Annotated in this window: 48 protein-coding genes and 1 tRNA gene (1 of these 49 cut by a window edge); 29 read left to right on the top strand and 20 right to left on the bottom strand. The window is 70.7% G+C overall.

Going from position 1 to position 56,671, the window contains the following annotated elements:
* From KME79_RS04795 to KME79_RS04845, 11 genes are all read left to right on the top strand, one after another.
* Nucleotides 1–361, top strand: the 3' portion of a protein-coding gene (locus tag KME79_RS04795; RefSeq protein WP_148032630.1) for a CD225/dispanin family protein. It extends 209 nt beyond the left edge of the window; the window shows 361 of its 570 coding nt (coding positions 210–570); its start codon lies off the left edge, out of view; it ends in the stop codon at nt 359–361.
* A 6-nt stretch (nt 362–367) separates the two neighbouring features.
* Nucleotides 368–799, top strand: coding sequence for a DUF2752 domain-containing protein (locus KME79_RS04800; RefSeq protein ID WP_148032629.1), 432 nt, complete (start codon nt 368–370; stop codon nt 797–799).
* Nucleotides 800–924: 125 nt separating this feature from the next.
* Nucleotides 925–1,764, top strand: a complete 840-nt coding sequence (trpC, locus tag KME79_RS04805) for an indole-3-glycerol phosphate synthase TrpC (protein WP_219543445.1) — start codon at nt 925–927, stop codon at nt 1,762–1,764.
* Between the two features lie 20 nt (nt 1,765–1,784).
* Nucleotides 1,785–3,008 (top strand): tryptophan synthase subunit beta, encoded by a 1,224-nt coding sequence (gene trpB / locus KME79_RS04810; protein WP_148034733.1) that lies wholly within the window; start codon nt 1,785–1,787, stop codon nt 3,006–3,008.
* A 15-nt stretch (nt 3,009–3,023) separates the two neighbouring features.
* Nucleotides 3,024–3,824, top strand: coding sequence for a tryptophan synthase subunit alpha (gene trpA, locus KME79_RS04815; RefSeq protein WP_148032627.1), 801 nt, complete (start codon nt 3,024–3,026; stop codon nt 3,822–3,824).
* Nucleotides 3,825–4,041: 217 nt separating this feature from the next.
* Entirely contained in the window at nt 4,042–4,602 is a 561-nt protein-coding gene (locus tag KME79_RS04820; RefSeq protein ID WP_261808664.1) for a DoxX family protein, read from the top strand.
* Entirely contained in the window at nt 4,568–5,320 is a 753-nt protein-coding gene (locus tag KME79_RS04825) for a thioredoxin domain-containing protein (protein ID WP_148032626.1), read from the top strand. The genes KME79_RS04820 and KME79_RS04825 overlap by 35 nt, the downstream gene beginning before the upstream one ends.
* Nucleotides 5,321–5,346: 26 nt before the next feature.
* A complete protein-coding gene (gene lgt, locus KME79_RS04830) occupies nt 5,347–6,402 on the top strand; it encodes a prolipoprotein diacylglyceryl transferase (RefSeq protein ID WP_219543446.1) in 1,056 nt (351 codons plus the stop codon).
* A complete protein-coding gene (locus KME79_RS04835) occupies nt 6,399–7,103 on the top strand; it encodes a VIT1/CCC1 transporter family protein (RefSeq protein ID WP_219543447.1) in 705 nt (234 codons plus the stop codon). The genes lgt and KME79_RS04835 overlap by 4 nt, the downstream gene beginning before the upstream one ends.
* Nucleotides 7,100–7,921, top strand: a complete 822-nt coding sequence (locus KME79_RS04840) for a hypothetical protein (RefSeq protein WP_219543448.1) — start codon at nt 7,100–7,102, stop codon at nt 7,919–7,921. The genes KME79_RS04835 and KME79_RS04840 overlap by 4 nt, the downstream gene beginning before the upstream one ends.
* Nucleotides 7,922–8,006: 85 nt before the next feature.
* Entirely contained in the window at nt 8,007–8,600 is a 594-nt protein-coding gene (locus KME79_RS04845) for a hypothetical protein (RefSeq protein ID WP_148032622.1), read from the top strand.
* Between the two features lie 99 nt (nt 8,601–8,699).
* Here KME79_RS04845 and KME79_RS46140 read toward each other — a convergent pair whose 3' ends face one another.
* Complete coding sequence (locus tag KME79_RS46140; RefSeq protein WP_281429284.1) at nt 8,700–10,328, bottom strand: bis-aminopropyl spermidine synthase family protein; 1,629 nt, start codon at nt 10,326–10,328, stop codon at nt 8,700–8,702.
* A 195-nt stretch (nt 10,329–10,523) separates the two neighbouring features.
* Between KME79_RS46140 and gltB the strand changes: the two genes are divergently transcribed.
* From gltB to pyk, 4 genes are all read left to right on the top strand, one after another.
* Nucleotides 10,524–15,056, top strand: a complete 4,533-nt coding sequence (gene gltB / locus KME79_RS04855) for a glutamate synthase large subunit (protein WP_219543449.1) — start codon at nt 10,524–10,526, stop codon at nt 15,054–15,056.
* A 12-nt stretch (nt 15,057–15,068) separates the two neighbouring features.
* On the top strand, nt 15,069–16,547 hold the full coding sequence (locus tag KME79_RS04860; protein WP_219543450.1) for a glutamate synthase subunit beta: 1,479 nt from the start codon (nt 15,069–15,071) through the stop codon (nt 16,545–16,547).
* A gap of 144 nt (nt 16,548–16,691) precedes the next feature.
* A complete protein-coding gene (locus KME79_RS04865) occupies nt 16,692–18,314 on the top strand; it encodes a S8 family peptidase (RefSeq protein ID WP_219543451.1) in 1,623 nt (540 codons plus the stop codon).
* A 119-nt stretch (nt 18,315–18,433) separates the two neighbouring features.
* Nucleotides 18,434–19,864: a pyruvate kinase gene (gene pyk, locus KME79_RS04870; RefSeq protein WP_148032618.1), complete on the top strand. Its 1,431-nt coding sequence runs from the start codon at nt 18,434–18,436 to the stop codon at nt 19,862–19,864.
* Between the two features lie 48 nt (nt 19,865–19,912).
* Here pyk and dapD read toward each other — a convergent pair whose 3' ends face one another.
* From dapD to KME79_RS04885, 3 genes are all read right to left on the bottom strand, one after another.
* Nucleotides 19,913–20,854 carry a 2,3,4,5-tetrahydropyridine-2,6-dicarboxylate N-succinyltransferase gene (gene dapD, locus KME79_RS04875; RefSeq protein WP_261808662.1) on the bottom strand — a complete coding sequence of 314 codons (942 nt, stop codon included), beginning with the start codon at nt 20,852–20,854 and terminating at the stop codon, nt 19,913–19,915.
* Nucleotides 20,855–20,903: 49 nt separating this feature from the next.
* Nucleotides 20,904–21,323, bottom strand: coding sequence for a pyridoxamine 5'-phosphate oxidase family protein (locus tag KME79_RS04880; protein WP_219543452.1), 420 nt, complete (start codon nt 21,321–21,323; stop codon nt 20,904–20,906).
* A gap of 187 nt (nt 21,324–21,510) precedes the next feature.
* Nucleotides 21,511–21,593, bottom strand: a tRNA-Leu gene (locus KME79_RS04885).
* Between the two features lie 106 nt (nt 21,594–21,699).
* Between KME79_RS04885 and KME79_RS04890 the strand changes: the two genes are divergently transcribed.
* The gene (locus KME79_RS04890) at nt 21,700–22,284 is read left to right on the top strand and encodes an ANTAR domain-containing response regulator (RefSeq protein ID WP_261808661.1); all 585 of its coding nucleotides are present in this window, start codon (nt 21,700–21,702) and stop codon (nt 22,282–22,284) included.
* Between the two features lie 16 nt (nt 22,285–22,300).
* Here KME79_RS04890 and KME79_RS04895 read toward each other — a convergent pair whose 3' ends face one another.
* Nucleotides 22,301–22,912 carry a hypothetical protein gene (locus KME79_RS04895; RefSeq protein ID WP_219543453.1) on the bottom strand — a complete coding sequence of 204 codons (612 nt, stop codon included), beginning with the start codon at nt 22,910–22,912 and terminating at the stop codon, nt 22,301–22,303.
* Nucleotides 22,913–23,339: 427 nt separating this feature from the next.
* Here KME79_RS04895 and KME79_RS04900 point away from each other — a divergent pair, with 427 nt between their 5' ends.
* Nucleotides 23,340–24,635, top strand: coding sequence for an ABC transporter substrate-binding protein (locus KME79_RS04900; RefSeq protein WP_219543454.1), 1,296 nt, complete (start codon nt 23,340–23,342; stop codon nt 24,633–24,635).
* A 66-nt stretch (nt 24,636–24,701) separates the two neighbouring features.
* On the opposite strand, the gene KME79_RS04905 is transcribed toward KME79_RS04900, so the two are convergent.
* From KME79_RS04905 to KME79_RS04930, 6 genes are all read right to left on the bottom strand, one after another.
* Entirely contained in the window at nt 24,702–25,097 is a 396-nt protein-coding gene (locus KME79_RS04905; protein ID WP_219543455.1) for a hypothetical protein, read from the bottom strand.
* Between the two features lie 68 nt (nt 25,098–25,165).
* Nucleotides 25,166–25,951 carry an ABC transporter ATP-binding protein gene (locus tag KME79_RS04910; protein ID WP_148032612.1) on the bottom strand — a complete coding sequence of 262 codons (786 nt, stop codon included), beginning with the start codon at nt 25,949–25,951 and terminating at the stop codon, nt 25,166–25,168.
* Entirely contained in the window at nt 25,948–26,880 is a 933-nt protein-coding gene (locus KME79_RS04915) for an ABC transporter ATP-binding protein (RefSeq protein ID WP_219543456.1), read from the bottom strand. The genes KME79_RS04910 and KME79_RS04915 overlap by 4 nt, the downstream gene beginning before the upstream one ends.
* Complete coding sequence (locus KME79_RS04920) at nt 26,870–27,856, bottom strand: branched-chain amino acid ABC transporter permease (protein WP_148032610.1); 987 nt, start codon at nt 27,854–27,856, stop codon at nt 26,870–26,872. Before KME79_RS04920 ends, KME79_RS04915 begins: the two co-directional genes overlap by 11 nt.
* Before the next feature lie 10 nt (nt 27,857–27,866).
* Nucleotides 27,867–29,018: a branched-chain amino acid ABC transporter permease gene (locus KME79_RS04925; RefSeq protein WP_308248791.1), complete on the bottom strand. Its 1,152-nt coding sequence runs from the start codon at nt 29,016–29,018 to the stop codon at nt 27,867–27,869.
* A 534-nt stretch (nt 29,019–29,552) separates the two neighbouring features.
* A complete protein-coding gene (locus tag KME79_RS04930; RefSeq protein WP_372452401.1) occupies nt 29,553–29,966 on the bottom strand; it encodes a PaaI family thioesterase in 414 nt (137 codons plus the stop codon).
* 62 nt (nt 29,967–30,028) lie between these two features.
* Here KME79_RS04930 and polA point away from each other — a divergent pair, with 62 nt between their 5' ends.
* From polA to coaE, 5 genes are all read left to right on the top strand, one after another.
* Complete coding sequence (polA, locus tag KME79_RS04935; protein WP_219543458.1) at nt 30,029–32,719, top strand: DNA polymerase I; 2,691 nt, start codon at nt 30,029–30,031, stop codon at nt 32,717–32,719.
* Nucleotides 32,720–32,829: 110 nt separating this feature from the next.
* On the top strand, nt 32,830–33,942 hold the full coding sequence (locus KME79_RS04940) for a polysaccharide deacetylase family protein (RefSeq protein WP_219543459.1): 1,113 nt from the start codon (nt 32,830–32,832) through the stop codon (nt 33,940–33,942).
* 203 nt (nt 33,943–34,145) lie between these two features.
* The gene (gene rpsA, locus KME79_RS04945) at nt 34,146–35,624 is read left to right on the top strand and encodes a 30S ribosomal protein S1 (RefSeq protein WP_148032607.1); all 1,479 of its coding nucleotides are present in this window, start codon (nt 34,146–34,148) and stop codon (nt 35,622–35,624) included.
* A 191-nt stretch (nt 35,625–35,815) separates the two neighbouring features.
* Nucleotides 35,816–36,262: a GNAT family N-acetyltransferase gene (locus KME79_RS04950; RefSeq protein WP_261808659.1), complete on the top strand. Its 447-nt coding sequence runs from the start codon at nt 35,816–35,818 to the stop codon at nt 36,260–36,262.
* Between the two features lie 20 nt (nt 36,263–36,282).
* Nucleotides 36,283–36,885 (top strand): dephospho-CoA kinase, encoded by a 603-nt coding sequence (gene coaE, locus KME79_RS04955; protein ID WP_148032605.1) that lies wholly within the window; start codon nt 36,283–36,285, stop codon nt 36,883–36,885.
* On the opposite strand, the gene KME79_RS04960 is transcribed toward coaE, so the two are convergent.
* Nucleotides 36,882–42,467, bottom strand: coding sequence for a WD40 domain-containing protein (locus KME79_RS04960; RefSeq protein WP_219543460.1), 5,586 nt, complete (start codon nt 42,465–42,467; stop codon nt 36,882–36,884). The two genes, coaE and KME79_RS04960, sit on opposite strands and share 4 nt — an antisense overlap.
* 58 nt (nt 42,468–42,525) lie before the next feature.
* Between KME79_RS04960 and KME79_RS04965 the strand changes: the two genes are divergently transcribed.
* Both KME79_RS04965 and KME79_RS04970 read left to right on the top strand, forming a co-directional pair.
* Nucleotides 42,526–43,698: an ArsB/NhaD family transporter gene (locus tag KME79_RS04965; RefSeq protein ID WP_261808658.1), complete on the top strand. Its 1,173-nt coding sequence runs from the start codon at nt 42,526–42,528 to the stop codon at nt 43,696–43,698.
* Between the two features lie 39 nt (nt 43,699–43,737).
* Nucleotides 43,738–44,187 (top strand): MmpS family transport accessory protein, encoded by a 450-nt coding sequence (locus KME79_RS04970; protein WP_219543461.1) that lies wholly within the window; start codon nt 43,738–43,740, stop codon nt 44,185–44,187.
* Here KME79_RS04970 and KME79_RS04975 read toward each other — a convergent pair.
* From KME79_RS04975 to KME79_RS04995, 5 genes are all read right to left on the bottom strand, one after another.
* Entirely contained in the window at nt 44,180–44,326 is a 147-nt protein-coding gene (locus tag KME79_RS04975; RefSeq protein WP_187281245.1) for a hypothetical protein, read from the bottom strand. The genes KME79_RS04970 and KME79_RS04975 overlap by 8 nt on opposite strands.
* Entirely contained in the window at nt 44,323–44,460 is a 138-nt protein-coding gene (locus KME79_RS04980) for a hypothetical protein (RefSeq protein WP_187281244.1), read from the bottom strand. The genes KME79_RS04975 and KME79_RS04980 overlap by 4 nt, the downstream gene beginning before the upstream one ends.
* A gap of 98 nt (nt 44,461–44,558) precedes the next feature.
* Entirely contained in the window at nt 44,559–45,359 is an 801-nt protein-coding gene (locus tag KME79_RS04985; protein WP_219543462.1) for an inositol monophosphatase family protein, read from the bottom strand.
* Nucleotides 45,360–45,369: 10 nt separating this feature from the next.
* Entirely contained in the window at nt 45,370–45,987 is a 618-nt protein-coding gene (locus KME79_RS04990; RefSeq protein ID WP_219543463.1) for a hypothetical protein, read from the bottom strand.
* Nucleotides 45,984–47,045, bottom strand: a complete 1,062-nt coding sequence (locus KME79_RS04995; protein WP_246639253.1) for a hypothetical protein — start codon at nt 47,043–47,045, stop codon at nt 45,984–45,986. The genes KME79_RS04990 and KME79_RS04995 overlap by 4 nt, the downstream gene beginning before the upstream one ends.
* A gap of 110 nt (nt 47,046–47,155) precedes the next feature.
* Here KME79_RS04995 and KME79_RS05000 point away from each other — a divergent pair, with 110 nt between their 5' ends.
* Nucleotides 47,156–47,944, top strand: a complete 789-nt coding sequence (locus tag KME79_RS05000; protein WP_219543464.1) for a class I SAM-dependent methyltransferase — start codon at nt 47,156–47,158, stop codon at nt 47,942–47,944.
* Here KME79_RS05000 and KME79_RS05005 read toward each other — a convergent pair.
* Genes KME79_RS05005 through KME79_RS05015 form a run of 3 tightly spaced genes read right to left on the bottom strand, consistent with a single transcriptional unit; the run spans nt 47,941 to nt 51,525 of the window.
* Nucleotides 47,941–48,714 (bottom strand): sporulation protein, encoded by a 774-nt coding sequence (locus tag KME79_RS05005; RefSeq protein ID WP_219543465.1) that lies wholly within the window; start codon nt 48,712–48,714, stop codon nt 47,941–47,943. The two genes, KME79_RS05000 and KME79_RS05005, sit on opposite strands and share 4 nt — an antisense overlap.
* A 10-nt stretch (nt 48,715–48,724) precedes the next feature.
* Nucleotides 48,725–49,963 carry an SPFH domain-containing protein gene (locus tag KME79_RS05010; protein WP_219543466.1) on the bottom strand — a complete coding sequence of 413 codons (1,239 nt, stop codon included), beginning with the start codon at nt 49,961–49,963 and terminating at the stop codon, nt 48,725–48,727.
* Nucleotides 49,960–51,525 carry an SPFH domain-containing protein gene (locus KME79_RS05015; protein ID WP_148032598.1) on the bottom strand — a complete coding sequence of 522 codons (1,566 nt, stop codon included), beginning with the start codon at nt 51,523–51,525 and terminating at the stop codon, nt 49,960–49,962. Before KME79_RS05015 ends, KME79_RS05010 begins: the two co-directional genes overlap by 4 nt.
* Nucleotides 51,526–51,668: 143 nt before the next feature.
* Between KME79_RS05015 and KME79_RS05020 the strand changes: the two genes are divergently transcribed.
* Genes KME79_RS05020 through uvrB form a run of 4 tightly spaced genes read left to right on the top strand, consistent with a single transcriptional unit; the run spans nt 51,669 to nt 55,824 of the window.
* Nucleotides 51,669–52,583 carry an ABC transporter ATP-binding protein gene (locus tag KME79_RS05020; RefSeq protein ID WP_219543467.1) on the top strand — a complete coding sequence of 305 codons (915 nt, stop codon included), beginning with the start codon at nt 51,669–51,671 and terminating at the stop codon, nt 52,581–52,583.
* Entirely contained in the window at nt 52,580–53,434 is an 855-nt protein-coding gene (locus tag KME79_RS05025) for an ABC transporter permease (protein ID WP_219543468.1), read from the top strand. Before KME79_RS05020 ends, KME79_RS05025 begins: the two co-directional genes overlap by 4 nt.
* 14 nt (nt 53,435–53,448) lie before the next feature.
* Nucleotides 53,449–53,682: a helix-turn-helix transcriptional regulator gene (locus tag KME79_RS05030; protein ID WP_148032597.1), complete on the top strand. Its 234-nt coding sequence runs from the start codon at nt 53,449–53,451 to the stop codon at nt 53,680–53,682.
* A gap of 36 nt (nt 53,683–53,718) precedes the next feature.
* Nucleotides 53,719–55,824: an excinuclease ABC subunit UvrB gene (gene uvrB, locus KME79_RS05035; protein ID WP_148032596.1), complete on the top strand. Its 2,106-nt coding sequence runs from the start codon at nt 53,719–53,721 to the stop codon at nt 55,822–55,824.
* The last annotated feature ends 847 nt before the right edge of the window (nt 55,825–56,671 follow it).

Below are 56,671 nucleotides of genomic sequence, written 5' to 3' on the forward strand. Positions count from 1 at the left end.
CGGCGGTTACGGCGAGCAGCCGCCGAGCGGCGGCGGCTACGGCGGCCCGCCTCCCGGCTACGGCCAGCAGCCCGGCGGATACGGCACCCCGCCGGACAACCACCTGGTCGCCGCCATCCTGACGACCCTGTTCTGCTGCCTGCCCCTGGGCATCGTCTCGATCGTCAAGTCGACGCAGGTCAACCAGAAGTGGCAGATCGGCGACATGCAGGGTGCCATGGCCGCGTCCGAGGAGGCCAAGACCTGGTGGAAGCGGTCGCTGATCGCGGGCATCGCGATGTACGCCCTCATCATCGTGGGCTACATCGTCTTCTTCATGATTATCGCCGCGAGCGTCACGACCACCTATGGCACGTACTAAATAACCATGACCGACGCGAACCTCGATCGGCGCGGCGCTGACCGGCTCAAGGCAGTGCTCGCGCCGCTCGGTGTGGCCGCGGCCGCCGGCGCCGTCTTCGCGGTCGTCGGCACGATCGACCCCAACCAGCCGGGCAACTACCCGACCTGCCCCTTCCTGTGGGCGACGGGCCTCTACTGCCCCGGGTGCGGCACGCTGCGCACCATCCACGCACTCGCCCATCTCGACCCGGTGACGGCGCTCGGCCTGAACCCGCTGGCCCTGGCGATGGTCCCCTTCCTGCTGTTCTGGTGGGGACGGTGGATGGTGAACGCGTGGCGCGGCAGACCGCGGCGCACCACGCTCGCCCACCCCGCTTACCTGTGGGCGTTCCTGGCAATGGTGATTCTTTATTGGGTCGTCCGCAATCTCCCATTCGGGGTGTTCCTGGCTCCCTAGTCAACCCCCCTGTGGCGAGCCGACCTCGCCGGGGCCGATACCATCGCAGAGTACGGGGCCGGGAGCGGACGCCTTGCGAACTACCGGTCTCCACCCCCACTGCCGACCGGAGGGACCCTAAGCGCGTGAGTGAGCGGACGGAAGGACCTAGTGTCCTCGACGACATCCTCGACGGGGTGCGTGCCGATCTCGCCGCACGCCAGCAGACCGTGTCACTCGGCGAGCTCAAGCAGCGCGCCGAGCGGGCGCCGGCCCCCCGCGACGCGCTCGCCGCGCTGGGCGGCGACCGGGTCTCGGTGATCGCCGAGGTGAAGCGTTCCAGCCCGTCCAAGGGTGCGCTGGCCGCGATCGCCGACCCGGCGGCGCTGGCGGCCGACTACGAGGCGGGCGGCGCCCACGTGATCAGCGTGCTGACCGAGCGGCACAAGTTCGGCGGCAGCCTCGACGACCTGGCCGCCGTGCGCGCCCGGGTCGACATCCCCATCCTGCGCAAGGACTTCATCCTCACCTCCTACCAGCTCTGGGAGGCCCGGGCCCACGGCGCCGACCTGGCGCTGCTCATGGTCGTCTGCCTGGAGCAGGAGGCGCTGGTGTCGCTGATCGAGCGCGCCGAGTCCATCGGGCTCACCCCGCTCGTCGAGGTCCACACCGAGGAGGAGCTCGACCGGGCCGTCTCGGCGGGCGCCCGCGTCATCGGGGTCAACGCCCGCAATCTCAGAACTCTCGAAGTCGACCGCGACGTCTTCAGCAAGTTGGGGCCGAAGATCCCCGATAATGTCATCAAGATCGCAGAGTCGGGTGTGCGGGGCCCGCACGACCTGCTCGCCTACGCCAGATGGGGCGCCGACGCGGTGCTGGTGGGAGAGAGCCTGGTCACCGGCAAGGACCCGCGCAAGGCCGTGGAGGCGCTGGTGACCGCAGGCGCCCACCCGGCGACACGCCCGGATCACGGAGCAGAGGGATAGCAGTGGCAAACGAAGGCACGATCCTTACCGCCGCCGATCTCGCCGGTAACGGCGTCCACGGCGACGATCCCGATGTGCACGGCAAGTTCGGCATCTTCGGCGGCCGGTTCGTGCCCGAGGCGCTCATCCCGGCGCTCGACGAGGTCGCCCGCACCTACGCCGAGGCGCGCGCCGACGCGCGGTTCCTGCGCGAGTTCGACCACCTGCTGCGCACGTACGCGGGCCGGCCCACCACGCTCACCGACGTGCGGCGCTTCAGCGAGCAGGCCGGCGGCGCGCGGGTCATACTCAAGCGCGAGGACCTCACCCACACCGGCGCCCACAAGATCAACAACGTTCTGGGCCAGGCCCTGCTCACCAAGCGCCTCGGCAAGAAGCGCGTCATCGCCGAGACCGGAGCGGGCCAGCACGGCGTGGCCACCGCCACCGCCGCCGCGCTCCTCGGCCTCGAGTGCGTGATCTACATGGGCGCGGTCGACTGCGAGCGCCAGGCGCTCAACGTCGCCAGGATGAAGCTGCTCGGCGCCACCGTGGTCCCGGTCCACAACGGCTCCAAGACGCTCAAGGACGCCATCAACGAGGCGTTCCGCGACTGGGTCACCAACGTCGACACCACCCACTACCTGTTCGGCACCGTCGCGGGCCCGCACCCGTTCCCGGAGATCGTGCGCGACTTCGCCCGCATCATCGGCGTCGAGGCCCGCCGCCAGATGCTGGAGCTGACCGGCGCGCTGCCGACCGCGGTGTGCGCCGCCGTCGGCGGCGGCAGCAACGCCATCGGCATCTTCCACGCCTTCGTCGGCGACGAGGGCGTCCAGCTCCACGGCTACGAGGCCGCGGGCCGGGGTCTCGACAGCGGCGAGCACGCCCTGACCCTCACCGCCGGCACGGTCGGCGTGCTCCACGGCTCGCGCACCTACGTGCTGCAGGACGAGGAGGGGCAGACGATCGAGTCCCACTCGATCTCGGCCGGCCTCGACTATCCGGGCGTGGGCCCCGAGCACGCCTGGCTCAAGGACAGCGGCCGGGCCACCTACCACGGCGTCACCGACGACGCGGCCATGGCGGCGTTCTCGCTGCTGGCCAGGACCGAGGGCATCATCCCGGCCATCGAGTCCTCCCACGCCCTCGCGGGCGCGCTGGAGCTCGGCCGGGAGCTGGGCCCCGAGGCGACCATCCTGGTCAACCTCTCGGGGCGCGGCGACAAGGACATGGGCACGGCCATGAAGTACTTCAACCTCTGACGACCAGGACCACCAATGACGACTCTTCAGACGGTGTTCGCCAAGGCCAAGGCGGACAACAGGGCCGCCCTCGTCGCCTACCTGCCCGCGGGCTTCCCGACCAAGGACGGCGCCGTCGCCGCCGCCGCGGCCCTGGTCGAGGCCGGCTGCGACGTCATCGAGATCGGCCTGCCCTACTCCGACCCGCTGATGGACGGCCCGACCATCCAGGACGCGGTGCACCGCGCCCTGGTCAACGGCACCCGCATCGCCGACGTCCTGCGCACCGTCGAGGGCGTGGCGGCCACCGGCGCGGCCACGCTCGTGATGACGTACTGGAACCCGATCGACCGCTACGGCGCCGACCGGTTCGCCCGCGACCTGGCCAACGCCGGCGGCGTCGGCACCATCACGCCCGACCTGACCCCCGAGGAGTCGGGGCCGTGGCGCGAGGCGTCCGCCGACGCAGGCATCGACACCGTGTTCCTGGTCGCGCCCAGCTCGACCGACGAGCGCATCGCGGCGGTCGCCGCCTGCTGCACCGGGTTCGTCTACGCCGCCTCGCTCATGGGCGTCACGGGCGCCAGGGAGTCGGTCAACGTCGCCGCCGAGGGCCTCGTGGAGCGCACCCGCGCCCACACCGACCTGCCCGTGTGCGTCGGTCTCGGCGTCGGCACCGGCGCGCAGGCGGCCGAGGTCGCCCGCTACGCCGACGGCGTCATCGTCGGCTCCGCCTTCATCCGCCGGCTCCTGGACGCGCCCGACGAGGCCGCGGGCCGCGCCTCGATCCAGAAGCTGGCCCGTGACATGGCCGAGGGAGTCCGCGCCCGCGGCTGACCCGGCCCGCGAGCCCCCCGGGAGGTCCCGGGGGGCTTCGCCTTGTCACGCGCCTTGTCACGCGCCTTGTCACGCGCCTTGTCACGCGCCTTGTCACGCGCCTTGTCCCGTGCGACCTGCGGCAATCGGCGCTTAGCCGAGTCTTATCGGCAGCGTGATCAGATAGATCCAAGGTACTGTGCGCTTTCCCGGTACACAGCGGAAGAGGAGATGGCCCGTGAACGCGTCGGAGGCGTCACGCAACGCCAGATCAGCGATACCCTGGGTGACGACCGCCGCCCGGCTGGTCCTCGGCGGGGTGCTGATCGTGGCCGGTGGGCTCAAGATAGGCAACCCGTCCGAGTCGGTCGTGGCGGTCAGAGCGTACGAGCTGCTGCCCGACGCGGTGGCCACGACGGTCGGCTACGGCCTGCCGATCGTGGAGATCGTGGTCGGCGTGTTGCTGATCATCGGGCTCATGACCAGGGTGGCCGCCGTGGTCGCCGCGCTGCTCATGCTGGCCTTCGTCTTCGGCATAGCCTGGGCGTGGGCCCACGGGCTGCGCATCGACTGCGGCTGCTTCGGCGGCGGCGGTCAGCTCGGGGCCGGGCAGGAGCCGACGTACCTCATCGACATCCTGCGCGACTTCGGCTTCGTGCTGCTGGGCGTCTGGATCGTGCGATTCCCGCCCGGGCGCGTCGCGCTCGACCGGCCGCTGGGCCTGGCGGGGCTGGAGCATCCGATCGGAGAAGAGGAGAACGGCGATGGGCAAGGGCGACCGGGCGAAGTCGGCGCGTGAGAAGATCGAGCAGCAGCGCGCAGCCGACCGCGTGCGGGAGCGGCGCAAGAAGCTCGTCACCTACGTGACGGCCGGCGTGGTCGCGCTGGCCGCCGTCGGCGCCGGGTGGTGGTACGCGGCCAGCAGGTCGCAGTCCGAGCAGGCCGGCGAGGCGCTGGCGCCGATCACCGTGAACGCCGAGGGCGCCGTGGTGATGGCCAAGGAGGGCGTGACCCAGCCGGTGATCGACATCTACGAGGACTTCCAGTGTCCCGCCTGCCGCGAGCTGGAGCGGGTCAGCGGCGCCACGTTCAAGAACCTCGCCGCCGAGGGCCTGGCCAAGGTCGTCTACCACCCGATCACGATCTTCTCCCAGGAGCCGACCAAGTCCAACTCGGTGCGGGCCGGGGCCGCCTCCCGCTGCGTGCCCGACGGCCCGCAGTGGATGGCCTTCCACGACACGCTCTTCGAGCACCAGCCCAGCGAGGTCGGTGAGGGCTTCAAGCTCGACGAGATGGTCGAGTGGGGCAAGGACGCCGGCATCACCGACCCCGCCTTCGAGACCTGCGTCACGTCCCAGACCTACGCCAAGGCCCAGCTCGACTACAGCAAGAAGATCGGCGACGAGCAGAAGATCCAGGGCACCCCGACGGTGAAGCTCAACGGCACCGAGCTCGACAGCAGTGTCGCGTTCTCGCCTCAGGAGCTGCGCGAAACCGTCACCGAGGCCGCCAAGTAGCGCGGCGTCCGCTACCCTCACCTGACATGCTCCTAGCCTCGATTCCCAGCCCCTCCCAGGGGGTCTGGTATCTCGGAATCATCCCGATCAGGGCCTACGCGCTCTGCATCGTGCTCGGCGTGGTCGTCGCCGTCTGGCTGGGCGAGCGCCGCTGGCGCGCTCGCGGCGGCGAGAAGGGCACGATCATCGACATCGCCGTGCCGGCGGTGATCTTCGGCCTGATCGGCGGCCGCCTCTACCACGTCATCACCGACTGGCAGACCTACTTCGGCAGCCGCGCGATCAAGGAGCCCATCCAGGCCCTGTTCATCTGGGAGGGCGGGCTCGGCATCTGGGGCGCGGTCGCGCTGGGCGCCGTCGGCGTCTGGCTGGCGTGCCGCCGGCGCGGCCTGTCCCTGAGCGCCGTCGCCGACACGGTCGCGCCAGGCATCGCCTTCGCCCAGGCGATCGGCCGCTGGGGCAACTGGTTCAACCAGGAGCTGTACGGCTCGCCGACGACGCTGCCGTGGGGCCTGGAGATCGACATGCAGCACGGCGGCGAGCCCGGCGTGCTCTACCACCCGACGTTCCTGTACGAGTCGCTGTGGAACGTCGCGCTCGGCTTCGCCCTGATCTACGCGGGCAAGCGGTTCTCGCTGCGCCACGGGCGGCTGTTCGCCCTCTACGTCGCCGGTTACACGCTGGGCAGGTTCTGGATCGAGGGGCTGCGCATCGACCCCGTCGGCGGCGTCGACCACGCCGTCGAGTTCCTCGGACTGCGCATCAACCAGTACACCGCCATCGCGCTGTTCGTCGGCGCCCTCGTCTACTTCTGGGTCACCAGGAACAAGACCTCCGAGGAGGTCGTCGTCGCGCGGCCGGACGCCGCTGCCGACGCCACTGCCGACGCCGCTGCCGACGCCACTGCCGACTCCGCTGCCGACGCCACTGCCGACTCCACTGCGGACGACGACGCCGATCCGGCGCACCGGCCCGATCAGGCCGACCCCGATGACGACCCCGCCACCGAGGAGGCCTCCGGCGCGGACCGGGCTCCCGGACAGGACTCCGAAGCCGTACCCGAGGAGAAGAACAGCCGATGAGCGAGCGCGCGGAGGCTCACCACCAGCACCGCGACGTCGCCGGCGGCTGGCTGCGGCCGTCCGTGTTCGGCGCCATGGACGGCCTGGTGTCCAACTTCGCGCTCATCGCCGGGGTCGCGGGCGGCACCGGCGATCCCGGGATCATCGCGCTCGCGGGCGTCGCCGGGCTGGCGGCGGGCGCGTTCTCCATGGCGGGCGGCGAGTACGTCTCGGTCGCCAGCCAGCGGGAGCTGGCCCTGCGGGAGATCAAGGTGGAGGCGCGCGAGCTCGCCCACCACCCCGACGAGGAGCTGGAGGAGCTGGCCCGGTCCTTCACCGACCGGGGCGTCGATCCCGCGCTCGCCGCCGAGGTGGCCAGGCAGCTCTCCCGCGACCCCGAGCAGGCGCTGGAGCTCCACACCCGCAACGAGCTCGGCATGACTCCCCGTGACCTGCCCAAGCCCAAGGTGGCGGCCGTCTCGTCGTTCCTGTCGTTCGGGCTGGGAGCAGCCCTGCCGCTGCTGCCCTACCTGTTCGGCGCCGTGGAGCTGTGGGTGTCGGCGGTGGTGTCGTGCCTGGCCCTGTTCGGCGCGGGCGCGATCGTGTCCGCCGTGACGGCCCGCAGCTGGTGGTATTCCGGGCTGCGGCAGCTCGTCGTCGGCAGCGTCGCCGCCGCGCTGACGTTCGCCCTCGGCCACGCGATCGAAGGAGCGACGCTGTGACCGGCCCGCAGCGCAGCCGCAGGCGCCGCCGGACCCGGCCGCCCCGGTCCGACTGGCAGTTCCCGCTCCTCACCGACTGGGGGGTCCGGCCCGAGCGGCAGAAGCTCCTCGTCATCGTCACCTCGTCGATCGCCGTCCTCGCCGCCGCGGTCGCGCTCGTCGTCGTGGTGGCCTCACTCGGCTCCTACACGCCCGAGAGCCGGACGGGCGCCGCCATCGCGCAGACGAGCTCCGCGCTGCCGCAGACCTTCCACGGCTGGGCCTCGCCCAAGCTGTTCGAGCCGATCTCCGACCGCGCCGAGGACGCCAAGCCGCTCACCGCGAAGGAGGTCTTCGCCCAGAAGACGCTCACCGGGGAGAAGAAGCTCAGGCTCCGGCTGGTCGCCAGCAAGATCGAGGCCGACTGCTCGGCCGCCCTGTGGGGGGAGGCGCTGATCGAGCAGGTGTCCGCCGCCGAGTGCAGCCAGGCCGCCCGCGGCCTCTACACCAGCGCCGACGGCCGCTACGTCGGCCAGTACACCCTGCTCAACCTGCGCGACGGGCAGGCCGCGGCCGAGCTGGTCGAGTCGCTCAAGACCCTCTACCGGGGAGGCTGGACGCTCCCCCTGGAGAGCGCCAAGGCCGCCTTCCCCGGCAGCGGCTACACCGAGGCGGGCGGCTACGCCCTCGGCCACTACGTCGGGCTGGTGTGGATCGGCCGGGCCGACGGCGCCGAGCCCACGGCCAAGGACGACTACGTGTCGCTGGCCCTGACCCTGCGCGGCGCCGAGAAGCCCGTCTACCAGCGCGTCGTGGCGATCACCGGGCCGGGGTCCTGATGGTGTACGCTCCCACGCGCTCGTCCGGTTACCGAGGAGGCCGCTCGTCCGCAGCGGCAGGTTGTTGGCGTCACAGGGGGACTAGATGCCGGTCCGACTCGTCATCGCGCTGGTGTCGGCCGCGCTCGCCGTCGTCGCGGCGGGCGCGTGGCTGTGGCTGGGACGGGACGCGCCCCGGCCCGCCGCGCTGCGCACCCAGCCCACGTCCGCCCTGTACGCGCTCGTCGACACCCGCCAGGCCGACACCCGTCCGCTGACGGCGGCCGAGGTCTTCACCGGCGCCACGCAGACCCTCGGAGCGCTGCGGCGCGAGGCCGTCGAGGAGCTCGACGACTGCGCGGACGCGCTGTGGGGGGTCGAGGCTGACGGGTGCACGCAGGCGTTGCGTGCCACGTACCGGGGGGAGGGGATGGCGGGGCAGTTCGTCATCTTCAACCTCCCGGACGGGCGGGCCGCCGACGCGCTGGTGTCCGCCCTGCGCACGGACGGGTTCGTCCGGCAGGCGCTCCCGTTCGACCCGGCCCGCAGCCGTGCCGAGGTCCGCGCGCTGGGGCACTACGTGACGGTCAGCTGGGCGGGTGTCCTGGAGGGCGCCGCGGAGGGCGATCTCGTGCAGCCTCTGATCGCCCTCGACGGGCTGAGCGCCGTCGTCCAGTCGCGCGTCCTCGACGCCACGTGAGCGGGGTTTCTCTCGGGCGGTGCGTGACCAGCCGTAGTGCGTGAAAATCTTCAACCCCTTTTGGGGAACCCCCTCGGGTGAGGCGCCGTCATGCGTGCCTTACGGCCCGCTGTTCCCGCCGTGGGGATTCGAAACGCCGCTGTCCCCGTCGGCGGGGAGGGAGCGGAGGGTGGTGCCGATGGCGGAGGGGAGGGTGGTGAGGCGGTGGAGTGGGGCGTCCAGGGGGGTGAGGTCGCCGGCCCAGGGGGCCGCCTCGCGGATCAGGGCGCGGGCCTCGTTCTTGGTGAGGGTGACGTCGTGGGTGGCGGCTACCGCGATGAGGGCCTCGCGCCAGGTGTTGGCCAGTTTGGCGTGGCCGCTGTCGAGGATGCGGCGCAGGATCTGGGCCTGCGGGGCCTCGGGGCGGGGGCGGCGGGTCGCGGTGAGCATGGCGCCGGACTCGGTGAAGCTGTAGACGGGGTCGAGCGCTGAGGGGATGTCGTAGGGGCCCGCCAGGTGGACCTCGACGTGCGGGGCGCGGGTGGCCAGCAGGAGGCGGGGGAGGGCGGCCTCCAGGCCCGGGGGGACGGCTATCGCGACCCTCTCCACCGAGGCCGCGTACGGTTTGCCCAGCCAGGTCGCCAGCTTGACCCGGGGCTGGGGGAGGGTGGCGGGCCATTCGCCTACCAGCAGATCGGCCTCGCCCGCGGACGAGAGGCGGGTGGCGGACTCGGCCATGCTCGCGGGGGTCGGGCGGGGCTCCGCATGGCCGGGAGCGGGCGCCGGGCCGGACTCGACCGATTGGGGGCCGTGGGTGTAGATGGCGGTGGTGAGCTGGGAGAGGCGGGAGCGCACGGCGGGGGCGGTCTTGGTGGTGGGGCGCAGGATGTAGAGGTCGGCGGCGGAGCCGATCGCCTCTGCCCCGAAATATCTGTTGAAATCTGGGTAAATCGCTTCAAACGCCACGTTCAACGCCGACAGGGCGTTCTGCACCTTCAGCGCCAGCGCCGGGGTCCGCTCGCTCGCCCCGTACGCCAGCAGGACGCGCCCGTTCTCCGTCAGGCCCTCCAGCGCGCGGGCCACGAACAGGCCGACGCCCTCCGGGGTGTACGGGGGGTCGGTGACGGCCAGGTCGTGGTCGCGGGCCGACGCGGGCAGGCCCAGCCGCAGGTCGGCCCAGCGGGTGTGGATCCCCAGCCGCTGCTCGTCGATGTAGGCCAGGATGCGGTCGTCGACGTCCACCACGGTCACGTCGGTCTCCGGGTGCACCAGCTTGACCGCGACCGAGGTCAGGTCATGGTCGCCGACACACAGCAGTCGCGCGCCCGGGAGCCAGAAACGGGCCCCGAGCAGCAGCGCCCGGCGCAGGACCGTCTCGGGCGTGGCCGGCACGTGGTCGAGCGCGTGGCGGGGCCGCGGCGCCTTGGCCACCAGCTCGCGCAGCCGCTCCAGCGCGGGCTCGTAGTGCGCGACCAGGTGCTGGACCGGGTCCTCCGGAGGCGGCGCGAGCGCCAGCAGGTCCTGGAAGTCCGGCCAGTGCGCCGGCGGCAGCCGGAACCGGTCTCCCTCCCGCTCCGTCCGCAGCTCGCGCAGCAGCTCCTCGACGGTGCGCCGGGACGTCGCGGTCTCCCTGACCAGATCGGCCAGGGACCACCAGCGGCCGTCGCAGAGCAGGGTCAGCGCGTGCCTCAGCCGCCTGCTGTCCACCCCTGCCGCGCCGAGCAGGCGCTCCACCCCGTCACGCTCCATACGGCCACCCTATCGATCCGCCGGGCCAAGATCCGAGCCGCTGACCTCGGATAAGTGCGACATGTTTCGTAAAACGGACGCGATGGGCACCATTCCGGCAGCGTGCGGTAACCTCTACACACGATATGCAGCAGGGCCAACGTCGTCCCCGCCTGTAAGCAGTTCCAGACAGACGATGACGACGGGAGGGATGCAATGCCTGCTGCCCACCTCGGGTTCCCCGAGCCCCAGGGCCTCTACCACCCCGCCAACGAGCATGACGCCTGTGGTGTCGCCATGGTCGCCGACGTCGCAGGACGCCGGGGGCACGGGATCGTGGTCAAGGCGCTGACGGCGCTGTGCAATCTGGATCATCGGGGGGCCAAGGGTAGCGAGCCGGACACCGGCGACGGAGCCGGGATCCTCACCCAGATCCCCGACGCTTTCTACCGCGCGACCACCGGCTTCCCGCTGCCCCCCGCCGGGCAGTACGCCACCGGCATCGCGTTCCTGCCCATCGACGAGCAGGCGCGGGCCATCGCCACCGGCATGATCGAGGAGATCGCCGCCGAGGAGGGCCTCACCGTCCTCGGGTGGCGCGACGTGCCGGTCGACCGCGCGCTGCCCGGGCCGAGCGCCCGCGCGGTCATGCCGTACTTCAAGCAGCTCTTCGTGTCCTCGCCGGGCGGCGAGGCCGGGCTCGGCCTCGACAGGCTCGCGTTCTGCCTGCGCAAGCGGGCCGAGCACGAGGTGGACGTCTACTTCCCGTCCCTGTCGGCGCGTACGGTCGTCTACAAGGGCATGCTCACCCCCGAGCAGGTCGAGCCGTTCTTCCCCGACCTGTCCGACGAGCGTTACGAGAGCGCGATCGCGCTGGTCCACTCGCGGTTCTCCACCAACACGTTCCCGAGCTGGCCGCTCGCGCATCCGTACCGCTACATCGCGCACAACGGTGAGATCAACACCGTCAAGGGCAACCGCAACTGGATGCGCGCCCGCGAGGCCATGCTCCAGTCGGACCTGATCCCGGGCGACCTGGCGCGGCTCTTCCCGATCTGCGACCCCGACGCGAGCGACACCGCCTCCTTCGACGAGGTGCTGGAGCTGCTCCACATCGGCGGCCGGAGCCTGCCGCACGCGGTGCTCATGATGATCCCTGAGGCGTGGGAGAACCACACCGAGATGGATCCCGCGCGCCGCGCCTTCTACGAGTTCCACTCCTCCCTGATGGAGGCGTGGGACGGCCCGGCGTCGATCACGTTCACCGACGGCACGCTCGCCGGCGCCGTGCTCGACCGCAACGGCCTGCGCCCCGGCCGCTTCTGGGTGACGGCCGACGGGCTCGTCGTGCTCGCCTCCGAGGCGGGGGTCCTCGATTTCGAGCCCGGGGACGTGGTCCGCAAGGGCCGCCTGCAGCCCGGCCGGATGTTCCTCATCGACACCGCCCGCGGCAAGATCATCGAGGACGACGAGATCAAGGCCGAGCTCGCCGCCGCGCTCCCGTACGAGGACTGGCTGCACGCCGGGCTGGTCAGGTTCGAGGAGCTGCCCGCGCGCGAGCGCTGGGTCGTGTCGGAGACGCGCGAGGTCGACAGCCCCAGCCACGAGGCGCTCGTCAAGCGGCAGCAGACCTTCGGCTACACCGAGGAGGAGCTGCGCGTCATCCTCACCCCGATGGCCCGCACCGGCATCGAGCCGATCGGCTCCATGGGCACCGACACCCCCGTGGCGGTGCTCAGCGAGAAGCCCAGGCTGCTGTTCGACTACTTCAGCCAGCTGTTCGCGCAGGTGACGAACCCGCCGCTTGACGCCATCCGCGAGGAGCTGGTGACCAGCCTGGCCAGTACGCTCGGCCCCGAGGGCAACCTGCTCGACCCCGGGCCGACGTCGTGCCGCCAGCTCGTGCTGCCGTACCCGGTGATCGACAACGACGAGCTCGCCAAGATCATCCACATCAACGACGAGCACGACCTGCCGGGCTTCCACCCGCACGTCGTCTCCGGCCTCTACGAGGTCGCGGGCGGCGGCGAGGCCCTGCTGCACCGCCTCGACGAGATCCGGGCCGAGGTCTCTCAGGCCATCGCCGACGGCGCCCGGATCATCGTGCTGTCCGACCGCGGCTCCGGCGAGGCGCTCGCGCCCATCCCGTCGCTGCTGCTCACCGGCGCGGTGCACCACCACCTGATCCAGGAGAAGACCCGCACCAAGATCGGCCTGGTGATCGAGACAGGCGAGGCCCGCGAGTGCCACCACATGGCGCTGCTCATCGGCTACGGCGCCGGCGCGGTCAACCCCTATCTCGCCATCGAGACCGTCGAGGACCTGGTCGACAGCGGAACGCTCAAGGTCGACAAGCGCAAGGCCGTACGCAACCTGATCAAGGCGTACGGCAAGGGCGTCATCAAGGTCATGTCCAAGATGGGCGTGTCGACCGTGGCCTCCTACACCGGCGCGCAGATCTTCGAGGCGCTCGGCCTGAGCCAGGAGGTCATCGACTCCTGCTTCACCGGCACCACCTCGCGGCTCGGCGGCGTCGGCTTCGATGTGCTGGCCAGGGAGGCCGCCGAGCGTCACGCGCACGCGTACCCGAGGGCGGCGAACGCGCACCGCCGGCTCCAGGTCGGCGGCGAGTACCAGTGGCGGCGCGAGGGCGAGCCCCACCTGTTCAACCCCGAGACCGTCTTCAAGCTGCAGCACGCCACCCGGACCCGCCGCTACGAGATCTTCAAGGAGTACACCGGCATGGTGGACTCCCAGGCGGAGCGGCTGATGACCCTGCGCGGCCTGTTCAAGCTGCGCGCGGGCACCCCGATCCCGATCGAGGAGGTCGAGCCCGTCTCGGAGATCGTCAAGCGGTTCTCCACGGGCGCGATGTCGTACGGCTCGATCTCGATGGAGGCGCACGAGACGCTCGCCATCGCGATGAACCGGCTGGGCGGCAAGTCCAACACCGGCGAGGGCGGCGAGGATCCCGAGCGGCTCTACGACCCGGCCCGCCGGTCGGCGATCAAGCAGGTGGCCTCCGGCCGGTTCGGCGTCACCTCCGAATACCTGGTGAACGCCGACGACCTGCAGATCAAGATGGCCCAGGGCGCCAAGCCCGGCGAGGGCGGCCAGTTGCCCGGCCACAAGGTCTACCCGTGGATCGCCAAGACGCGCCACTCCACGCCCGGCGTCGGCCTCATCTCGCCGCCGCCGCACCACGACATCTACTCGATCGAGGACCTCGCCCAGCTCATCCACGACCTGAAGAACGCCAACCCGGCGTCCAGGGTCCACGTGAAGCTGGTGGCCGAGGTCGGCGTCGGCACGGTCGCGGCCGGGGTGTCGAAGGCGCACGCCGACGTGGTGCTGATCTCCGGCCACGACGGCGGCACCGGCGCGTCCCCGCTGACCAGCCTCAAGCACGCGGGCGCGCCGTGGGAGCTGGGCCTGGCAGAGACGCAGCAGACGCTGCTGCTCAACAACCTGCGCGACCGCATCGTGGTGCAGGTCGACGGCCAGCTCAAGACCGGCCGCGACGTGGTCATCGCCGCCCTGCTGGGCGCCGAGGAGTACGGTTTCGCCACCGCGCCCCTCGTGGTCAGCGGCTGCGTGATGATGCGGGTCTGCCACCTCGACACCTGCCCGGTGGGCGTGGCCACGCAGAACCCCGAGCTGCGCAGGCGGTTCAGCGGCAAGCCCGAGTTCGTGGTCAACTTCTTCGAGTTCATCGCCGAGGAGATCCGCGAGTACCTCGCCGAGCTGGGCTTCCGCTCGCTCGACGAGGCCATCGGGCACGTGGAGATGCTCGACACCACGGCGGCCGAGGACCACTGGAAGGCGAGCGGGCTCGACCTGTCGCCGATCCTGCACCGGCCCGACCTGCCCGCGAGCACCGCGCTGCGCCGGGTCACCGGCCAGGACCACGGCCTCGACCACGCGCTGGACAACACGCTCATCCAGCTCGCCGAGGGCGCGCTCCGCGACGGCACCCCGGTCACGCTCGACCTGCCGATCCGCAACGTGAACCGCACGGTCGGCACCATGCTGGGCTATGAGGTCACCAAGCGTCACGGCGGCGAGGGCCTGCCCGACAACACGATCGACATCTCCTTCACCGGCTCGGCGGGCAACTCGTTCGGCGCGTTCGTGCCCCGCGGCATCACGCTGCGGCTCACCGGCGACGCCAACGACTACCTCGGCAAGGGCCTGTCCGGCGGTCGCGTCACGCTGCGCCCGCACGAGGAGGCGCCGCTCGACGGTCACATCATTTCTGGAAATGTCGCCCTGTACGGTGCCACGTCCGGAGAAGTGTTCATCCGGGGCGTCGTCGGCGAACGGTTCTGCGTGCGCAACTCCGGCGCGACCGCCGTCGTCGAAGGCGTCGGCGACCACGGCTGCGAGTACATGACCGGCGGCAGGGTGGTCGTGCTCGGCCCCACCGGGCGCAACTTCGCGGCCGGCATGTCCGGCGGCGTCGCCTACCTGCTCGACCTCAAGGCCGAGCGGGTCAACCGCGAGATGGTCGCCATCGAGGCGCTCACCGGCGAGGACGCCGAGTTCCTCAAGGAGACCGTCGAGAAGCACTTCGCCGAGACCGGCTCCCCGGCGGCCAAGCAGCTGCTGGCCGACTGGGACTCCGCGCTCACCCGGTTCGGCAAGATCATGCCGACCGACTACCGGCGGGTCCTGGAGGCCGCGGAGGCCGCCCGCATCGAAGGCAGGGACATCGACGAGGCCGTCATGGCGGCTGCGGTTCAGGGATAGGGAGGCGTACCGATGGCTGACCCCAAGGGGTTCCTCACGCACGAGCGGGAGCTGCCGGCGCGCCGCCCCGTCGACGTCCGCATCGGCGACTGGCAGGAGGTCTATCAGGACTTCCCGTCCGGCAAGCTGACCAAGCAGGCGGCCCGCTGCATGGACTGCGGCATCCCGTTCTGCCACAACGGCTGCCCGCTGGGCAACCTCATCCCGGAGTGGAACGACCTCGTCCACCGCACCGACTGGCGCGAGGCGATCGAGCGGCTGCACGCCACCAACAACTTTCCGGAGTTCACCGGCAGGCTCTGCCCGGCTCCGTGCGAGGCGGCGTGCGTGCTCGGCATCAACGCCGACCCGGTGGCGATCAAGCGGGTCGAGGTCGAGATCATCGACCGGGCGTTCGCCGAGGGCTGGGTCACCCCGCAGCCGCCGCAGCGCAAGACCGGCAAGCGGGTGGCCGTGGTCGGCTCCGGCCCGGCCGGGCTGGCCGCCGCCCAGCAGCTCACCCGCGCCGGTCACGACGTGGTGGTGTACGAGCGGGCCGACCGCGTCGGCGGGCTGCTGCGCTACGGCATCCCCGAGTTCAAGATGGAGAAGCGCCACATCGACCGCCGCCTGGCGCAGATGCGGGCCGAGGGCACCGAGTTCCGCACCGGCGTCAACGTCGGCCTCGACGTCACCGCCGCCGAGCTGCGCGAGCAGTACGACGCGGTGGTGCTGTCCGGCGGCGCGACCGCGTGGCGCGACCTGCCGGTGGCGGGCCGCGAGCTCAAGGGCGTCCATCAGGCGATGGAGTATCTGCCGCTGTCCAACAAGGTGCAGGAGGGCGACTTCGCGGTCTCCCCGATCTCCGCCGAGGGCAAGCACGTCGTGGTCATCGGCGGCGGCGACACCGGCGCCGACTGCATCGGCACCGCCATCCGGCAGGGCGCCGCGTCCGTCACCCAGCTGGAGATCATGCCGCGGCCGCCCGAGACCCGGGCCGCCGGGCAGCCGTGGCCGACCTTCCCGATCCTGTTCAAGATGGAGAGCGCCCACGAGGAGCTCGCCGAGCAGGGCGGGCAGCGGGTGTACGCGGTCTCCACCACGGAGTTCGTCGGCGACGCCGACGGCAACGTGAAGGCGCTGCGGCTGGTGGAGGTCGAGGGCCCGCAGTCGGGCTTCAAGCCGATTCCCGGCACCGAGCGGGAGATCCCGGCCGAGCTGGTCACGCTCTCCATGGGCTTCGTCGGCCCGGAGCGGGGCCCGCTGCTGCGGGACCTGGCCGAGCTGGGCGGCGACGGCTTCTACGACGCCCGCGGCAACGTCGCGCGCGACAAGACCTACATGTCCAAGGTCGACGGCGTGTTCGTGGCCGGCGACATGGGCCGCGGCCAGTCGCTCATCGTCTGGGCCATCGCCGAGGGCCGCGCCGCCGCCAGCGGCGTCGACCGGTTCCTGACCGGTGACACGGCGCTGCCCTACCCGATCCTGCCGACGGCCCGCCCGCTGGTCTGACCTGCGCTGGAACGAAACGCCCGCCCGGCCCCTTCCCGGGCGGGCGTTTCGTGTCCCGGCTCGTCCCCGTATCCGGCGGGTTGCATCAGTTGCCGCAGGTCGGGAAGATGCACATTCTGGAGAAGTACGGATGATAGGGGAGAAATGAGGCGTGTTGCCCCGGTCCTCGCGGCGCTGTCGGCGACAGCCGCGCTGACCGCCTGCTCCCCGGTCACCCCCGCGGCCGCGGCCGCCGCCGACTACCTCGTCTTCTACGCCGACGGCCGCCGGGCCGACGCGCTCACCGCCGTGCGGAAGGCCGACGGCACCGTCACCCACACCGAGACCAAGCTCGGCTACCTGATCGCGCAGGGCTCCGGCGAGCGCTTCGCCGAGACCGTCGGCGCCGACCCCGCCGTCGTCGGCGTCTCCGGCGACAGGGCCATCGGCCGCACCTCCGCGACCGCCGCCAGGGCGTTCCCCGACGGGTCGGCCTTCGGCGAGAAGGGCTCCGCCGAGAAGAGCGACCCGCTCAGCGGCCTTCAGTGGGACATGCGGATGATCGGCGCCGACCGCGCCAACGAGAAGGCGCCCGGCACGAAGAAGGTCCTCGTCGGCGTCATCGACACCGGCATCGACGGCAACCACCCCGACATCGCGCCCAACTTCAACCGCGGGCTCAGCCGCAACTTCGTCACCGACCGGCCCAAGGACGAGAACGGCGAGAACCTCGACGGCCCCTGCGAGGCCGCGGACTGCAAGGACCCCGTCGACCAGGACGACGAAGGCCACGGGACGCACGTCGCCAGCACCATCGCCGCGCCGATCAACGGCATCGGCATCGCCGGGGTGGCCCCCGGGGTGCAACTCGTCAACATCCGGGCCGGCCAGGACTCCGGCTTCTTCTTCCTCAAGGCCAGCCTCGACGCCCTCACCTACGCCGGCGACATCGGCGTCGACGTGGTCAACATGAGCTACTACGTCGACCCGTGGCTGTTCAACTGCCGGGCGAACCCGTCCGACAGCAAGAAGGAGCAGCTCGAACAGCGCGCCATCATCACCGGCATGCAGCGCGCCCTCGACTACGCCAGGAAGAAGGGCGTCACCCTCGTCTCCGCGCTCGGCAACGGCGCCACCGACCTCGGCCGGCCGAAGGTCGACAACGACAGCCCCGGCTACCCGCGCGGCGATGAGAAGATCCGCAGGATCGACAACAGCTGCCTCAACGTCCCCGCCGAGTCGGAAGGCGTCATCTCGGTCGCCTCGGTCGGCCCGTCCGGCCGCAAGGCCATCTACAGCGACTACGGGACGGAACAGGCGGACGTCGCCGCGCCCGGCGGCGACGCGCTCGACGGCAAGGGCGCCTCCCCGACCCGCTCCATCCTCGCCGCCGCCCCCGAGAAGGCGCTGCGCGCCAAGGGCCGCATCGGCGCCGACGGCAAGCCCAAGGGCCAGGACGTCGTACGCGACTGCGCCCGCGGCACCTGCGCCTACTACCAGTATCTCGACGGCACCTCCATGGCCGCCCCGCACGCCACCGGCGTGGCCGCCATCATCATCAGCCGCTTCGGCAAGCCGGGGCCGGGCGGCGTCACCCTCGCGCCGGACACCGTCGAGGAGTACCTGTACAAGACCGCGACGCCGACGGCGTGCCCCGTCCCGCGCGCGTACGTCTACGACGTGTACGGGGAGAAGACCACCCATGTGTGCGAGGGCGGCCCGGACAAGAACGGCTTCTACGGCCACGGCATCGTCAACGCCCTGGAGGCGGCCACCTTCGAACCATGACGGCGACACGTGCGCGTGGCGCGCTCGCCGGTCGCCGTTGCCGTGTTGTTCTCCCGCGCGCGGTACGTTCTGCGTCGTCCTTGACTGCCAAGTGGTCTGTACCAATTAAGGTAGGACTCGTGACACGTCGCGCGAAAATCGTCTGCACCCTAGGCCCAGCCACGTCCTCACCCGAACGCCTGCGCGATCTCATCGCCGCGGGCATGGACGTCGCACGGTTCAACCTCAGCCATGGCGACCATGACATGCACAGAGAGGTCTTCGATCGCGTCAGGGAGGTGGCGGCCGACCTCGGCCGCGGTGTAGGCGTTCTCGCCGACCTGCAGGGCCCCAAGATCCGCGTCGGCCGCTTCGAGGAGGGGCCGGTCCGGCTCGGCTTCGGCGACGTCTTCTCCATCACCGCCGAAGACGTCCCCGGCGACCGCGAGCAGGTCTCCACCACCTACAAGGGTCTCGCCAAGGACGTGCGCCCCGGCGACACCATCCTCGTCGACGACGGCCGGCTCGTGCTCGAGGTCACCCGCGTCGACGGCGACCGGGTCGTCACCCGCGTCGTCATCGGCGGCATGATCTCCGACAACAAGGGTCTCAACCTGCCCGGCGTCAACGTCAGCGCCCCCGCGCTCACCGACAAGGACGAGACCGACCTGCGCTGGGCGCTGCGCACCGGGTTCGACATGATCGCCCTGTCGTTCGTCCGCCGTCCCTCTGACGCCGACGTCGTACGCAACATCATGGAGCAGGAGGCCGTCCGCCTCCCCCTCCTCGCCAAGATCGAGAAGCCGCAGGCGGTCGAGCGCCTCCCCGAGATCGTCGAGGCCTTCGACGGCATCATGGTCGCCCGCGGCGACCTCGGCGTCGAGCTGCCGCTGGAGCAGGTGCCGATCGTGCAGCGGCGCATCATCGAGCTGTGCCGCGAGAAGGCCCGCCCGGTCATCGTCGCCACGCAGATGCTCGACTCGATGATGAGCGCCCCCCGCCCCACCCGCGCCGAGGCCTCCGACGTCGCCTACGCCGTCATGGACGGCGCCGACGCGGTCATGCTGTCGGGCGAGACCTCCGTCGGCAACTACCCGATCGAGTCCGTCTCCACGATGGACCGCATCGCCTGCGCCGCCGAGGCCTCCTCGCTGCACGCCACCCACACCCTGGAGCGCATGCCGGAGACCACCGGCGGCGCCATCGCCCGCGCCGCCGCCGAGGTCGGCGCCATCGTGGGGGCCAAGGCCCTGGTGGCCTTCACCATGTCCGGCGAGACGGCCCGCCGGCTGGCCCGTTACCGCTCGCCGATCCCGCTGCTGGCCTTCACCTCCGCGCCCCACGTCCGCGGCCAGCTCTCGCTCACCTGGGGGGTGGAGACGTTCCAGGTGCCGTTCGTGCACCACACCGACGACATGGTGCGGCAGGTGGAGGCGTCGCTGCTGTCGCTCGGCCGGCTGGAGAAGGGCGACAAGGTGGTCATCGTCGCCGGCTCCCCGCCCGGCACCCCCGGCTCCACCAACGCGCTGCGCGTGCACACGATCGGCTCCGCCGTCTCGCACGCCAGCTGAGGGACCGTCCGTCGGCCGGCTGCCCCCGGGAGGGAAGCCGGCCGGACGCTAGTTGGCGTGCAGCGCCTCGTTCAGCTCGATGCCGGTGCCCTGGCGGGTCACCACCTCCACGGCGCCGGTCTCGGAGTTGCGGCGGAACAACAGCCCGTCGCGCCCCGACAGCTCCCTGGCCTTCACCACGCCGCCGTCCGGCAGGCGCACCTTCGTGCCCGCCGTCACGTACAGCCCGGCCTCGACGACGCAGTCGTCACCCAGGGAGATGCCGATGCCCGCGTTCGCGCCGATCAGGCAGCGCTCGCCGACCGAGACGACCTCCTTGCCGCCGCCCGAGAGCGTGCCCATGATGGACGCGCCGCCGCCCAGGTCGGAGCCCTCGCCGAGCACCACGCCCGCCGAGATCCGGCCCTCGACCATGGACGCGCCCAGCGTGCCGGCGTTGAAGTTGACGAACCCCTCGTGCATCACGGTCGTGCCGCTCGCCAGGTGGGCGCCCAGGCGCACCCGGTCGGCGTCGGCGATCCGCACCCCGGACGGCATCACGTAGTCGACCATGCGCGGGAACTTGTCGACCCCGTAGACCGCCACCGGCCCGCTGGCCCGCAGCCGCGCCCGCGTGATCTCGAAGCCGTCCACGGCGCACGGCCCGTGGCTGGTCCACACGACGTTCGCCAGCTTGCCGAACACCCCGTCGAGGCTCAGCCCGTGCGGCCGGACCAGCCGCGCCGACAGCAGGTGGAGCCGCAGGTAGGCGTCGTGGGCGTCGGCCGGCGGCTCGGAGAGCTTGGCGATGCCGGTGCGGACCGCCACCACCTCCACGCCGCGCGCCTGGTCGGGCCCCACCAGCCCGCCCAGCTCGCCGGCCTCCTCGGCGGAGAGCCGCTCGGTGCCCGTCACGGGCGGCTCGCCCAGCTGAGGCTCGGGGAACCAGGTGTCGAGTACGGTGCCGTCAGCGGCTATGGTCGCGAGGCCGATGCCGAAAGCGCCGGTCACGGCAGGATCGATAGCAGTCACATGCCTCAAAATACCGTGACGGTGCTCCTCAGATGGCGCCCAGGTCGGCCGACAGCCAGTGTTCGGGCCGCATCCGGAACGTCACCAGCGCGCCCAGGTCGGACCCCTCCACGTAGCCGGGAACCGCCTCGACCGGCAGGTAGCGCGAGGCGATCCTGGTGAGCTGCTCCAGCGTCGTCGGCCCCGACCACACGACCGGCCCCTCGACGGACACGTACCGATAGGTCGGGCTGGTCCGCTGCACCAGCAGCGTGAACCGGCCCGCCTTCCCGATCAGCGCCGCCTTCCGGGAGTCACGCCCGGTCAGGAACTCGACGTCGCCGCCCGGCTCGTAGTCGTACCAGACCGGCACGCTCAGCGGCCCCCGGTCCGCTCCCGCGTCGACCGCCACACCGGCCACATGCGGCTCCGCCAGGAACTTGGCCCGCTCCGCCACGTTCAACCCCACGGCATCCACCTCCGAAAAGCCACCGTGATCCGTTCATTACCGATCTTCGGCCACCCTATGCCTCCTTGGGAGGCGCACCTTCGAGGCGCGGAGCAGGGGCCGGGCGGCTGGACTCAGCCCGCCGGTCGGACCTGGTGCGGAGAGGGGATCAACGGTCACACGAGGGTGCGTGCGACGGTTTCCGGGGTGCCGGAAGCGGGATTCGAACCCGCACGCCCTTGCGGGCAGACGCTTTTGAGGCGTCAGTGTCTGCCATTCCACCATTCCGGCATATTTCCGGACGTGTCCGGAAACTTGTGGGGGTTCACCTCTTCAGGGAGACTGTCGAGGATGCCGCCGTGGATCTAATGTACCGGACATCGGTACTCTTCTGCTCGTGAGTACGCAGCGGCGAGTGGTGATCGCGGAAGACGAGGCGCTCATCCGCCTCGATCTCAAGGAGATGCTCCAGGAGGACGGCTACGTCGTCGTGGGGGAGGCCGGCGACGGGGAGCAGGCGATCCGGCTGGCCACCGATCTGCGGCCCGATCTCGTCATCCTGGACGTCAAGATGCCGGTGCTCGACGGCATCTCCGCGGCGGAGCGGATCGTGGCCGAGCGGATCGCGCCATGCCTGATCCTCACCGCGTTCTCCCAGCGTGACCTGGTGGAGCGGGCCAGGGAGGCGGGGGCGATGGCCTATCTGGTCAAGCCGTTCACCAAGGCCGACCTGGTGCCGGCGATCGAGATGGCGGTGAGCCGTCACGAGGAGATGGTGGCGCTGGCCGCCGAGGTGTCGAGCCTGACGGAGCGGCTGGAGACGCGCAAGCTGGTCGAGCGGGCCAAGGGCAGCCTGATGACGCAGCACGGCTGGAGCGAGCCGCAGGCGTTCCGCTGGATCCAGAAGGCGTCCATGGACCGCCGGCTGAGCATGCGCGAGGTCGCCCAGATCGTCATCGAGGACGCGGCCGACCGGGGCTGAGCGCCCCGGCGCGGGTTCACGACGTGGGCAGGCCGCACACGTCGAGCGCGTAGTGGATGAGACGGTCCTGGACGTCCTTCGGCGGGCTGACGATCACGACGCGCTGCTCGCCGCGGTCGACGCTGGCGCGTACGGGGAACAGGAACGCCTTCTTGGCCTCGGCGAACGCGTGCGGGTCGCACCGCCCGGGGGTGAGCCGGATCTCGGCCGCGATGCTCGGGGCCGCGGCGTCCAGCTCGGCGATCGGGTCGCCCTCGGTGACCGGGGCGGCGATGTAGTGCGTGGTGCCGTCGATGCGGTGCACGGTGACGGCGCCTTCGCCGCGGCGGGTCAGCACGAGGGTGCCGTGCATGGCGTCGCCGACGCGCTTCCACTCGGGGCCGAAGGCGATGTCGGCCGCCAGCTTGATCAGATGCTCCGAACACTCGTCGTGCAGCAGCCGGGTCAGCAGCGGATCGGGGTGGGGGATCTCGAACGTCACCTTGCGCGGCTCCTGCTCCGCGCCGACGCGGACGTGGGCGACGACGGTGGCCGGCTGGACGTCGGGAAGGCGGCCGGGCGTGCAGTTGGCTTTCCCGAAGGGGATGGGTAAGTCGGTTCTCTCCGTCTTCTTGACCGTGATTTCCACGTTCTGTGGGGCCAATGTGGTGAATGATGGCGTCACCAGTTGAACGTCGGTGAAGTGCACCGGAGTCTCAGAGGTGTTCCGCACGGCCACCTGCATCCTGTGCGCGGGCTCGTCCGAGCGCCACTGGGCGAGCGAGACCGATACGCCCGGCGGCGGTGCGGGGTCGGCCGGTGGCACGCTGTCACCGCCGCAACCTGCGAGGAGGGCCATCAGGGGGAGGAGTGCCGTTATCCGCTTCACCGACGCAGATTAAGCACCCGCCGATCACGCGCGTAAGTTGAGGACTGATTACGACTCCGCATCCAAGTGCCGACAGTTACCCCGCTGCCCTGGCATCACCATGCAGGCATTTTGTACGTTTCCGTCATTCGATCGGGAACGCTCGGCGTGCTGACGGATCCCGGCCTGGAATGAAGGAGATTACTTCATGGTCCGCATTGCTCCCGTGGGACGGGTGCTGGCTGTCGTGGCTGCCACCAGCCTCGCCCTGACAGCTTGCGGTGGTGGCAGCGACACCGCCTCGCAATCCACACCGTCATCGGCTGCGCCATCCTCCGCGGCCCCCGCGGCAGAGGGCGACGGCACGCTTACCCTGGGCACGCTGCTGCCGCAGACGGGGTCGCTCGCGTTCCTCGGCCCGCCCGAGTTCGCGGGCGTCGACCTGGCCGTCAAGGAGATCAACGAGGCCGGCGGCGTGCTCGGCAAGGACGTCGTCAAGATCCACACCGACTCCGGCGACACGACCACCAACATCGCCTCCCAGTCGGTCGACAACCTGCTGGCGCAGAAGGCCGACGCCATCATCGGCGCCGCCTCCTCGTCGGTCTCGGAGACGGTGATCGACAAGATCACCGGCGCGGGCGTCATCCAGTTCTCCCCGGCCAACACCTCCGACACGTTCACCACCATCGCCGACAAGGGCCTCTACTTCCGCACCTCGCCGCCGGACAAGCTGCAGGGCCGCGTCCTCGGTGACCTGATCGTCGCCGACGGCAACGCCACGGTCGCCATCATGGCGATGCAGGACTCCTACGGCACCGGCCTGGCCGACCAGGTCGTCAAGACCGTCGAGGACGGTGGCGCCGAGGTGGTCGAGCGGGTCGACTACGACCCGAAGGCCGCCGACTTCGCCGCCGACATCGCCAAGATCAAGGCGAAGAACCCCGCGGGCATCGTGCTCATCGGCTTCGAGGAGACCGCCAAGGTCATCAACGAGCTGGTCAAGCAGGGTCTGTCGGCCGACAAGCACAAGTGGTACATGGTCGACGGCAACACCTCCAACACCAACTACGCCGACATGCCCAAGGGCACCCTGAAGGGTGTCAAGGGCACGATCCCCGGTGCCGCGTCTCCTGAGGACTTCCAGAAGAAGCTCCTCGAGGTCGACGGTGACCTTGAGGACTTCAGCTACGCGCCGGAGTCGTACGACGCCGCCAACCTGCTCGCGCTGGCCGCTGAGGCCGCCAAGAGCGACTCGGGCACGGCCATCGCGGCCAAGCTGGCCGAGGTCAGCAAGGGCGGCGAGAAGTGCGACAGCTTCCCGACCTGCGTCGAGCTGCTCAAGGCCGGCAAGGACATCGACTACGACGGCGTGAGCGGTCCGGTCGAGTTCAACGACGCCGGTGACCCGGCCGTCGCCACCATCGGCATCTACGAGTACGGCGACGACAACAAGTACGGCACCAAGGCCGTCGAGTACCGCACGGGCAACATCGAGGGCTGATCGCTCCTCCGGTGAGCCACCGGGCCCCGGTCCCTCCCCCCTGAGGACCGGGGCCCTTTCACGTGCTCAGGAGCAGCCCTCCTCGATCCGCCCCGCGGCGGCCCGGTACTCCTTGAGCAGTGCCACCTGCCGCGCGCGCGGCAGGCTCGCCACGGACAGGTCCTGGGTGGTGGCCTCGACCGTACGGACGGCGCCGCCGAGCGAGGCGGGCAGGCGAGGGCCGAACTGGAGGGTGATGCCGCGCACTTCGGCCAGGCGGCCGAGCACGGCGTCCTCGAAGCGCTGCGCGTCCTCCTCGCCCGCGGGCTCCAGCAGGAGGCCGGCGTAGCCGATGGCGGAGACCACGCGCGCGCACGGATCGTCGCCGGGGTCGCCGCCGGTGCTGTAGGCGCCGGCGGCGGGGGCCTGCCCGCAGGCCGCCAGGACGGGGAGCATGAGCACGAACGCCACGAAACGGTTCACATGGCCATTGAAAACGGAGAAGGGGCCCCGGGTGGAGCCCCTTCTCCGTTTCGTGCCGTGATCTACGCCTACGCCCTGGCGAGGGTCCCGAGGTACAGCTCGATGACCTTGGGGTCGTCGGCGAGCTGGCGTCCGGTGCCGGTGTAGGCGTTACGCCCCTGGTCGAGCACGTAGCCGCGGTGACAGATCTGCAGGCAGCGCCGGGCGTTCTGCTCCACCATGATGATGGTGACGCCGGCCTTGTTGATCTGCTGGGCCTGGAGGAACACCAGGTCCTGCAGCTTGGGCGACAGGCCCGCCGACGGCTCGTCCAGCAGCAGCACCGACGGCTCGGTCATGAGCGCCCTGGCCATGGCCACCATCTGCCGCTCACCGCCCGACAGGGAGCCGGCGCGCTGCTTGCGCCGCTCCTTGAGCGCCGGGAACAGCTCGCAGACGAACTCGAAGCGCTCCTTGAACTTGGCGGGCGCCTGGAAGGCCCCCATCTCGAGGTTCTCCTCGATGGTCAGGCTGGGGAAGACGTTGTTGGTCTGCGGGACGTAGCCGACGCCGCGCGAGACCAACTGGTGCGCCTTCATGTTGGTGATGTCCTCACCCTTCAGCGTGACCGTGCCGCTGCGGATGTCGACCAGCCCGAACATGGCCTTGAGGAGCGTCGACTTGCCGGCCCCGTTGGGGCCGATGATGCCGATCAGCTCGCCGTCGCCCACGTACAGGTCGGAGCCGTTGAGGATGTTGACACCCGGCAGGTAGCCGGCGATCAGCTCGTCGCAGCGGAGCACGGCGTTCTCGGCGCCGCTGAGATGGTCGCTGCGGTCGGTGACGGCGGCCTTGGACTCGGGGACGGCGTTCACTTGCTCTCCTCCTGGATCTCGGCCTCAAGCGCGTCCTCGGCCTCGTGAAGCTGCTCCTCCAGCTCGCTCTCCGAGAGCGGCGCGTCATGGTGGGCGCCCAGGTAGGCGTCGATGACCCGCTGGTCGGACATGATGGTGTCCGGCGGGCCCTCGGCGATGACGGCGCCCTGTGCCATGACGATGACCCAGTCGCTGATGTCGCGCACCATGTCCATGTCGTGCTCGACGAACAGCACGCTCATGCCCTGCTCGCGCAGGTCCTTGACGTGGCCGAGGAGCGACTGGGTGAGCGCCGGGTTGACCCCCGCCATGGGCTCGTCGAGCATGACCAGCTCGGGCTCGACCATGAGGGCGCGGGCCATCTCCAGCAGCTTGCGCTGGCCGCCGGAGAGCGAGCCGGCGAAGTCCTCGCGCTTGGCGTCGAGCTTGAACCTCGCCAGCAGTTCGTCGGCGCGGGCGGTGATCCGGTCCTCCTGGCCGCGCCAGGACCCGGGGATCAGCGCGCGCCAGAAGTTCTCGCCCTTCTGACCCTGCGCGCCGAGCCTCATGTTCTCCAGCACGGTGAGCCGCGACAGCGCCTTGGTGAGCTGGAAGGTGCGGACCATGCCGGCGCGCGCGACCTTGTGGGCCGGCACGCCGTTCATCTTGCGCCCGTTGAACGTCCACTCGCCCGAGTCGGCGGTGTCGAAGCCGGTGAGCTGGTTGAAGAACGTGGTCTTGCCCGCGCCGTTGGGGCCGATGAGGGCGGTGATGGAGCCGCGCTGGACCTCCACGTGCCCGACGTCGACGGCGGTCAGGCCGCCGAAGCGGCGCACGACGTTGTCGACCACGAGGATCGGGTCGGGCTTGGCCACGCCCGGCTCGTGGGGGAGGTCCTTGAACGCGGCCAGCGCGGCGGCCTTGCGGTCGGTGGCGGTCTCAGCGTGCATTGATGGCCAGCTCCCTCTTGTCGCCGAAGATGCCTTGCGGGCGGTAGACGAGCAGGAGGATCAGCCCCAGTCCGACCAGCAGGAAGCGGAACGGGCCGACCTGCGTGATGTCCATGAAGGTGATGACTCCGGACTGCACCGCGCCGCTGAGGAGGCCGTTGACGAGCACCAGCAGCACCCAGAAGATCGACGCGCCGACCACCGGGCCGAACACGCGGGCGGCGCCGCCGAGGATGACGATCGTGTAGGCGAAGAACGTGGTCTCGGTGCCGAAGATGTCGGGCTGCACGGACCCGGTGGCGAGTCCGTAGACGAAGCCGCCCAGGCAGCCGAGCACGCCGCCGAGGATCAGCGACTGCATCTTGTAGGAGAACACGTTCTTGCCGAGGCTGCGCACGGCGTCCTCGTCCTCGCGGATGGCCTTGAGCACGCGTCCCCACGGGCTCTTCATCAGCAGGAAGACGATGAGGCAGGCGATGGCGATCAGGACCCAGCCGACGGTGAGCACCCACATCTCGCGCTCGTTGAAGCTCAGCGGCCAGAACCCGTAGGTCCCCTCCGCGTAGGGGTTGATCTCGTAGAAGCCCTGTGAGAAGCCGCGCCGGCCGTCGGAGCCGCCGAAGACGCTCTTGAACTCCACGGAACGGAAGATGAGTCTGACGATCTCCGCCGCGGCGATGGTCACGATGGCCAGATAGTCGGCGCGCAGCCGCAGCGTGGGGATGCCCAGGAGGAAGGCCAGCAGGACCGCGGCGACCAGGCCGACGCCGATGCCGATCCAGAAGGGCAGCCCGATCACGGTGACGGTGACGGCCAGGCCGTAGCCGGCGACGGCCAGGAACGCCGACTGGCCGAAGTTGAGCAGGCCGGTGTAGCCGAAGTGGATGTTGATGCCGATGGCGGCGAGCGCGTACCACACCGTCTCGACGCCGATGGCGGCCTTGAGGGTGGTGGAGAGGATGATGTCCCAGTTCATGATTCCCCCGTCAGCCGATCCGCTCTCGGCGGCCGAGGATGCCCTGCGGCCGGAAGAGGAGCACGAGGATGAGCACGGCCAGCGCGCCGACGTTCTTGAGCTCCGGTGGTATCCACAGCGTCGAGACCTGGATGAACAGGCCGACGATGATCGAGCCGATGAGCGCGCCGAAGGCGGTGCCGAGGCCGCCGAGCGTGACGCCGGCGAAGATGAGGAGCAGCAGCTCCTGGCCCATCGTGAACTTCAGGTTCTGCGACAGGCCGAGCATGACGCCCGCGAGCGCGGCGATGGCGCCGCCGCCGGTCCAGATGATGCGGATGATCCGGTCGACGTTGATGCCCGAGGAGGCGGCCAGCGCCGGGTTGTCGGCGACCGCGCGGGCGGCCTTGCCGGTACGGGTGCGCAGCAGGGCGAACCCGACGGCGATGAGCACGATCAGCTCGATGCCCATCGAGATGAGGTTCTTCGGCGTGGCCGAGATGGGGCCGAGCTGGAGGCCGGCCTGGGCGTTGTACTGGGCGTACGCCTGGGTCTCGCCGCCGAACAGGATGAGGAACAGGTATCTCATGAACAGCGCCACGCCGATCGAGACGATCATCGCGGCGATGATGCCGGTGCCGCGCCTGCGCAGCTGGCCCCAGAAGAACCGGTCCTGCGCGTACCCGATCCCGCCGGCCAGCATGACCGCGATGACCGCGGCCGGGATGATGTGCAGGCCGAAGGGAACGTTCACAAGATAGGCGAGCAAGGCCCCCAGGGTGACCAGCTCGCCGTGGGCGAAGTTGGTCAGGCCGGTGGTGCCGTAGATGAGCGACAGGCCGAGCGCCGCCAGGGCGATGATCAGCCCCAGGTTGAAGCCTTCGAAAGTCAGCTGCGCCGCGCGCTGCCAGAACGCGCTGCCGCCGCCCTCGTCGGGCGTCGCCGCGCCGTCCGCGGCCTTGGCCTGCAGGGCGAACAAGACGGTGGTCGGGTTGCCTTCGTACACGGTCGGGGCGCGTTGGTTGTTGCCCCCCCGGATCGCCATGTTCTGCGGGAGCGTGGCGGCGTCCAGTGTGACCTTGTACTGGCCGGGTTCCTCGATCGGCACTTCCCACGTGCCCTGGGCGTTGCTGGTGACCTCCTGAACGGGTTGCCCGCTTTCGGTGGTAACCACGATCTTCACGCCGTTCACTGGCTGGCCTTGGAATGTGAGTGTTCCCCTGAGGCTCTGTTCCGGTGCGGCCGCATGGGCCGGGACGGTGAGCAGCAGGATGAGTCCACCCAGGAAGGCCGTGAACGCGATCACGGCTCTGCGCAATGGTGCTCCCTCAATTAGGTCAAGGCGGGGTTGTGCCCCTCCATCTCGACACGCGGGCATCGCAGGCACAACTGGGATGCTGTGGCGGGAGCTTATTTCGCGTACGCCCGGTTCAGTATCCTTCGTCACCATTTAGTGACATGTGTGTGTCACTCATGTGAGCAAACGAAGGTGGCAGGTCAGGGGCTAAATCGAGGGTTGCACCTGGCAGGTGACAGTCACAGATTGCTAACGATCGAGGGGGGATGAAAGAGCCCGAGGGGCGGCCTTTGGGACCATGCAAGGCTTTCCCCGGCCTCACCTGTTATCTACTCGGCCTCCCCGCGGGCTCTAGTGCACACAACCGTAGCGACCTGTGGGGGGCATGCGCAAAGGGCGGACAAAAGTCACGCAAAGGACTCAGGCGTCACGCAGCATGCATGTGAGGCGCGAGGTGCACACCCGCCGCCCGGCTTCGTCCGAGATCTCGATCTCGTAGCTGGCGAGCGTACGCCCGGCGTGCAGGGGAGTGGCGACGGCTGTGACGAACCCCGACGTCGCCGAGCGGTGATGGGTGGCGTTGATCTCGACGCCGACCGCGATCCTGCCGGGCCCGGCGTGCAGCGCCGCGCCGGTCGAGCCCACCGTCTCGGCCAGCACCACCGAGGCGCCGCCGTGCAGCAGCCCGTACGGCTGCGTGTTGCCCTCCACCGGCATGCGGGCGACCACCCGCTCCGGCGTGGCCTCCAGGAACTCGATGCCCATGCGCTCGGCGAGCACGCCGGTCTTGTCACGGACGAAGGCGAGGCCGACCGCGGGATCGATCTGCGTCAAGGGGACGCCTCCAGTCTTTCCAGCTCGGGTTTTCTGTCGTAGTCGCAGACTAGGCTGCCTGTGTGCCGAAGAGTGAAGTGACCCCCAGCCGCCCGTGCCTGCTGCTGCTCGACGGGCATTCCCTGGCTTACCGCGCCTTTTACGCGCTCAAGGACGCCAACCTCATGACCACCGACGGTCAGCACACCGAGGCGGTCTACGGGTTCACGTCGATGTTGACCAACATCCTGCGCGACGAGCAGCCGACGCACATCGCGGTGGCCTTCGACCGCTCGGAGCCGACCTTCCGGCACGAGGAGTACGCCGCCTACAAGGCCAACAGGGCGGAGACCCCCGAAGACTTCCGCGGCCAGATGCAGCTCATCTACGAGCTGCTCGACATCCTGCGCATCCCGCGGCTGTCCAAGCCCGGCTTCGAGGCCGACGACCTCATCGCCACCCTGGCCACCCGCGCCTCCGCGGAGGGCATGAGCGTGCTCATCGTCACCGGCGACCGCGACGCGCTGCAGCTCGTCGACGACGACGTCACCGTGCTCATGACCCGGCGCGGCATCAGCGACATGACCCGCTTCACCCCCGAGGCGGTGCAGGAGAAGTACGGCCTCACCCCGCGGCAGTACCCCGACTTCGCCGCGCTGCGCGGCGACCCCAGCGACAACCTGGCCAGCATCCCCGGCGTCGGCGAGAAGACCGCCGCCAAGTGGGTGCGCGAGTACGGCTCGCTCACCGCGCTCGTCGACCGCGTCGACGAGGTCAAGGGCAAGGTCGGCGACAAGCTGCGCGAGCACGTCGCCCAGGTGCTGATGAACCGCCGGCTCACCGAGCTGCTGCGCGACGTCGTGGTCGAGGCCGAGCCCGCCGAGCTCAGGCAGGGCGCGTGGGACCGCGAGGAGCTCAACAAGCTGTTCGACACCCTCCAGATCCGCGGCGAGCTGCGCGAGCGCGTCTTCAAGACGCTCGGCACCGGCGAGCAGGAGCCCGACCAGGGCTTCGAGGTGGAGACCGTGATCCTCGGCCCCGACCGGGTGCCGGGCTGGCTGTCGGCCATGCCCGAGGGCCGCGCCGGCCTGGCCTTCAAGGGCTCCTACGGCAGCGGCACCGGCCGCGTCGACGCCATCGCCGTCGCCTCGCCCGACGGCACCGCCGCCCACCTCGACCCGGCCAAGCTCACCGAGGCCGACGAGGCGGCGCTGCGCGCCTGGCTGGCCGACGAGTCCAGGCCCAAGGCCGTCCACGACGCCAAGGGCCCGATCCTGGCCCTGTGGGCGCAGGGCCTCGACCTGCGCGGCCTCACCTGCGACACCGCGCTGGCGGCCTACCTCGCGATGCCGGGCCAGCGCACGTTCGCCCTCGAAGACCTGGCCAGGCGCTATCTCCACCGCGACCTGCGCGCCGAGGAGGAGCCCAGCGGCCAGGCCGCGCTGTTCGGCGACGACGAGGACGCCCCGGCCAAGGACCTCGCGCTGCGCGCCCACGCGGTGCGCGAGCTGGCCGACGCGCTGGAGGCCTTCCTGACCGGCCGCGGCGGCACCCAGCTGCTCACCGACGTCGAGCTGCCGCTGCTGACCGTGCTGGCCGAGCTGGAGCGGGCGGGCGTGGCCGTCGACCGCGACTACTTCACCGGCCTGGAGGCCGAGTTCGGCGCCGCGGTCAAGCACGCCGTCGAGGAGGCCCACCGGGTCGTCGGCGAGCAGTTCAACCTCGGCTCGCCCAAGCAGCTGCAGGAGATCCTGTTCACCAGGCTCGGCCTGCCCAAGACCAAGAAGATCAAGACCGGTTACAGCACCGACGCCGACCAGCTCGCCTGGCTGGCCACCCAGACCGACCACGAGCTGCCGGTCATCATGCTGCGCCACCGCGACCAGACCAAGCTCCGCACCACGGTCGAGGGCCTGATCAAGGAGATCGCCGACGACGGCCGCATCCACACCACGTTCAACCAGATCATCGCCGCGACCGGCCGCCTGTCGTCCGAGAAGCCCAACCTGCAGAACATCCCGATCCGCACCGCCGAGGGCCGCCGCATCCGGCAGGGCTTCGTCGTCGGCGAGGGCTACGAGACGCTGCTGACCGCCGACTACAGCCAGATCGAGCTGCGGATCATGGCCCACCTGTCGGGCGACGAGTCGCTGATCGCCGCCTTCGAGTCGGGCCACGACTTCCACCGGGCGACCGCCGCGCGGGTGTTCGACCTGTCGCCCGAGCAGATCGACGGCGAGCTGCGGGCGCGCATCAAGGCGATGAACTACGGCCTGGCCTACGGGCTGTCCGACTTCGGGCTGTCGGGGCAGCTCAACATCGCGGTGGCCGAGGCCCGGGCGCTCAAGGAGGAATACTTCCAGGAGTTCGGCGGCGTGCGCGACTTCCTGCAGGAGATCGTCCGCCAGGCCCGCACCAACGGCTACACCGAGACCATGATGGGCCGCCGCCGCTATCTGCCCGACCTGACCAGCGACAACCGCCAGCGCCGCGAGATGGCCGAGCGGATGGCGCTCAACGCCCCCATCCAGGGCTCGGCGGCCGACATCATCAAGGTCGCCATGCTCCACGTGCGCCAGGCGCTGCGCGAGGAGGGGCTGTCCTCGCGGATGCTGCTCCAGGTCCACGACGAGCTGGTGTTCGAGGTGGCGCCCGGCGAGCTGGAGACGCTCAGGCAGCTCGTCACCGACCAGATGAACGCCGCCTACCACCTCCGGGTGCCGCTGGAGGTGTCGATCGGCGTGGGCCGCACCTGGGAGGACGCCGGCCACTGACTCCTGCCGGGTTTGCCCTCTTTTGACCGGGTAACCCGTAGGGCTCAGAGGTCCGCGGTGGTTCTGGACTACTCTGTGGGTTCGATTTCCCCGAGCGGTACGGGAGTTCTGTGCGGTCCACATCGTTCCAGGCGCGCATCATCGGCTTGGCGAACGTCGTGGTCGTGGTGACGGCGATCATCGGGCTCCTGCTGATCTCCGGCGAGCCCTCCGCCCCGCCACCCGCGGCGTTACCCCAGCGCGCCACGCCCGCGCCCACCGCGCCCACCACCGCGCCCACCACAGCGGTCACCGAGGCGACGCCGCCGCCGGGAATCGTCGCCACGCCCGAGCTCGCCCGCGAGGTCAAGGCCAACGAGCTCGGCAAGATTCCGGTGATCATGTACCACCGGATCGTCAAGAAGCGGCAGGCGTCCATCGACCGCACCCCCGCCCAGTTCAGGAAGGAGCTGGACAAGCTCGCCCGGCAAGGGTACGTGCCGATCAGCGCCAGGGAGTTCGCCGCCGGAGACATCCGGGTGCCGGCCGGGAAGTTCCCCGTCGTGCTCACCTTCGACGACGGGCACCCCAGCCACTTCGGGCTCGACGCCCACGGCAACGTCAAACCCGACACGGCCGTGGCGATCATCCTGGAGACGGCGGCCAGATATCCCGACTTCCGGCCCGTGGCCACGTTCTGGATCAACCACACGCCGTTCGGCCTGCGGACCGAGCAGGAGCAGGCCGCGGCCGTGCGCTGGCTGGCCGGCAACGGGTTCGAGGTGGCCAACCACACCTGGGGCCACCCCAACCTCCGGGCCGTGCCCACGCGGACCGTCCGCAAGCAGCTCGCCAAGCTGGAGCGCCTGCTCGTCCGCCTGGGCGCGGGTCCGGCCAAGACCATGGCGCTGCCGTACGGGTCCATGCCGCGCAAGAAGAAGGCCGCGCGCTCCGGCGCGTGGGAGGGCACCCGGTACGCCTTCGATGGGGTCTTCCTGGCCGGGGCGGAGCCGTCGCTTTCGCCGTACGCGAAAAAATTCGATCGTGGCGCGATCCAGCGGATCCAGAGCAACGGCAAGAAGGGAGAATGCCGCAAGTGGTGCTCGCAGCACTGGCTGGAGTGGCTGGACAAGCATCCCCGTGAGCGGTACGTGTCCGACGGCGACCCCGGGCGGATCTCCGTCCCGGCCCGACTTAGGGGTAATATCGGGGCCAAGCGCGGTCTCCTGATCAACAGCTACTAGATGTGGCGAATGTCCTGGCCGGATTGACCCCGCCGCTCTGGTCTCATATGCTGATCGCTGCGCTGTGGGCTCGCGCGCGCCTCAGACGGAGCGGGCTCGCGCTCGGTCTCGTCGATGTCGTAATTCCTCGGCTTGATGCGGAAGAGGGCCTGCCGCGCGTCCGCCACATCGACATCCTGTCCGCGTTCGGAGCAATTCCACACATGACGTCCAGCACTGAGGCCACCTCGAGCACCCCGCAGGTAGCGGTCAACGACATCGGGTCCGAGGAAGCCTTCCTCGCCGCGATCGACGAGACCATCAAGTACTTCAACGACGGCGACATCGTCGAGGGCACCGTCGTCAAGGTCGATCGAGACGAGGTCCTTCTCGATATCGGCTACAAGACCGAGGGAGTCATCCCCTCGCGTGAGCTTTCGATCAAGCACGATGTCGATCCGGCTGACGTCGTGGAGGTCGGCGAACACGTCGAAGCCCTCGTTCTCCAGAAGGAGGACAAGGAGGGCCGCCTGATCCTGTCCAAGAAGCGTGCTCAGTACGAGCGCGCCTGGGGCACGATCGAGAAGATCAAGGACGAGGACGGCATCGTCACCGGCACCGTCATCGAGGTCGTCAAGGGTGGTCTCATCCTCGACATCGGCCTCCGCGGCTTCCTCCCGGCGTCCCTCGTCGAGATGCGCCGTGTCCGCGATCTGCAGCCGTACGTCGGCCGCGAACTCGAAGCCAAGATCATCGAGCTCGACAAGAACCGCAACAACGTGGTCCTGTCGCGCCGTGCCTGGCTGGAGCAGACGCAGTCCGAGGTTCGCCAGACGTTCCTCAACACCCTCCAGAAGGGCCAGGTCCGCAAGGGCGTCGTGTCCTCGATCGTCAACTTCGGCGCCTTCGTCGATCTCGGCGGCGTCGACGGTCTGGTCCACGTGTCCGAGCTGTCCTGGAAGCACATCGACCACCCGTCCGAGGTCGTCGAGGTCGGCCAGGAGGTCACGGTCGAAGTCCTGGACGTCGACATGGAGCGCGAGCGCGTCTCCCTGTCGCTCAAGGCGACCCAGGAAGACCCGTGGCAGCAGTTCGCCCGCACCCACCAGATCGGCCAGGTCGTGCCGGGCCGCGTCACCAAGCTGGTGCCGTTCGGCGCGTTCGTCCGGGTCGAGGAGGGCATCGAGGGCCTGGTCCACATCTCCGAGCTGGCCGAGCGCCACGTGGAGATCCCGGAGCAGGTCGTCCAGGTCGGCGACGAGATCTTCGTGAAGATCATCGACATCGACCTCGACCGTCGCCGCATCAGCCTGTCGCTGAAGCAGGCCAACGAGGGCGTCGGCGCCGAGGTCGAGTTCGACCCGACCCTCTACGGCATGGCGGCCACCTACGACGACCAGGGCAACTACATCTACCCCGAGGGCTTCGACCCGGAGACCGGGGAGTGGCTGGAGGGCTTCGACAAGCAGCGTGAGGAGTGGGAGCGGCAGTACGCCGAGGCCCAGACGCGCTACGAGGCCCACCGCAAGCAGATCGAGGAGGCTCGCAAGGCCGAGGCCGAGGCGGGCGAAGCGGCTCCCACGTCCTACGGCGAGCCGCAGGGTCAGCAGGGCGGCGGCCAGTCGGCCCCGGCCGGCGGCGCCCTCGCCTCCGACGAGGCGCTGGCGGCCCTCCGCGAGAAGCTCGCGGGCGGCCAGAGCTGATCTCCTGGTAGCACGTCACCGAGAAGGGCCCGCACGGCATCGTGCGGGGCCTTCTCGCGTGCGGACGCCGAGATCGCCCTGACGGCGGCGAGGAGGCTCTCCGGCCCCCTTCCTCGGAGGACGTGCCGTCCGGGCGTCACGGGAGCTTTCAGGGGCGTGGGGAGGGCGGCGACGCGTGTAGGGTGCTCGGCGTGGAGATCCAGCGGGCCAGGGCGGAGGACGCCGGCGAGATCCTGACCCTCCAGCGCGCGGCCTACGTGAGCGAGGCCCAGCTCTACGGTGACCCGTACATCCCGCCGCTGGTGGAGTCCGTCCAGCAGGTCCGCAAGGCCATCGAGACCGGCCTCGCGCTCAAGGCCGTCGAGGCCGGGCGGATCGTCGGCGCGGTGCGCGGCGCCCTGTCGGGCACCACCTGCCTGGTGGGCCGGCTCGTCGTGGCGCCCGACCGGCAGGGGGAGGGGCTCGGCACGGCCCTGCTGCGGGCGCTGCACGACGAGGTCCCGGAGGCGACGGCGTTCGACCTCTACACCGGCCACCTGTCGGAGGGCAACCTGCGCCTCTACCGCCGCCTGGGCTACCGCGAGACCCGCCGCGAGCGCATGGACGATCACCTCACCCTCGTCCATCTGAGGCGCTGACCCACCGGTAGGCTGCCGCTGTGCTGAAGATTGGGCTCACCGGCGGCATCGGTTCGGGCAAGAGCGAGGTGTCCAAAAGGCTGTCCGCCAGGGGCGCCGTGGTCATCGACGCCGACAAGATCGCCCGCGAGGTGGTCGAGCCGGGCACCCCCGGCCTGGCCCGGGTGGTGGCGACGTTCGGCGAGGAGGTGCTCCGCCCCGACGGCTCGCTCGACAGGGAGAAGCTCGGCTCGATCGTCTTCGCCGACCAGGAGAAGCTGGCCGCGCTCAACGCGATCGTGCATCCCCTGGTGGGGGAGCGGGTCGCCCGGCTGCAGAGCGAGGCGCCCGACGACGCGATCGTGGTCTACGACGTGCCGCTGCTGGCCGAGAACGGCCTGGCGGGCATGTACGACGTGGTCATCGTGGTCGACGCGGCCGACGAGGTGCGCATCGCCCGCCTGGCCGACCACCGCGGCATGGCCGAGCACGACGCGAAGGCCCGCATCGCCGCCCAGGCGAGCCGCGAGGACCGGCTGGCCGTGGCCGACGTCGTGATCCCCAACGAGGGATCGCTCGACGACCTGGACGCCCGGGCCGACGAGGTCTGGGCCGAGCTGCTGGAGCGCGCCGCCCGGGGTTAGAACGGCGAGTCCAGCGGCACCTGGCGCACCCCCGGCAGGTAGGCGTCCAGCTCTCCCAGCTCGAACCTCGACATGCCGACGACGTGCCAGAACTGCCCCGCCGTCTCGCCGTGCACCTTGTAGCGCCCGTCGGGGGCGAGCGCCGCCCAGCCCTCCGGCAGCCCGAGCAGCGTCACCAGCCGCTCCGCGCCCTGCCACAGGATGACCGCCCCGTCGTCGCCCGCCGTGGCCAGCAGGTCGGAGTCCGGGCTGAAGGCCACCGACCAGACCCGCCGCGCGTGCCCTTCCAGCCGGTGCAGCAGCCGCCCCGACTCCGCGTCCCACACCCGCACGGTCAGGTCGTCGCCGCCGGTCGCCAGCCGCTCTCCGGACGCGTCGAAGGCGACGCTCCACAGCCGGCCCCGGCCGCCGTCGAGGGTGTGCCGCAGCAGCGGATGCCACGGCTGGCCCGGCCGCAGCTCCCACACCAGGGCCCGGCCGTCGTTGCCGGCGCTCGCCAGCAGGCGGCCCGACGACGAGAACGCCACCGCGTACACCCGGTCGGTGTGCCCGTCGAGGGTGGCCACCCGGCCGCCGGACTCCACGTGCCAGATCCGTACGCGACGGTCGTCGCACCCGGTGGCGACGTAGCGGCCGTCGGGGCTGAAGGCGATCGAGCGGACCCGGCCGCGGTGGTCGGCCAGGTTGGTGACCAGCCGGCCCGTGGAACGCCACCAGACGCGCACGCTGTCGTCGTCGTTGGCGGTCGCCAGCATGGTGCCGTCGGGGCTGAACGCCTCGGCCCACACGTGGTCGGTCTCGGTGTTCAGCTCGCGCTCGTACTCGTGGGTCGTCACGTTCCAGAAGTGCACGCCGCCGTCGTTGCTGGAGGCGGCGAGCAGCGGGCCCGCGGGGGAGAACAGCGCGGAGATGAGCCGGTCGGAGGTGCCGGTGAACTCGGTCAGCTTCCGCCCGGTGAGCGGCTCCCAGATGCGGACCACGCCGTCGTTGCCGCTGGTGGCCAGCATCGTGCCGTCGGCGCTGAACCGTACGGAGGTGATGCGCCTGCCGTGGCCGCGCAGCACCCGCTGGCACTTGCCGGACACCGGGTCCCACAGCCGCACGGTGCCGTCGTTGCTGCTGGTGGCGAGCTGCGCGCCGTCGGGTCGCCACGCGAACGGCCACACCGAGCTGCGGTGGCCGGTCAGCTCGGTGCGGTGCGGGCCGCCCACGGTCTGCAGCCGGACCACGCCGCCGGAGTCGCCGGTGGCGAGGGTGTGCCCGTCGGGTGAGAACGCCACCTGGTAGACGGCCGCCGCGTGGGTGGTGTGCAGGCCGCGGAACTCGCCGGACGTCTCCCACAGCCGCACGTCGCCCGAGGTGTCGCCGGTGGCCACCAGCGCACCGTCGGGGGAGAAGGTGACGCAGTAGATGCTGCCCCGGTGGCCGGTGAGCGCGTGCCGCCGCTCCCACGTGCGGGTGTCCCACAGCCGCAGCGTGCCCGCCTCGTCGCCGGTGGCCAGCAACGCGCCGCCGGGGGCGTGCACGGCGCGGTAGACGCCGCCGCGGTGCCCGTCGAGCGTCGTGACCAGCTCTCCGGACGTGAGGTCCCACACCCGGACGACGCCCGCCGAGTCGCCCGTCACCAGCGCCGACCCGCCGAACGAGGCCGTGTAGACCGGGGCCTGGTGGCCGGCCAGCAGGTGGACGGACTCGCCCGTCGCGGTGTCCCACACCCGGACCACGCCGTCGCCGCCGCCCACCGCCAGCAGCTCGCCCGTCGGGCTGAGCCGCACCGGCCAGGCGCCGTCGGAGTGACCGGTCAGCGTGCGCAGCCGCTCACCGGTCAGCGCGTCCCACAGCACCACGGTGCCGTCGCTCGCGCCGCTCGCCAGCAGCCCTCCGGCGAACGAGACCGCGTACACCCGCCCGGAGTGTCCCTGCAGCGTGCGCACCGGCAGCCCGCCGACGCACAGCAGCACCCCGCCGTCGTCGTGGCCGATCGCGATCGTCGCGCCGTCGGGGCTGTAGGCGATCGGCTCGGGCAGCCGGCTGGTCTGGAAGTGATAGCCGTACGGGACCCCGATCTCGGCAGGCGCCAGCTGGGTCTCCACCGGCTGGCCGGGCACCACGGCGGCGCCCGGCAGGCGCGGGAGCGTGCCGCGCACGTCGATCAGCGCGGCCCGGTGCCAGCGGGCGCCGGACACGGCCGCGTCGCTCAGATCGGTCCTGGCCAGCCGCGCCCCCGACAGGTCGGCGCCCGTCAGATCGGCGCCGGCGAGCACCGCGCCGTCCAGCCTGGCCCCGACCAGGCGGGCGTCGCGCAGCACCGCCCTGGACAGGTTGGTGCCGGCCAGCGTCGCCTCGGTCAGGTCGGCGCCGGTCAGATCGACCTCCCGCAGGTCTCTGGCCGACAGGTCCTCGCCCTTGAGGTTCGCGCCGCGCAGGTCGGCCCGGGCGGGGGTGCGCAGCCGGGCGGCGATCTTGACGGCGTTCGCCCTGGCCACGTCGTCGGCGGGCGGGTCGGCGACCCACGCGCGCAGCGCCCGCACGTCGGCCAGGTCGCACAGGAACTCCACGGTCAGCGCCGACAGCGGCCGCCGCGACAGCACCGCCGGCGCCTCCAGCGTCGCCGCGACGTGGCGGGCGATCAGCCACTCCATCACCGAGGCGTGGATGAACCCGAACATGCCCTCCTCGGTGCGGACCATCAGGCTGCCCGACCCCATCGCGTACGCGGTGTGCGCGGGGGTGAGCTGGCCGCCCGCCAGGTCGGCCAGCGTTTCGGCGATCTCGGTCAGCTCCTCGACGCCGAGCAGCGACTCGCCGGTCTCCCACAGCCGCAGCGCCAGCGCCGTCACCGCCTGCCACAACTCGTCCTTGGTCAGCGCCGCCGCCGAGCCGGGCATCCTGGCGCGGTGCTCCTCGAAGGCCAGCCACGCCTCCAGGATCTGCTCGTACAGCAGCGCCGGGCTGATCGTGTGGCGGGCCTCGGCGACCGTGCGCAGCCGCTCGGCGTCGAGGTCGGCGATGAAGGTGAGCATGCGCGGGTTCCTGGCCAGCGCCAGCAGGTCCTCGATGCCCTCCATCAGCGACATGCGGGCGGCCGCCTCGTCCTCGCGGGCGAACCGGTTGTGCAGGTAGGAGCGGATCTGGTCGCGGGTGAAGTTCTCCAGCCCGAGCACCCGCCGCTGCGGCAGCACGCCCACCATCTCGCCGAGCGAGGTCAGCACCTGGCTGTGTGACTTGAAGTGTTGCGTGCGGCTGGCGACCACGATCTTCGCCTTGTCCTCCGCCGCGGCCAGCAGCGTCGCCAGGTGGTCGGCCGCCCGGTCGTAGGTGAGCCGGGTGACCAGCTCGTCGAACCCGTCGAACAGCAGCACGATCCGCCCCTGGCGCAGCAGGTAGCGGAACGCCTTCAGGTCGATGACCTCCTCGCCGTGGTTGGCCAGGTGGGCCGCCACCAGCCCGTCGACCGAGTGGGACTTGTCCAGGGCGCGCAGCTCGATGAGGATCGGCGTCAGGTGGGGCAGCTCGGCCGGGATGCGCCGGGCCAGCTCGCGCAGCGCGAACGTCTTGCCGTGGCCGAAGTCGCCGAGCAGCAGCAGGAACCGGCCGTGGTCGGCCGACAGCAGCCGCATCAGCTCGTCGGTCAGGCCCGGCCTGACCTGGCCGCCCGGCCGGTCGAGCTCGCGGTAGCGCTGCGGCACGTACAGGTCGGGCGGGTAGCGGCGGTCGGTGGTCAGCCTGGCCGTCTGCTCGGCCACGTAACCGGACAGGTCGAGCAGGCCCTGGAACTCGGTGAAGCTGCGCAGCCGCACCCCCCGCCGCATCAGGTCCTCACGCAGCACGCGTGGCGGGGGCGGCCCCTGGTAGACCAGCTCCGCCGCCAGCTCCGTGGCGTGCGCCTGCCGCACGAAGGCCGTCGCGTCCTCCGCCGTCAGGTCGCCGACGTGGGCGCCGATCATCGTCTGCCGGACGAACCCGTCCTCAGGATGGGTGACCACCAGGTGGTCGCGCAGCCGGCGGATCCTGGCCCGCTCGTGCCTGGCCTCGCACACCTCGGTGATCCGGTCGAGCAGCAGGTCGACCGGGCTCGGCTGGCGCCCGTCGGGCTGTCCGGGCCCGGCCGGCGGGGCGGGCAGCCGCGCGGGGGGCGTCTCGCCCGCGAACGTCGCGCGGGCGGCCCGCCAGGCCCTCGGGGACCGTTCCGGCTCGCCGCCGTCGGGCAGCCACATCCTGACGCCGCCGGAGGTGATCTCCACGACGTGGTGGCGGCCGGAGCGCGGCGCGGCGACCGCGAGCTCGCCGCCCTGCCCGCCGCCCTGGAAGAGCAGGTTGAGCCGGTGCGCCAGCAGCCGGTCGTACGCGGGCGCGTCGTGCAGCGCGTCGGGCGGATGGCCCAGCACGCCGAGCCGCAGCCACGCCCGCTCCTCGTAGGGGCGCAGCCGCTCGGCGAACCAGGCAGCCTGCGCCTCGCCCAGCATCGCGTACGCGTCGCGCTCGAGATGACTCATGGCCATGGTCGAGTTGAGCCCGGCCACCACCACCTTCAGATCGGGCACCTCGAACAGGGTCCACGGCTGCCCGCCGTCGAACACCCGGTCGTCCAGCCCCTGGTAGACCTCCTCGAACAGGCCGGCGAAGTGGCGCCACTTCGGCCAGTAGGGCGGCTGCGGGCGCACGTCGTCGGCCTCGCACGTCATGAAGTAGGCGCTGGCCGCGGCCTTCGTCACGTCGCGCGGCCCCGGCACGATGACCAGCCGGTGCGGCTCCAGCCCGATCAGCATCCGCAGGTCGGTGACGAACCGGGTGGCCTGCCCGAACTGGCCGAGGGTGCCCGACTCCGTCAGGTCGCCGCTGACCACCATCAGGTCGGGCCGCGGCATCCCCCGGTCGTACATGGAGGTCAGGTCGGCCCAGATGCGCGCCTGCATGTCTTCCGGCGTGAACGGCTCACCGGGGTCGGGCAGCGCCCGGCCGAAGCGCGGACCGCCGATGTGGAGCACGCTGACGGACTCGCGCGCCGGATGCGGGCCCGTGGCGGGCGGGAACTTCGGCGCCGACACCGGCGTGCGGCGCGCCCTGGACCGCTCGCCGGGCGGCGGCAGCGAGGGCGCGGGACCGGCGACCGTCCTCGTGCCGGTGGGGAACGCCGGCGCGGCCTCCGGCTTGGCCCGGCCCGCCAGCGCCTCGCGCACCCGTCCGAGCAGCAGCGCCCTGGCCTGCCCCGCGTCGGTGACGCCCAGCAGGTCGACCCAGGTGATCGTGGACAGCAGCCCTTCGAGCCGCACGTCCTCCAGCCGGATCGTGACCAGCTTGTTGGACGGGTTGTCGGGATCGGCGCGGAGCGCCGCCTGCCACTCCATCCGCCCGTAGCGCGAGCTCAGGTAGTTGCGCGAGAGCACGGCCACGACCAGCCCGGCCTCGCTGACGCCGCGGTCCATGAAGTCGATGAAGTTGGTGCCGGGCACGAAGTCCCATGCCTGGATCATCGTCCGGTAGCCGGCCGCCTCCAGCTCCCAGGCGATCCAGGTGGCCCACGCCGTGTCGGCGGGGGAGTAGCTGACGAAGATCTGGGTCGGCCTGCCGTCACGCGCCATCCGTCCAGTATCACGCGTGGGATCGGCCTTTCGCAGCCCGTGTGCGATCATCGTCCTCGTGTTGCGTCGTCTTGGCGTGCTCGACTGGATCAGGATCGGGCTGCTCGCGCTCGGCCTGCTCTTCGTGGCCACCGGCCTGCTCCCGCTGCCCGACGCCGCCGAGAGCCTGGCGGAGATCGGGCCGCTGCTGGTCTTCCTGGTCGGCATCATCGTGCTCGCCGAGCTGACCAAGGAGGCCCAGGTCTTCGACGCCATCGCGGCCAGGGTGGCGGTGCTCGGCCGCGGGAACTACGTCGCGCTCTTCCTGCTCTGCACTGCCTTCGCGTCATTTATCACGATATTTCTGAATCTCGATACGACTGCCGTCCTCCTCACCCCCGTCATGCTCGCCCTGGCGTCCCGGGCCCGCATCGCCGCCCTGCCGCTGGCCATGACGACCATCTGGTTCGCCAACACCGCGAGCCTGCTGCTGCCGGTGTCCAACCTGACCAACCTGCTCGCCATGGACGAGATCGGGCTGTCGCCGCTGGAGTTCGCCGCCCGCATGTGGGCGCCCCAGCTCGTCTCGATCGTGGTGACGATGGCGTTCCTGTGGGCGTTCTTCTGGCGCCGCGGCGAGCGGCGCGAGCTGCGCTACACCCCGCCCGTGCTGCAGCCGGTCGGCGACCGCGTGCTGTTCGGCGCCGCCTCGGCCGCGTGCCTGCTGTTCATCGTGGCCCTGCTGGCCCGGGTGGAGGTCGGAGTCGCCGCGGTCGCCGCGGCGCTCGTCGTGGTCGTCGCCTTCGCCGTGCGCGACCGCGCCCGGCTCACCTGGGGGCTGGTGCCCTGGCAACTGCTCGTCTTCGTGACCGGGCTGTTCCTGGTGGTGCCCACGCTGAGCCGCTACGGGCTGGCCGACCTGATGAACTGGCTGCTCGGCACGGACCGCGACCCGTACAGGACCGCCGCCGTCGGCGCCGGCCTGTCCAACGTCATCAACAACCTGCCCGCGTACAAGGCCGTGGAGGAGGTCATCCCGCCCGGCGACCGCGGCCAGCTGTTCGCCCTGCTCGTCGGCACCAACGTGGGGCCGGTGATCACGCCCTGGGCGTCGCTGGCCACGCTGCTCTGGTTCGAGTCGTGCCGCCGCCACGGCCTGCGGGTGCCGATGCGCCGCTTCCTGCTCACCGGGGCCGGTCTGGCCGTCGTCGGGCTGGTCACCACCACGTGGGCGCTGGTGACTTTCGGATAGTCCCGAACGAGCCGTCAAGGGTTCGCGACAATGGGCGCCATGCCCGAATCACGAAAGATGACCATCGCAGCGCTCGCCATGATCATGGCGCTGGCGGGTTGCGGCGGCGCCACCGACACCGCCGCCCCCGCCACCTCGGAAGCGGCGCCCTCCACGGCGTCCGCCGACACCCTCCCGGCCACGGACGACGCCTCCGCCCTGGCGGTGCGCCAGGTCAAGCTGGAAGTGCTCGGCAAGGGCACCTCCGCCCAGCCGATCGTCTACCACCTCGACACGAACGGCACCGAGAACGACGCGGACCTGCCCTGGTCGAGGACCGCCGAGATCGAGCTGACCGCCGCCGAGCAGAAGGCCGGCCGGCTGATCACCCTCGTGTCAGGGTCCGTACGGGACGCGAACGGCCAGTTCCAGCCCGCCGCCTGCCGGATCACCGTGGACGGCGAGAAGGTCGCCTCCGGCAAGGGCACGTGCGAGCACCTGCTCAAGTAGTGCGCCGGAGCTTCACCGGCCGGGGAGGGCGGCGGCGCCTGCGGCGCTCGTCCTCCTCCGGAACCTGCTCCGACGGGCGCGGCCCCACCACGACCGCGAACCACGGATGGGCCCAGTCCTTCCCCCGCTCATTGGTCATGCCGTCACCAGCCGATTGCGGAAGGCGGCCGCACGGATCCGCTCGGGGGTGAAGGCGTCGGACGGTTGCGCAGCGGAGGCGAAGAGCACCCGCGCCGGCTCGCTTACGGTCACATCGGTCAGCATGGTCGCCATGGTGATCTCTCCTTTCCCTGCGGTGCCGCTTCCAAGCACCCTCTTCATCGACATCGACGGCAGACGGAAGTCATCGACCTTCCCACCTCGCCGGATGGTCAGCTGACAAGGGCCAGCAGGCCCGGCAGGGCCTTGGGGTGCGCGGCCACGAAACTGCGATCTCCGGCGCCGCCGTCGATGCTCTCCTCGAACGGCCCGCCGTCGAGCGCCCGGATCTCGATGCCCGCCTCCTGGGCGATCAGCGCCCCGGCCGGCAGATCGATCGCCTCCGCGCGGTAGCCGACGATGCCGTCGATGTCGCCACGGGCGAGCATCACCCACTGCAGCAACGGGGCCCACAGCTGCAGCACTCGTCTGGCGCTCAGCTCCAGGGCCGACTTCAGCAGGCACGCTCTGGCGTCTTGCCTGCTCACAGCATACCCCTGGGTCCAAGCCAGGAGCGGCCCGTGCGGAGAGGGCCGGTAGGACGCCGACAGCCGCGACCCCGACGGGGCCAGCGCGCCGCGGCCCTGGATCGCCGACCACGTCCGCGCCGTCACCGGGTCGTGCACCACGCCGAGCACCGGCCGGCCGGCCCGGCACAGCGCCAGCCCGACCACGTAGGCGGGCAGGCCGATGGCCACGTTGTTGGTGCCGTCGAGCGGGTCGACCAGCCACGTCCACTCGCCGCCCGCGGCGCCCAGCAGGCCCGACTCCTCGGCGATCACCGAGTGTGACGGGAACGCCGTCAGGATCCGGCCGGCCAGGAGCTCCTCCGACGCCAGGTCGAGATCGGTGACCACGTCGCCGGCGTCGCCCTTCTGGCGCACTCCGACCTCGCCCCGGGTGCGCTCCAGGAGCAGCGCCCCCGCGGCCTCGGCGGCCTCGACGGCGACCGCGCGGGCGTGATCCAGATCCATCGGGAACCCCTCAGCTCAGGTGGGCGGTTATCAGTCGGACGGCCAGCGCCGTCTCAGCGGTGTCGAGCGCCTGCCTCGGCACGTGGTGGCCGCCCGTGCGGAGCGGGCCGAGCGACAGGTCGCGGCTGCCCGGACGGCTCCGGCCGAGCGCGATCGTGGCGGTCTCCCCGCCCTCGGGGACGACGCTGCTGTGGAAGCGTCCTGACGGCAGCGTGTAGGTGTCGCCGGGCCCGAACACCTCCACCAGGCCCGTCTCGTGACGGACGGTGCGCGGGGTGGGGGAGATGCGGTCGCCGCCCGGCCCGCTGACGACCTCGAACACCCGGTGCGTGGCGTCGTGACCGGCGTCGGTCACCACGGCGTGCACGTTGCGCACCTGGCCGTAGAGTACGTGGCTGACCAGGTCCCAGCTGTGGCAGTGGATCTGCGAGGTGGTGCTGCGCGCGGGCGCCAGCGAGTCGGACCACAGATGGATACATACCCCCTCGCCGCCGTCGCGCTCCAGCGGCAGGCAGACGAATCCGAGCGGGTGGCGCACGCCGCGCAGACCGTCACCGGAGATCGCCGCCAGAGCCCAGGCCCTGGCCTCGCCGCGCGCGAGCCGCTGGAAGACGCCGCCGTAGCTCATGGGACCGCCGTCTCCCGCAGCGGCTCGCCATAGGGGTCGACCGCGCGCAGCGCCTTGCGGGCGATGTCGACGACGTCGCGGCCGTTGTAGGTCTTGGGCAACGGCACACCGATCCGCTCGAACAGGTCCTGCACCTCCTCGATCGTGGGCTCGTCGCCGAGCTGCACGCTCCGGTACTTGTCCAGCGGGACCCGGCGCGCCTGCTCGAAGCTGAGCCGCAGCTCGGTGTCGCAGTTCTCGTAGTAGAAGGTGCCGGCCAGCGCCGTCATCGCGCGGTTCGGGTCCTCGACCGTCATGATGAGGCGGCTGCTGGACAGGTCCCAGCGGAACGTGGTCATCGTCGACGACAGGCCCACCCCGATGTCGAGCAGCCCGTAACGCTGCCGGTGCCAGAACGCCGCCAGGATGGTCGCGTACGACTCCTTCCTGACCCGGTCGGTGGTCCACCGCTCGCCGGTGCCGTCGGGCAGGTCGGACAGCGACCGCCGGTAGTGCGCGTACGTCTCGCAGACCTCGACGTCGGCCGGGTCGATCACCTCGATGCGCACGGTCAGGTGGCGCTTGTCGCGGCGGGCGGCCGCCACGCACGCGGGCAGGGTGACGGCGCGCAGGTAGGTGCCGGTGCCGCCCTTGAAGCTCCACCGCGTGGTGTCCTCGCGCGCCTCGGCGTGCGCCTGCGCGATCTCCTGCGAGCTGCCCAGCACCCGGACGAGCTGCAGCGCGTCCAGCGCCTTGCGGGTACGGTCGACCAGCGACTCGATCTGCTCCAGCCGGTCGAGCCTGGTCGGCAGCCGGCCGAGCACGTCGGAGGTGATGGCCTCCATCGGCGCCTGGCGGGCCCGGTCGCGCAGCAGCGCGGTGGCCACCAGCGCCAGGATCACCAGCGTCGCGGCGCTGACGAGCTGCGTCTGCACGGTGGCGCCGTTGTCGCCGAAGATCTCGTCGGGCATGATGCCGAGCACGCCCACCACGACGGCCAGCAGCAACGCGATGGCGACGTCGGCGTTCTGGACCGCCCACGGCGCGATCCGTTTCAACGCCCCCACGAACCGTGCCATCGCTGCCCCGTCCGACGAACAGTCAGTCCCGCCGTCATGGTAACGACGCTGCCAGGCCAGGGGCTAGCACAGGGAAAGCGCGTCCCCCGTACCGTTGAGGATCAACGGCCATGACCATCGACCCGGAGACCCTTGGCTACTACGAGCAGGGCGGCGAAGTGACCCGGCTCCGTGAGGGCGTCGGGCGGCTGGAGTTCTGGCGTACGCAGGACGTGCTGCGCCGGGTGCTGCCACCGGCTCCCGCCAGGGTTCTCGACGTGGGGGGCGGTACGGGCGTGCACGCGGAGTGGCTGGCCGCCGACGGCTACGACGTGGAGCTGATCGACCCGGTGCCGCTGCACGTGGCGCGGGCCGAGCGGTTGCCTGGGGTCACCGCGCGGCTGGGCGACGCCCGCGCGCTGCCCGCGCCGGACGGCGGGGCCGACGCGGTGGTGCTGCTCGGGCCGCTCTACCACCTGACCGAGCGCTACGACCGGGTGCGGGCGCTGGCCGAGGCGCGCCGGGCGGTGCGCCCCGGCGGGGTGGTGGTGGCGGCGTTCATCAGCCGTTTCTCCGGGTTGCACGACGGGTTCGCCCGCGGCTTCGCGCTGCGGCCGGAGCATCTGGCGGCCGAGTACCACGCCGCGGACACCGGGCTCATGGTGTCCCCTCGGGAGGGCGGGTTCCGGGGCTTCTTCCACGACCCCGACGAGATCATCGGGGAGTTCGCCGACGCCGGGCTCGCCGAGCCCGTCCGGTACGGGCTGGAGGGCGCGTTCTGGCTGTACGGCGACATCGACGTGTGGCTGGACGACGAAGGGCGGCGCGAGCTGCTGCTCGACGCCGCCCGTCGGCTCGAATCGGTGCCGTCACTGCTGGGAGTGAGCGGCCACCTGCTGGCGGTGGCCAGGAAGGGCTAGAACCAGCCGCGCCTGCGCGCCATCGACTCCAGGCCGCGCTGGAGGGCCTGGTCGACGCCCGCCGGGTGCTCGTCGTGGCGGACGGTGAAGCGGTTGTAGGTGTCCTGGCCGGCACGCAGGAAGCCGTCGCGCTGGTCGGCCTCCAGGATGACGTCCATCTGCCGCGGGCCGGCGATGAACGTCAGCTCCAGCTCGTTGAAGTGGCGCCGCCACGAGCCGCCCGCGTAGTACTCGATCTCCTGGAAGAACGGCATCGTCGACCCGTGCAGCGTGCCCCGCTCCAGGTCGGCCTTCTTGAACCGGAAGCCGAGCCGGTCCAGCGCGGCGAGCACGTGGTCCTGGGCCGGGAGCGGGTTGACGAACAGCGGGTCCAGGTCGCCCTTGTCGAGCGCGCCGGCGAGCGCGAGCTCGGTGTGCACGCCGAGCCGCATGCCGCGCAGCGGGTGGCCGCCGATCGCGCTGATCGGCGTCTCCCACGGCACCGGGATCTCGAACGGCTGCCGGTGCTCGGCCTTGGCCGCCAGTTGCAGCGGGCCCGACACCTGCTGGCGCAGGAAGCTGTACGTCGTCTTGTACTCGCTGTCGCCGGACTCGACCTCCACCACGGCCGTCAGGTCGACGGTGATGGCCTCCACCTTGTAGTCGGAGCCGCCGCCGCGGAAGTGGACCACCCCGCGCAGCGGTTCGCCGGGGCGGACGCTGGCGTTCGACAGGACCGTGTCTACCTCGACGCCCGCGCCGAACGCGGCCATCAGCTTGCGGAACACCATGGGGGTTCTCCTATGTGGTGGGTGGTTGTGCCCCGAGGCTCCCGCCGTTGGCCGAGATCCGGGGGAGCAACTGGGCCAGCAGAAGCGTGGACAACGCGGAGTCGCCGCCGCCCTGCTGGGTGCGGACCACCAGCGGCTGCGGGGCCTTCTCCGCGAGGGTGGCGCCCACGTCGAGGCGCCTGCGGGCGAGCTCGTACTGGAGCACGGCCCGGTTGTCGCGGTAGGAGTCGGCCAGCCGGCGCAGCGCCTTGGCCTCGTTCTCGGCGGCGGTCAGCTCGGCGCGGCCGCGTGCCTCGATCTCCCAGCGCACCCGCTGCGCCTCGGTCTCCTGCTCCTCCAGCATCCGGGCCACGTCCTTGCGCGCCGTGTTGTGCGCGGCCTTGACCTCGACCACCCGGGCGTCGCGGGTCTTCTTGGCCCGCTCGATCTCCATGAGCAGGGTGTCGATGCGGCGCTTGCGGGTCAGCTCCCACTCGCGCTCGTACGCCTGCAGCTCCTTGGCCACCTTCTCGCGGGTGGACAGGTGCTGCTGGTACTGGTCGGGCAGCTGCACGTCGGGGATGTTGGCGCCGGTGACGCGCACCCCGTAGCGGCCGAGCTGGCGGTTGAGCGCGTCCTGCATGTCGCCCACGTCCGAGCCGCGCAGGTCGTAGGCCCGCTCGGTGTTCACCCTGCGGCTGCGCTGCCGGATCGCGTCCTGCACGGCGCTGGACAGCACCAGGTCGAAGTTGCCGGCGCCGATCGTGCGGACGAACGCCACCGGGTCCACGATGCGGAACTTCAGGAAGAACTCGATCGACTTCAGCGGCACGTTCTCCGCCGTCGGGCAGGCCACGATCGGCGCCGAGTACGGGATCTCGGTCGAGGTGTCGACGACCGCGTCCACCCGGTCCCAGGGCAGCCAGAGGTAGTGCCGGCCGGGAGGCAGCGTGGAGACGATCGCGCCCCAGCGGCTGCGCACCCCGGTGGTGCCCTCCTCGATCTCGATGATCGCCCGCCGCCACATCGTGAGCAGCGCGACGACCAGGAAGAACAGCGCGGCCAGCGCGGCGAGGACGGTCCAGTCCGTCAGCACCGCCATGCCGGCGAAGTAGACGGCCAGGAAGATCAGGATCATCCAGCTGAAGCCGCGCCGGTCCTTGGGGATGACGACGGGCACGAGCTGGCCCTGCTCGCCGCCGCGCAGCAGCTGGCGGATCTCCGACCAGGACGCCAGCGACTCCTTGATCTTCGAGAACTCGCGGCTCATCGCTCGACCTCCGTGGTGATCTCCAGGTCCGGGGCTTCCGTGACCTCGTCGGCGACCCGCTTCAGCAGCGCGTTGATCTCCGCCTCACGACCGGACACGCGGGTGCCGATCTGCTGCAGCCTGACGCGGATGGCGGCCATGTCCTCGGGCGTGAACAGCACCGCCTCCTTGCCGCCGACCAGGCTCTGGGCCAGCTGGAGGAAGTCGATGTCGCTCTGCTCGCCGACGTGCACCACCTGCGGCAGCCGGTTCGCGACCGACTCCAGCTTGTCCAGCAGGTCCTGCTGGAAGCGGTAGTCGAGGATCTCCGGCGCCTCGGCCGCGCTCAGCGCCCGGATGTCCAGCGCCTGCGCCTCCAGCAGCGCCGAGTTGGCCTTGGCCTCGGACTCGGCCTCGACCAGGCGCTGCCTGGCCTGAGCGGTGGCCTGGTGGGTGGCCCGCTCCAGCGCGGTGTCCATCCGCGCCTGGTAGCCGGCGATCTCGGCCTGGATGGCGCTCAGCGTCTCCTGCAGCCCGGCCAGCTCCTTGACCAGGTCGCCCTCGTTCTGCTCCTTGCGCAGGTTGAGCTCGTACTCGTAGGTGTAGGCCTCCTTGGCCACCCGGACCATCTCGGGGGCGGCCAGGTCCATGCGGTACTCCTGGCTGGAGGGCTCGGCGTGGGTGATGTTCACGTCCGTGAGCCGCACCGCGGGCAGGAACTGCTGGTTCAGGCTGTCGAGCATGCCGTGCGTGCTCTCGCCGACCAGGTCGTAGATCTCCTCGGCGCGCTGGGCGTAGATGAGGGAACGGGTGACCTCGCTGATGGCGTTCTGGAGCTTGGACTGGAAGCCGCTCACCGAGCCGAGCACGAAGATGAACTCGGCCGGGTTCTCGATCCTGAACTGCAGGAACAGGTCGACGCTGGCCTTGACGCCCTGCTGGGTCGGCGCCTCGCTGATGGGCGCGTTGAAGGGGTACTCGCGGGTGGTGTTGACGATGTAGCTGACCCGCTTCCACGGGTTGAACAGCGTCACCCGGCCCGGGTCGGCGATGTGCACCAGCTTGCCGAACTGGGTGATCAGCGCCTTGCAGCCCTCCGGCACCATCACCACGCTGCGCCGCCACCACAGGAACGCCGCGGCCAGGACCAGGACCACCCAGTAGTGGGGGCCGAAGAACAGGTCGGTGTTCGGGATGACGTTGCCGAGCGCGCCGATCAGGCCGAGCGCCACCAGGATGACCAGGGGGACGACGACCTTGGCGGTGCCGCTCTTGGGGATCACCACGGGCGAGATGACGTGCATGCCGTTCTCGGCGAAGCTGCGGTTGACGATCTCGCCGGCCTCGTTGAGCGAGGCGGTGCGCGCCTCGATCAGCGTGCCGACCGACACGCCGCCGTCACGGGCGGCGGCGAAGTCGTGCGGGTTGAGCGCGAACCCCTGGACCTGGTTGGTGTATTGCCCGGACTGCTGGACGACCTGGCCCATGGCCTGTCCGACAGCCTGACGTACGTTTCCTCCTTGGGCGACCGCTTGGGCTACGCCCTGGCCCGCCTGCCTCAGGGCCTCTCTGGGTCGTGACATGAAACCTTCCTCTTCCGCTACAAGCGAATTCAGACCGTATCGGGTGAGGCTTGCCATCTGCTTGCAAAGCGGTGTCGTACGTCTATTGCCATAAGTAGTAGTCGTGCTAGGAATGTAGTAGTCCTACTACATCGGAGGGGGTCATGAGCACCACCAGAGAACTGGACGGTGACCTCAATGTGACGAACGAGGGCACCGCGATCGAGGTCAGCGGCCTGCGCATGACGTACGGCGACAAGGAGGTGCTGCGGGGCGTCGACTTCGCCGTCGCGCCCGGCGAGGTGATCGCCCTGCTCGGGCCGAACGGCGCGGGCAAGACCACCACGATCGAGATACTCGAAGGCTTCCGGATCCCCTCCGGCGGCCGGGTGCGGGTGCTCGGCGCCGAACCGGCGCGCGGCGGCGAGGCGTGGCGGGCCAGGATCGGCGTGGTCCTGCAGTCCTGGCGCGACCACGGCCGCTGGCGGGTGCACCAGCTCCTGCACCATCTGAGCCGCTACTACGTGCCGTACGCGAAGCCCGGGCGGCTGCCGCTCGACACGGCCGACCTGATCGAGGCGGTCGGCCTCGGCAAGCACGCCGGCCAGCGCGTCAGCCGGCTCTCCGGCGGCCAGCGGCGCCGCCTCGACGTCGCCATCGGCATCGTCGGCCGCCCCGAGGTGCTCTTCCTCGACGAGCCGACCGCCGGCTTCGACCCGCAGGCCAGGCGCGACTTCCACGACCTCGTGCACCGCCTGTCGGACCTGGACGACACCACGATCCTGCTCACCACGCACGACCTCGACGAGGCCGAGAAGCTCGCCGACCGCATCCTCATCCTGGCCGGCGGCAAGATCGTCGCCGACGGCAGCCCCGACAGCCTGACCCGCCAGGTCTCCCGTGACGCCCAGGTGCGCTGGAGCCGCGACGGCGAGCACTTCGTGCACGCCACCGACGACGCCACCGCCTTCGTCCGCGGCCTGTTCGAGCAGCACGGCAGCGGGATCACCGACCTGGAGGTGCGCCGGGCCACCCTGGAGGACACCTACATGGCCATCGTCAAGAGGGAGGAAGCGTGAACCCCACGCTGCACGCCGCCCGGCTGGGGTTCGCCCGCGGGTGGATGGAGTTCAAGCATCAGGTGACCAGCGCGCAGGACATAGGCTTCGTCGTGATCACCACCGCGGCCTTCGTCGTCGTGCTCTACTTCCAGCGCGACGCCACCCTGCCCGGCACCGACCTCTCCCTGGCGGCGGCCACGCTGCCCGGCCTGCTCGGCCTGATGATCCCGATCAACGCGCTCATGGGTGCGGTGGGCACGCTCGCCGTCGAGCGTGAGGACGGCACCCTGCTCAGGGCCAAGGCGCTGCCCCAGGGCATGGTCGGCTACCTCGTCGGCAAGGTCGTCGTGCTCTCGATATCCACCCTGGCCTCCCTGGTGGTGCTGCTCGTCGCCGGGCTGTTCCTCGTACCGGAGCTGGCCGGCACAGGGGTCGGCGGCTGGCTCACCATCGCCTGGATCACGGTGCTCGGCCTCCTGTCGGCGCTCCCGCTCGGCGCGGTCATCGGTGCCGTGGCCGGCAGCCCGCAGGCCGCCGGCGGGCTGGTGATGCTGACCGTCGGCGGGCTCACCGCGATCTCCGGGGTCTTCTACCCGATCACCGCGCTCGCCGGCTGGCTGCAGGGCCTGGCCCACGTCTTCCCGCTCTACTGGCTCGGCCTCGGCATGCGCTCGGCGCTGCTGCCCGATTCGGCCGCCGCCGCGGAGATCGGCGGTTCGTGGCGCCCGGTCGAGACCACGCTCGTGCTCGCCGCCTGGGCCGTGGCCGGGCTGGTGCTGGCTCCGCCGATCCTGCGCAGGATGGCCAGGCGCGAGTCCGGCTCGCTGATGGAGCAGCGCCGTCACCGCGCCATGCAGCGGATCGGCTGAGAAGATGGGCGACGATGAGCGAGAACGTCTACAACCGCATCGCCCTGCTGCGGGCCGAGCGTGGTGTCACCCGAAGGCAGCTCGCCGACGCCCTGGGGGTGCACTACCAGACGATCGGCTACCTGGAGCGCGGCGAATACAGTCCCAGCCTCTACCTGGCGCTGCGCATCGCCGGATACTTCGAGGTGCCCGTGGAGGTCGTCTTCTCCACCACGCCGTTCCCGCGCATCGGTGAGCGATCGGCCTGACGGTTTATGTCAGTGGCTGCGCCTACAGTGGGCAGTATGCGTCCGGTCACAGATTTGCAGCGGAAGGTGGCGCCGTTCGAGGTCGTCACCGAGATGACTCCCTCGGGCGACCAGCCGACGGCCATCGCCGAGCTGGAGCGCCGCGTCAAGGCCGGGGCCAAGGACAGCGTGCTGCTCGGCGCCACCGGCACCGGCAAGACCGCCACCATCGCGTGGCTCATCGAGCGCCTGCAGCGGCCCACCCTGGTCATGCAGCCCAACAAGACGCTCGCCGCCCAGTTCGCCAACGAGCTGCGCGAGATGCTGCCCAACAACGCGGTCGAATACTTCGTCTCCTACTACGACTACTACCAGCCCGAGGCCTACGTCCCGCAGAGCGACACCTACATCGAGAAGGACTCCTCGATCAACGACGAGGTCGAGCGGCTGCGCCACTCGGCCACCAACTCGCTGCTGACCCGCCGCGACACCGTCGTGGTCGCCTCCGTGTCCTGCATCTACGGCCTCGGCACGCCGCAGGAGTACGTCGACCGCATGACCCGGCTGCGCGTCGGCATGGACATCGACCGCGACCGGCTGCTGCGCCGCCTCGTCGACATGCAGTACACCCGCAACGACCTCGCCTTCACCCGCGGCACGTTCCGGGTCCGCGGTGACACCATCGAGATCATCCCCAAGTACGAAGAGCTCGCCGTCCGCATCGAGATGTTCGGCGACGAGATCGAGAAGCTGTCCACCATGCACCCGCTCACCGGCGAGGTCATCACCGAGGACGACGAGCTCTACATCTTCCCCGCCTCCCACTACGTGGCGGGCGAGGAGCGGATGTCCGCCGCCGTCGCCGGCATCGAGGCCGAGCTGGCCGACCGGCTCGCCGAGCTGGAGCGGCAGGGCAAGCTGCTGGAGGCGCAGCGGCTGCGCATGCGCACCACCTACGACATCGAGATGATGCGCCAGATCGGCACCTGCTCCGGCATCGAGAACTACTCGCGCCACATGGACGCCCGCGAGGCCGGCAGCGCGCCCAACACGCTGCTCGACTACTTCCCCGAGGACTTCCTGCTGGTGCTCGACGAGTCCCACCAGACCGTGCCGCAGATCGGCGCCATGTACGAAGGCGACGCCTCCCGCAAGCGCACCCTCGTCGACCACGGCTTCCGGCTGCCGTCCGCGCTCGACAACCGGCCGCTGAAGTGGGAGGAGTTCCTGGAGCGCATCGGGCAGACCGTCTACCTGTCCGCCACCCCCGGGCCCTACGAGCTGGGCCGGGTCAAGGGCGACGTCGTCGAGCAGGTCATCCGGCCCACCGGGCTGGTCGACCCCGAGGTCGTGGTCAAGCCGACCAAGGGGCAGATCGACGACCTGGTGCACGAGATCCGCGAGCGGGCCGAGCGCGACGAGCGGGTGCTCGTGACCACGCTGACCAAGAAGATGGCCGAGGACCTGACCGACTACCTGCTGGAGCTCGGCATCCGGGTCCGCTACCTCCACAGCGAGGTCGACACGCTGCGCCGCATCGAGCTGCTGCGGGAGCTGCGCAGCGGCGAGTTCGACGTGCTCGTGGGCATCAACCTCCTGCGTGAGGGGCTCGACCTGCCCGAGGTGTCGCTGGTCGCCATCCTCGACGCCGACAAGGAGGGCTTCCTGCGGTCCGAGACGTCCCTCATCCAGACGATCGGGCGGGCGGCGCGTAACGTGTCCGGGCAGGTGCACATGTACGCCGACAAGGTCACGCCGTCGATGGAGCGGGCCATCGACGAGACCAACCGGCGGCGGGCCAAGCAGGTCGCCTACAACAAGGCCAACGGCATCGACCCGCAGCCGTTGCGCAAGAAGATCGCCGACATCCTCGACTCGTTGCAGCGGGAGGACGCCGACACCCGGCAGCTCATGGGGGGTGGGCGGTCCCAGTCGCGGGGCAAGGCCCCGGTGCCGGGGTTCGCCGCCAAGGCGGGGCAGCATGCCAAGGCGATCGCGGGGGAGATGCCTCGGGCGCAGATGGAGTCGTTGATCGACTCGTTGACCGAGCAGATGCATCAGGCGGCTGCCGACCTGCAGTTCGAGGTGGCGGCTCGGCTTCGTGACGAGATCAAGGAGCTCAAGCGGGAGCTTCGGGACATGCGCGAGGCTGGGGTTCGCTGACTCTCGGCCTTTGTGCCGCTGTGGTGAGTGGTTCCGCTTTTGTGCCGCTTCTGTGAGCTTTTCGGCCTATGTGTCGCGGTCGTGGGCGTTTCGGCTTTTGTGTCGCCTCTGTGGGCTTTTCGGTCCTTGTGCTGCGGGGGTGTCCTGGTCTTTGTGCCGCTGCGGTGGGCGGGCGACCCGGCCTCGCGCGATTGCCCGGGGTCTGGTGGTCTTCGCCTTCGGCGTGGGCCGGGCGCGGGGGTACCTGGCACGGTCTTAACTCGGCCGGGTCGCCCGCCCACCTCCGCTTGCCCCTCTCCGTCCGTCCGGACTCGCGCCGTAGTGGTGGTTGCCGCTTTTGCGGCTGCTTTGCCGCCGATGCTGAAGCTCTGGCTCACCCCGTGCTCGGGTGCCCGCCGTAGCTGAAGCGTCGCTTTCCGGGCCATGTGAGCGCTGGTCGCCGTAGCTTTCCGGGCTCCGGTACGGTCAGCCGCGGCGTTTTCGCGGCGGCCGGCGCGTTGCTTCTTGGCGGTGCGGGGAGGAGCGCCTGCCGGTTCGCCGAATTTCAGGGAGTCGAGTCGGCGGCGGGCCGCCGCCCAGGCCACGCCGACCTGCGTTCGACGTAATTCGGTGGCCTGGAGAGCCGAATTCGGGGTCTGACCTCGGTGAACATAGGTCGGGCCGCCGGGAGAGCGTTTCTCTAGGCGGTGATGTTCCGGCTGGTCAGCGGGCTGTGGGCTGGAGGCCGAGAACCTGCTTGGGACGGGGGATGCCGAGCTTGGCGAGCAGGTCGATCTGCGGCTTGGTCAGGCCGGTGACCTGCTGGAACGTGCCGGTAGGGCCGGCGAAGGTCCCGACGTGGAGGCGT

The organism is Nonomuraea harbinensis, assembly GCF_019396385.1.
GTDB classification, from domain to species: domain Bacteria; phylum Actinomycetota; class Actinomycetes; order Streptosporangiales; family Streptosporangiaceae; genus Nonomuraea; species Nonomuraea ferruginea.

What these genes read in the sequence shown, in the direction of transcription:
- KME79_RS04800 (WP_148032629.1), top strand. Translation starts at nt 368, where the DNA reads ATGACCGACGCGAACCTCGATCGGCGCGGCGCTGACCGGCTCAAGGCA.
- trpA (WP_148032627.1), top strand. Translation starts at nt 3,024, where the DNA reads ATGACGACTCTTCAGACGGTGTTCGCCAAGGCCAAGGCGGACAACAGG.
- KME79_RS04825 (WP_148032626.1), top strand. Translation starts at nt 4,568, where the DNA reads ATGGGCAAGGGCGACCGGGCGAAGTCGGCGCGTGAGAAGATCGAGCAG.
- lgt (WP_219543446.1), top strand. Translation starts at nt 5,347, where the DNA reads ATGCTCCTAGCCTCGATTCCCAGCCCCTCCCAGGGGGTCTGGTATCTC.
- KME79_RS04835 (WP_219543447.1), top strand. Translation starts at nt 6,399, where the DNA reads ATGAGCGAGCGCGCGGAGGCTCACCACCAGCACCGCGACGTCGCCGGC.
- KME79_RS04845 (WP_148032622.1), top strand. Translation starts at nt 8,007, where the DNA reads ATGCCGGTCCGACTCGTCATCGCGCTGGTGTCGGCCGCGCTCGCCGTC.
- KME79_RS46140 (WP_281429284.1), bottom strand. Translation starts at nt 10,328, where the DNA reads ATGGAGCGTGACGGGGTGGAGCGCCTGCTCGGCGCGGCAGGGGTGGAC.
- gltB (WP_219543449.1), top strand. Translation starts at nt 10,524, where the DNA reads ATGCCTGCTGCCCACCTCGGGTTCCCCGAGCCCCAGGGCCTCTACCAC.
- KME79_RS04860 (WP_219543450.1), top strand. Translation starts at nt 15,069, where the DNA reads ATGGCTGACCCCAAGGGGTTCCTCACGCACGAGCGGGAGCTGCCGGCG.
- KME79_RS04865 (WP_219543451.1), top strand. Translation starts at nt 16,692, where the DNA reads ATGAGGCGTGTTGCCCCGGTCCTCGCGGCGCTGTCGGCGACAGCCGCG.
- KME79_RS04900 (WP_219543454.1), top strand. Translation starts at nt 23,340, where the DNA reads ATGGTCCGCATTGCTCCCGTGGGACGGGTGCTGGCTGTCGTGGCTGCC.
- KME79_RS04915 (WP_219543456.1), bottom strand. Translation starts at nt 26,880, where the DNA reads ATGCACGCTGAGACCGCCACCGACCGCAAGGCCGCCGCGCTGGCCGCG.
- KME79_RS04920 (WP_148032610.1), bottom strand. Translation starts at nt 27,856, where the DNA reads ATGAACTGGGACATCATCCTCTCCACCACCCTCAAGGCCGCCATCGGC.
- rpsA (WP_148032607.1), top strand. Translation starts at nt 34,146, where the DNA reads ATGACGTCCAGCACTGAGGCCACCTCGAGCACCCCGCAGGTAGCGGTC.
- KME79_RS04960 (WP_219543460.1), bottom strand. Translation starts at nt 42,467, where the DNA reads ATGGCGCGTGACGGCAGGCCGACCCAGATCTTCGTCAGCTACTCCCCC.
- KME79_RS04970 (WP_219543461.1), top strand. Translation starts at nt 43,738, where the DNA reads ATGCCCGAATCACGAAAGATGACCATCGCAGCGCTCGCCATGATCATG.
- KME79_RS04975 (WP_187281245.1), bottom strand. Translation starts at nt 44,326, where the DNA reads ATGACCAATGAGCGGGGGAAGGACTGGGCCCATCCGTGGTTCGCGGTC.
- KME79_RS04980 (WP_187281244.1), bottom strand. Translation starts at nt 44,460, where the DNA reads ATGGCGACCATGCTGACCGATGTGACCGTAAGCGAGCCGGCGCGGGTG.
- KME79_RS04985 (WP_219543462.1), bottom strand. Translation starts at nt 45,359, where the DNA reads ATGGATCTGGATCACGCCCGCGCGGTCGCCGTCGAGGCCGCCGAGGCC.
- KME79_RS04990 (WP_219543463.1), bottom strand. Translation starts at nt 45,987, where the DNA reads ATGAGCTACGGCGGCGTCTTCCAGCGGCTCGCGCGCGGCGAGGCCAGG.
- KME79_RS04995 (WP_246639253.1), bottom strand. Translation starts at nt 47,045, where the DNA reads ATGGCACGGTTCGTGGGGGCGTTGAAACGGATCGCGCCGTGGGCGGTC.
- KME79_RS05000 (WP_219543464.1), top strand. Translation starts at nt 47,156, where the DNA reads ATGACCATCGACCCGGAGACCCTTGGCTACTACGAGCAGGGCGGCGAA.
- KME79_RS05005 (WP_219543465.1), bottom strand. Translation starts at nt 48,714, where the DNA reads ATGGTGTTCCGCAAGCTGATGGCCGCGTTCGGCGCGGGCGTCGAGGTA.
- KME79_RS05010 (WP_219543466.1), bottom strand. Translation starts at nt 49,963, where the DNA reads ATGAGCCGCGAGTTCTCGAAGATCAAGGAGTCGCTGGCGTCCTGGTCG.
- KME79_RS05015 (WP_148032598.1), bottom strand. Translation starts at nt 51,525, where the DNA reads ATGTCACGACCCAGAGAGGCCCTGAGGCAGGCGGGCCAGGGCGTAGCC.
- KME79_RS05020 (WP_219543467.1), top strand. Translation starts at nt 51,669, where the DNA reads ATGAGCACCACCAGAGAACTGGACGGTGACCTCAATGTGACGAACGAG.
- KME79_RS05030 (WP_148032597.1), top strand. Translation starts at nt 53,449, where the DNA reads ATGAGCGAGAACGTCTACAACCGCATCGCCCTGCTGCGGGCCGAGCGT.
- uvrB (WP_148032596.1), top strand. Translation starts at nt 53,719, where the DNA reads ATGCGTCCGGTCACAGATTTGCAGCGGAAGGTGGCGCCGTTCGAGGTC.